The sequence below is a fragment of the Leucobacter sp. gxy201 genome, assembly GCF_051043335.1.
Taxonomy (GTDB): domain Bacteria; phylum Actinomycetota; class Actinomycetes; order Actinomycetales; family Microbacteriaceae; genus Leucobacter.
The window spans coordinates 114,330-172,000 of sequence record NZ_JAMXWS010000001.1; the positions used below are offsets into that span (position 1 = coordinate 114,330).

Genomic DNA, 57,671 nt, shown 5'->3' on the forward strand with positions numbered 1-57,671 from the left:
GGGCGGTCTCGGCTCGGGCTCCGGGCCAGGGATCGCGCCGCAGCGCCCGCCGCGGCGACGAGCGCTTCCGAGTCGGCGGGCACCGCCGAGCTCGAGCCGGGCGAGGTGCGCGTGGCCGGGCTGCGCATCGATGCTGCTGCCGCCCCTGCGGGGGAGCCCGCGCCACCGCTCGTCGCGGGCATCGATCTCGCGGCGCGGCCGGGGGAGGCCCTCGGCATCGTCGGCGAATCGGGCTCGGGCAAGAGCCTCACGCTGCGGGCGCTGCTCGGCATGATGCCGAACGGCACCCGCATCGCCGGCGGCGCGGCCCGTGCCGGAGGCCGCGTCGGTATGGTCTTCCAGGACCCCCTCACCGCTCTCGACCCGCTGACCCGCGTCGGCAGCCAAGTGCGCGAGGCGCTGCGCGCCGGCGGGCGGGTCGGGCAGAGCGGATCGCGCGGGCACGCCGAAGTATTGGCGCTGCTGCACGATGTCGGCCTCGGGGCGGCCGGTAGCGGGGCGGCCGACGCCGGGTCGGCCGACTCCGGGGAGGCCGAGCGCATCGCCCGCGCGTACCCGCACCAGCTCTCGGGCGGTCAGCGGCAGCGCATCGTGATCGCGATGGCGCTCGCCGGCGACCCCGACGTGCTGCTGTGCGACGAGCCGACCACAGCGCTCGACGTGACGGTGCAGCGCCAGGTGCTCGCGCTGCTCGCCCGGCTGCGGCGCGAGCGCGGCCTCACGCTCGTGTTCGTGTCGCACGACATCGCGGTCGTCGCCGAGGTGTGCGAGCGCATCGCCGTGATGCGCGGCGGCCGCATCGTCGAGACCGGCACGGCCGCCCAGATCGTGCAGCGCCCCGCCGAGGCGTACACGCAGGGCCTGCTCGCGGCGCTGCCGACGCTGCCGGTGATCCCTGCCGCTGCCGGTCATGAGACCGAGGCGCCGGTGGCGACCTCCTCGCCGCCGGCCTCCTCGCCGCCCGAACCACCGGTGCTCGCAGTCGCCGGGCTCGAGGTGCGCTACGGGCGATCGGTCGCCGCCACCGGCGTCTCGTTCGCGCTCGCCCGCGGCGCGGCGCTCGGCATCGTGGGCGAGTCGGGCTCGGGCAAGACCACCATCGCGCGTGCCGTCGTGGGCCAGCTGCGCCCCGCCGCAGGCCTCATCGCCCTCGACGGCGCCGAACTGCCCCACCGCCGGGGCGCCGCGCTCAGACGCGCCGTGCAGCTCGTGCCGCAAGACCCGTACTCCTCGCTCGACCCGCGCATGACCATCGGGCGCAGCATCGCCGAAGCGATCGAGCGCGACCCCGCCCGACGCGCCGGGCGCCGCCGGCCGGGCGCCGCCGAGACCCGCGCCCGCGTCGCCGAACTGCTCGCGCTCGTGCGCCTCGACCCCGAACACGCCGCCCGGTACCCGCACGAGCTCTCGGGCGGCCAGCGCCAGCGCGTCGCGATCGCCCGCGCGCTCGCCGCATCGCCGCGCGTGCTCGTCGCCGACGAACCCACCAGCGCCCTCGACGTGTCGGTGCAGGCCGAGGTCGTCGACCTGCTGCAGTCCCTGCGCCGCGACCTCGGCCTCGCGCTCGTGTTCGTGTCGCACGACCTCGCCCTCGTGCACGAGCTCTGCGACCGCGTGCTCGTCATGCGCGGCGGCTCGCCCGTCGAGCTCGGCGGGCCCGAGCTCTTCGCCAGCCCGCGCGATCCCTACACGCGCGAGCTGCTCGCCGCCGTGCCGAGGCTCGCGCCGCCGACGGCATAGCCCCTGCACAGCCGGCGCCCTCGTGCGGGGCGGGGAACGGGGTTACTAGACTGGAGGCCACGCGGGTTCGACAACGGATGCGGCCCCGGCGACCCGAGGAGGCCCGGCATGCACGACATGGCGAACTGGATCGAGCGCCTGCTCGACGGCTCGCTCGTCGCGGGCGGCATCTTCCTCATCATCGGCGTCGCCGGCGCGGTGCTGCTGCTCATCTCGCTGCTGCTCGACGGCATCTTCGACGCCCTCGACTTCGGAGACGGCCCGCTCAGTCTCACCACCATCGCCGCATTCACCGCCATCTTCGGCTTCGCCGCCTTCGCCTGCGTCGGCGCGGGCCTGAGCACCCCCGTCGCCTCGGTGCTCGGCGCCGTCGCCGGCCTGCTCGGCGGGGCCGGCGCGTGGTGGCTGTCCCGGCTGATCCGCGGCGCCGAATCGAACAGCGCAGTGAGCGGCGACGACCTCATCGGCTCGACCGGCTCGGTCGTGCTCGCCATCCCCGAGACCGGCCTCGGCGAGGTCGCGGTCGTGCGCAACGGCGAGCGCATCTCGCTCGCGGCATACGCCGACGGTCCGATCGCTCGCGGAACTGCCGTGCGCGTCGTGCAGACCGTCACCTCGACCTCGGTGCGGGTCGAACCGCTCGACTCCTGAACCCCTCCCACCGACCCCACCCCTCGAACGGAGCATCCATGTTTCTCGTAACGCCGGCCCTCGTCGGCACCTTCGGCGCCGTCATCGCGCTCGTGCTGATCGCGCTCGTGATCATCAAGCGCTACCGCATCGCGAAGCCCGACGAGGCCATCATCGTGACGGGCGGCAAAGGCAAGGAAGTGCGGTCGGCCGACGGCAAGGTCTCGCGCGATCTCTCAGGCCAGAAGGTCGTCACCGGCGGTGGCGTGTTCGTCGTGCCGTTCGTGCAGAAGTCGTTCACGATCTCGCTGCGCTCGCGCCGCCTCGCCATCACGACCGAGGCGCAGACGACCGACGGCATCACCATCCAGGCGCAGGCCGTCGCGGTCGTGAAGGTCGGCGGTACGCAGGAGATGATCCGCGCGGCCGCTCAGCGCTTCCTCTCGAACTCCGACGAGATCGACGAGTCGACGCAGGAGGTGCTGTCGGGTTCGCTGCGTTCGATCATCGGCGGCCTGACGGTGCTGCAGATCATCCGCGACCGCGCCGTCGTCGCCCAGAGCGTGCTCGAGGCCGCCGAAGAAGCGCTCACGAAGCAGGGCCTCGTCGTCGATACGCTGCAGATCCAGGAGATCCGCGACGGCGCCGACTACATCGCCAACATCGGCCGCCCGGAGGCCGCGAAGGTGCGCCAGGCCGCCGACATCGCCGAGACCGAGGCCTACCAGGCATCGCAGGAGGCGAAGATCGCCGCCGAGCAGGTGCTCGTCGACCGCAACCGCGAGCTGAAGCTGCGCCAGGCCGCCGTGCAGGTCGAGACCGACAAGGCGACGGCGCAGGCGTCGGCCGCCGAGCCGCTCGAGCAGGCGATCCAGCAGCAGGCCATCGTCGAACAGCAGCAGATCACCGCGCAGAAGGAGGTCGCGCTGCGCACCGAGAAGCTGAACGCCGACGTGCGCGCCGTCGCCGAGGCCGAGGCCTACCGGGTCGAGGCGCTCGCGAAGGCCGACGCGGCCGCCGCGATCTCCGCCGCCGAGGGCCGCTCGCAGGCGATCGAGCGCGAGGGCGTTGCGAACCGCGCCGCGCGTATCGCGGCTTCCGAGGCGGTCGCCGCCGAGGGGCGCGCCGAGGGCGCCGCGATCGAGGCGAAGGGCACGGCAGAAGCGGCGGCGATCGATGCCCGCGCCCGCGCGCTCGAGACGCAGTCGCAGGCGGTGCTGGCGCAGGAGCTCATCCACCTGCTGCCCTCGATCGCGAACGAGTACGCGCAGGCGATCGGCGCGATCGACAACATGACGGTCGTCTCGGCAGACGGCACCTCGAAGGTCGCCGGCGACGCGATGGGCAACATCAAGGGGCTGCTCGAGATGGCGAAGGATACGGTCGGCATCGACCTCGTCGGCATGCTCAACGGCGCAGTCACCGGCGGTGCGGCGGGGGCGGCCGCGGGCCGCGCTTCGCAGCGCGCGGCCGACACGACGGCGCAGGCGCGCTCGGTCGTCGCGGCAGAGGCGTCCGAGACGCCCGGCGCCGACGAAGCCGCCGAGGCCGCACCCGCCGTCGCTGCCGCACCCGCAGACGAGTCGCAGCCGGGCGCGGCAGAATAGGGGTCATGCCGCACCGCTCAGACTTCGACGCCCTGCTCGGGAGCGCGGCGACCACCGCGCTCCCCGGCACGGTGACCGGCGCGCTTCCGGGTTCGGCGACGGGGGCGACGCCGCGGCACCCGGGGGCGGCGCCCTTCGAACCGCTGGAGCCCGAATCGGTCGTGCTGCGCATACGCCGCCACGGCCGCGTGCTCGTGCTGCCCGTGGTCGCGCTCATCGCGATCGCGGGTGCCGCCGGCTACTGGGTCGGTTCGTTCGCCGAGGGGTGGAAGAACCTCGCGGCCGCCGGCGGCGCGGTCGCGCTCGCCCTCGTCCTCGGCATCGCGCCCGTGCTCGCCTGGTCGACGCGGCGCATCACGGTCACGAACCGCCGCGTCATCTTTCGCCATGGAGTCTTCGTGCGGCACCGCGCAGAGCTGCCGTTCTCGCGGGTGCGCGAGGTGCGCACCCGCCGGGGCCCCGTGCAGCGCGTGTTCGGCTCGGGCCACATCGATCTCTACGTCGGCTCCGAGCGCACCACGATGCACGACGTGCCGGGCGCGGCCCTCGTGAACGACGCGCTGCAAGAGCTCGTCGAGCGCGGCTACGAGCACTCGACCGGCATGTTCGTGAACGGTCAGGTCGTGCGGTCGATGAGCACGTCGATGAGCTGAGACGCCAGGTTCACGAGGCGCTCGATCTCGGACTCGTCGCGGTCGACCCAGGTGAACTGCGGGTCGCCGACCGGAACGAAGTTCTCGTGCCGCTCCCACACCATGAGCGTGCGCTCGGCCCCGAGCACGTACTGCTGCCACCAGACCTGCCGCAGGTAGTGGCGGGGGATGGTGCGCCACTCCTTGTTCGTCGTCTTGATCTCGGCGAGCTCGACGCGGCCGTCGCCGCGCAGCACCACCCCGTCGGGGGTCGCGAGATGCCGGCGGTCGAGCTCGGCGTGGAAGAGCGCCTGGCTCGGGTCGATGCCGTGCTCCTGCTGCACCCACGCCGCGATGACCGGTTCGCGGGCCTTGCCGTGCTCGGTGTAGGCGTTGCCCGTGAACCGGCTGCCGTACAGCTTCGCCTGCGCCGCGGCCTCGATCGAGCGGGGGGTCGAGAGCTTGGCGACGTCGGTCGCGGTGATGCCGCGCGAACGGGCGGTGAACCATGCATTGCGATCGCTGCCGTCGGTCACCATTCGGCTCAGATGGGCGGGAACGGTCGTGTGCACCTCTCCAGTCTCGCACGCCGGCGCGGAGCGGCCGGTGCCGCAGACCACGTTTCGCGGTTTCGAGCCAATCTTTACCAGTACCGCGTTGTCTATGGACAGCGCAACAGCCGTAGGTTACGGTTCGCTCTCGTTTTTCTTACGCCTGTAAAACTGAGAGCTCGCACAGTAATGCCGGTCGCGGTCCGCAAATTCCCGGAATCCGCACTGCATGCGCGAGTATGGTGAAGTAGCGACCATTAATGATTTGGTTGGCCGTTATCGAGTCCAATCGATAGATCGCACTGGTGAAGCGGAAATGTTTCACCTGCAATGACAGTGGGGGCCTACATGAGGGAGCAAGAAATGGTGCGAGGAGACCAGGAGCGGGGGCGTGCGCTCATCGTCGATGATGAGGAGTCGATCACCCAGCTCGTCTCCATGGCCCTCCTCTACGAGGGCTGGAGCGTCGAGACCGCATCGAGCGGGGCCGAGGCCCTCGAGCGCATCCGCGAAGACGCGCCCGACGTCGCCGTGTTCGACATCATGCTCCCCGACATGGACGGCATGCAGCTGCTGTCGCGCGTGCGCAGCGAAGGCGCGGTCTTCCCCGTGCTGTTCCTGACCGCACTCGATTCGGTCGAGGACCGGGTCAAGGGGCTGACCGCCGGCGGCGACGACTACGTCGTGAAGCCCTTCAGCCTCGAAGAGCTGACTGCGCGCCTGCGCGGCCTCGTGCGCCGTTCGCGCATGACGGCGGCGCTGCAGCCCGACCCGGTGCTGCGCGTCGGCGGCCTCACTCTCAACGAGGACAGCTACGAGGTCGAGCGCGACGGCGAGCAGATCACCGTGACGAACACCGAGTACGAACTGCTGCGCTACCTCATGCGCAACCCGGGGCGCGTGCTCTCGAAGGCGCAGATCCTCGACCGCGTATGGGCCTACGACTTCTCGGGCAAATCGACCGTCGTCGAGCTCTACGTGTCCTACCTGCGCAAGAAGATCGACGTCGACCGCGAGCCGATGCTCCACACGGTGAGGGGCGCGGGCTACATGCTCAAGCCCGTGGCTTGAGGGTCGCGGAAGCATCGCTTCCGCGCAGCCCGCGGTGCCGCCCACGGCGGCAGCCCAGGGAGCATGGAGCGAAGCGACGTGCCGGGTGGCGGGCTACATGCTCAAGCCTGTGGCTTGAGGATCGCGGAAGCATCGCTTCCGCGCAGCCCGCGGTGCCGCCCACGGCGGCAGCCCAGGGAGCATGGAGCGAAGCGACGTGCTGGGTGGCGGGCTACATGCTCAAGCCCGTGGCTTGAGGTATCGCACCCGCGCTTGAACGCTCCGGGGTTCCTGTGGTACAGTTATCGACGGCCCAAGACCGCCGGTAGGGTCCGCAAGGATCCCGGAACGTTCGTCGCAGTGGAAGCGCTTCGACGAAGACCAGCGCAGGTACGAATTTCCTTGAGTGCGGATTCCGATCCCTATCTCGAACGAAGCTCCGTGCGTGCGCGCCGGAGCTTTTCTCGTTTTCGAGACTCGCTCCGAGCGGCACGGCCCCCGAGCGGCATCCGTCGCGCGGGTACGACAACATAGGGAGCGCCATGGCTACGAAGGACGCTACGGTTGCCGATCTTCAGAAGAAGTTTGAAGAGTCGAGCGCCGTTCTGCTGACTGAGTACCGCGGTCTCACGGTTGCTCAGCTGCGGGATCTCCGCAACAGCATCCGCGAGCACGCGACGTACGCTGTGGCGAAGAACACGCTGACCAAGATTGCGGCCAACAACGCCGGGATCACCGCATTCGATGACGAGCTCGCCGGCCCTTCGGCTCTCGCCTTCGTGCACGGTGACACCGTCGCGGTCGCCAAGGCTCTGCGTGACTTCGCCAAGGCAAACCCTCTTCTGGTGGTGAAGGCGGGCTACTTCGATGGCAACGCCCTGACCGCTGCAGAGGTAGGCAAGCTTGCCGATCTCGAGAGCCGCGAGGTGCTGCTGGCCAAGGCCGCAGGCGCAATGCAGGCTGCTCTGGTCGGCGCTGCACAGCTGTTCGCCGCCCTGCCCGCCAAGGCCGCTCGCGGCTTCGGCGCGCTGCAGGAGAAGCAGGACGCGTAAGGCTCGGCTTTCGCCGATCCGCACACAATAGGACCCGCCTGACGGCCGCTGGCCGACAGGCATACATCAAGGAGATACATCATGGCTAAGCTTTCGACTGAAGAGCTGCTCGAGCAGTTCAAGGAGCTCACCCTCATCGAGCTCTCGGAGTTCGTCAAGGCATTCGAGGAGACCTTCGACGTCTCGGCTGCTGCTCCCGTCGCAGTTGCTGCTGCTCCGGCTGCCGGCGGCGAGGCCGCTGCTGCCGAGGAGAAGGACGAGTTCGACGTCGTCCTCGACACCGTCGGCGACAAGAAGATCCAGGTCATCAAGGCTGTGCGCGAGCTGACCGGTCTCGGCCTGGGCGAGGCGAAGGCTCTCGTCGAGGAAGCCCCCAAGAACGTGCTCGAGGGCGCGAACAAGGACGACGCTGAGGCCGCCAAGGCCAAGCTCGAAGAGGCGGGCGCGGGCGTCAAGCTCGTCTAAGTTCTCTTCGCGTTTCGCGAATTCTCAGGGGCGGGGTCACCTTCGGGTGGCTCCGCCCCTGGTGTTCTCCGGGGTCGTCGACTCGGGGCTCGCGCAGGCCCGCCCGATCTGCTACAGTTTTCCGGCTTGAGGAAAGGAGCCCGCGTGGCCCTCATCACTTTGACTCTGCGGCATGCGCGCCGCTACCCCGGCTACATCGCCGCGGTGATCGTACTGCAGCTGCTCGCGACCATCGCCGCGTTGACGCTGCCCAGCATGAACGCCGACATCATCGACAAGGGCATCGCGCTCGGTGACACCGGCTTCATCTGGCGCACGGGCGGCTTCATGCTGCTCGTCTCGCTCGGCCAGGTCGTCTCGGCCGTGCTCGCCGTGTACTGCGGTGCCCGTGCATCGATGGGCATCGGCAGGGATCTGCGCCGAGAGGTCTACCGCAAGGTCGACTCGCTCTCGACGCTCGAGGCGACCAAGTTCGGCGCCGGCACGCTCATCACCCGCGGCACGAACGACGTGCAGCAGATCCAGATGCTCGTGCTCATGACCTTCAACTTCATGATCTCGGCCCCGATCATGGCGATCGGCGGCATCATCATGGCGCTGCAGGAGGACGCGGGCATGTCATGGCTCGTGTGGGTCTCGGTCGCAGTGCTCGCTGTGATCGTGAGCTTCCTCGTCTGGCTGCTGCTGCCCCTGTTCCGCGTCATGCAGAGCAAGGTCGACGCCATCAACGGGGTGCTCCGCGAGCAGATCATGGGCATCCGCGTCGTGCGCGCATTCGTGCGCGAGCGCTTCGAAGCCGAACGCTACGGTCTCGCGAACCGCGAGATCACCGACGTATCGGTGAAGGTCGGCAACATCTTCGTGCTCATGTTCCCCGTCATCATGATGGTGCTGCACATCGCAACGGCCGCCGTGCTGTGGTTCGGCGGGCACCGCGTCGAGGCAGGGCAGATCGAGGTCGGCTCGCTGACCGCCTTCCTGCAGTACCTGCTGCAGATCCTCATGGCGGTCATGATGGGCGTCTTCATGACGATGATGATCCCGCGTGCCGTCGTGTGCGCCGAGCGCATCCGCGAGCTGCTCGACACCGAGTCGTCGCAGCAGTTCCCCGCGCAGCCGGTCGTCGCGACCCCCGAGGCGGGCCGCGTCGAGTTCGACGGCGTCACCTTCGGGTTCCCGGGCGCCGAGGAGCCCGTGATCAAGAACGTGAGCTTCGTCGCCGAGCCCGGCAAGACGACCGCGATCATCGGTTCGACCGGCGCCGGCAAGACCGTGCTGCTCGGCCTGCTGCTGCGGCTCTACGACCCGCAGCAGGGCGGCATCACCATCGACGGCTCGCCGGTGTCGCAGCTGACCCGCGAGCAGCTCGCGGCGACCGCGAACCTCGTGCCGCAGCAGCCGTACCTGTTCTCGGGCACCATCGCTTCGAACCTGCGCTTCGGCCGCAGCGACGCGAGCGACGAGGAGCTGTGGGAGGCGCTGCGCGTCGCCCAGGGCGCCGACTTCGTGCGCGAGAAGGAGCTGCAGCTCGAGGCGCCGGTGTCGCAGGGCGGCACGAGCGTCTCGGGCGGTCAGCGCCAGCGGCTCTCGATCGCGCGCACGCTCGTCGCGCGGCCGCGGGTCTACCTCTTCGACGACTCGTTCTCGGCGCTCGACGTCGCGACCGACGCCCGCCTGCGCGAGGCGCTGCCCGATGCGACCGCCGGCGCCACGACCATTATCGTCGCGCAGCGCGTCTCGACCATTACCGCGGCCGACCAGATCCTCGTCGTCGAGGGCGGCGAGATCGTCGCCCGCGGCACCCACCAAGAGCTGCTCGAGAGCAGCGAAGTCTACGGCGAGATCGTGCGCTCGCAGCTCGAAGAGGCAGGTGCAGCCTGATGGCCCGTAAGAAAAACGCGAAGAACTCGGCTCCGACCGAGGAGTTCGAGCTGCCCGACGACTACCAGCCCGACGGCGACGACATGTTCGGCGGCGCGCCCGCGAAGAAGGCCAAGCACTTCTGGCCGTCGGCGAAGCGCCTTGTCGGCCTGCTCGCGCCCGAGAAATGGTTGTTCGCCTTCGTCGTGGTGCTGGTGGTGGCCTCGGTCGTACTGACCGTGATCGCCCCGAAGGTGCTCGGTCAGGCGATGGACGTCATCTTCGACGGCATCATCGGCAAGAATCTGCCGAAGGGCGTGCCGATCGAGCAGATCATCGAGGGCGCCCGCGCCGAGGGCAAGGGCCAGTTCGCCGACATGCTCTCGGGCGCGAACGTCGTGCCCGGCGAGGGCATCGACTTCGAGACCCTCGCGCGCCTCATCCTGATCGTGCTCGCGCTCTACCTGGTCGCCTCGTTCCTGATGTGGTGGAACGGGTACATCCTCAACAAGCTCGTCATGCGCGTCGTCTACCGTCTGCGCGCCGACATCGAGGCCAAGATCAACCGGTTGCCGCTCAGCTACTTCGACAGCCGCCAGCGCGGCGACGTGCTCTCGCGCGTGACCAACGACGTCGACAACATCCAGCAGGCGCTGCAGCAGGCGCTCTCGCAGCTCGTGCAGTCGGCGCTCACCGTCATCGGCATCGCGATCATGATGTTCGCCGTGTCGTGGCAGCTCGCGTTGATCGCGCTCATCGCGCTGCCGCTGTCGGGCATCATCGCCGGAGTCGTCGGCGTGCGCGCGCAGAAGCTCTTCGTGGCGCAGTGGAAGCACACCGGCGACCTGAACGGCCACATCGAGGAGTCGTTCACCGGTCACGAGCTGGTGCGCATCTTCAACCGCGATGCCGAGATGACCGAGGAGTTCGACCGCCGTAACGAGGAGCTCTTCCAGGCGACCTTCAAAGCGCAGGCGCTGTCGGGCACCATCATGCCGGCGATGCAGTTCGTGCAGTACCTGAGCTACGTGCTCATCGCCGTCGTCGGCGCCCTGAGGGTGACCGCCGGGCAGATGACGCTGGGCGATGTCACCGCGTTCATCCAGTACTCGCGCGAGTTCTCGCAGCCGATCGGCCAGATGGCGGGCATGGCGAACATGCTGCAGTCGGGCGTCGCCTCGGCCGAGCGTTCGTTCGAACTGCTCGATGCCGAGGAGCAGGAGCCCGACACGGCGAACGCCTCGCTGCCCGAGCGCACGGAGGGCCGGGTCGAGTTCGAGAACGTGCACTTCAGCTACGACCCGGAGACCACGCTCATCGAGGACCTGTCGCTCGAGGCCGACCCGGGGCACACCGTCGCGATCGTCGGCCCGACGGGCGCCGGCAAGACGACGCTCGTGAACCTCATCATGCGGTTCTACGAGCTGAACCGTGGTCGCATCCTGCTCGACGGCGTCGATATCACGCAGCTGTCGCGCGCCGAGCTGCGCGGCCACGTCGGCATGGTGCTGCAGGATGCGTGGCTGTTCGACGGGACCATCCGCGAGAACATCCGCTACGGTCGGCTCGACGCGAGCGATGATGAGATCGTCGCGGCGGCGCAGGCGACGATGGTCGACCGCTTCGTGCGTCAGCTGCCCGACGGCTACGACACCGTCATCGAGGAGAACGCCTCGTCGCTGTCGGCCGGCGAACGCCAGCTGCTCACCATCGCCCGCGCGTTCATCGCGAACCCGTCGCTGCTCATCCTCGATGAGGCGACCTCGTCGGTCGATACGCGCACCGAGGTGCTCGTGCAGCAGGCGATGCGCGCGTTGCGCGCCGACCGCACGTCGTTCGTGATCGCGCACCGTCTCTCGACGATCCGCGATGCCGACATGATCCTCATGATGGAGAGCGGGCGCATCGTCGAGCAGGGGTCGCACGACGAGCTGCTGGCACGTAAGGGCGCGTACTTCGCCCTTTACCAGGCGCAGTTCGCGGGCGAAGACGCTGAAGAAACCGCAGAGGCGCAGTTCGCGGAGGCCGCGGCGGCGACGGGCGCGGTCCCGGTTGTCGGGGAGGCGCCCGAACCGCCCGCCGGCGCCCCCGGTTCGGAGTAATCGCGCTCATCGGCTAAGCTGGTACGGCTCCCCACGTGGCGCTATCTCAGGGAACTCCCCCAGGTCGGAAACGAAGCAAGGGTACCTGTGCTCTAGCGGGTACGTGGGGAGTCTTGCATTTGCAGCGCAAATGCGGGACTCCCCACCGCTGTACACCTGCTCGCCACCCGCCCCGCATCTGCTGAACGAGCGTAGAGCTCGCGAACGAGCGTGCACCTGAAGCACGGTATCTCGTCTATACGCTGGTGCGTCAGCTATACGCCGGTACCGATGACGCCTGTTTCGGTCGAGGCTGCCGCCGCCGGCAGGTCGACGCGGAACGTCGCGCCGCCACCAGGCGTCTCGTGCACGCTGACCGTGCCGTGGTGGGCATCGACGATCGACTTCACGATGGCGAGGCCGAGGCCCGACCCGCCCGTCTCGCGGTTGCGCGAGTTGTCGGCGCGCCAGAAGCGGTTGAAGATCTTCTCGCGGATCTGCTCGGGCACGCCCTCGCCGTGGTCGACGATCTCGAAGCGCGCCATCGGAGGGGCGGGGGCCGTCGCTTCCGGGTCGGCCGGGTCGGCGGGCACGGACGACACGGCGATCTCGATCGGCGAGCCCTCCTCGGTGTGCCGCATGGCATTGCCGATGAGGTTGGTCATGAGCTGGCGCACCTTGTGCTCGTCGCCGAGCACGGCGGGCGACGCGTCATCGAGCGACACCGCGACCTCGCGTCCCGGCGCCTGCGCGCGGGCGTCGAGCGCCGCGTCCTGCGCGAGCCGGTTCAGATCGAGGGCGGTGCGTTCGAGGGCGCGGCCCTCGTCGAGGCGGGCGAGCGCGAGCAGATCCTCGACGAGCGAGGTCATGCGGATCGCCTCCTTCTCGATGCGCTCCATGGCCTGGCCGATGTGTTCGTCGTCTTGCAGCGCGCCCATGCGGTACAGCTCGGCGTAGCCGCGCACCGACACGAGGGGAGTGCGCAGCTCGTGGCTCGCGTCGCCGATGAAGCGGCGCATCTGCTCGATGGTGCGCGCCCGGTCTTCGAGCGACCCGTCGAGCCGGTCGAGCATGACGTTGAGCGATTCGCCGAGGTGCCCGACCTCGGTGTGTGTGCTCGGCACCATGATGCGCTTCGAGTAGTCGCCGCGGGAGATCTCGAGGGCCGTCTTCTCGACCTCGGCGAGCGGCAGCAGCGTCGTCGTGATGAGCAGGCGCGTGAGGGCCGCGCCGAGCAGGATGACGGCGATGCCGAAGCCCGTGAACACGGTGACGTAGTTCGCGATGATCTGGTTGATGCCCGCGGTCGATTCGGCGATGAGCAGGGTGCCGCTCGGCTGGCCGTCGGGGCCTGCGATGGGCCTGACGACGGCGCGCCACTCGACGCCCTGCGCGCTGTGCAGGGCGAAGACGGCGTCGTCGAGACTGAGCACCCGGTCCATCGAGAGGCCCTGCACCTGGGGCACCGCAGCGTCGCTGCCGAGCGTGTTGTCGTACTGCAGATCGCCGTCGGTGTTCAACAGGCCGACGTAGTACTGCTGGTTCGCGTAGAGCACGTCGGCGCGCTCGAGCGCGTTCGTGTTCGCACCGCGGGCGAGTGCGTTCGTCGGGTCGGTGCGCAGCTGCACGAGGCGGTTCGCCTGGTTGGCGCTCAGCATCGGGTGCAGCACCGACAGCGTGCCGACGCCCGCGACGATCAGCCCGAGGAAGAGGATGAAGACGGTGACGCCGGTGATCTTCGCGCGCAGCGAGATGTCGTTCCAGCGGTCGCTCCAGTTGCGCGCGCGCTGATGCCTGCGGGGCGGGGCGGGCGAGGGGGTCGTCGGCGATCCCTGGCCGGATGCCGGCCCGGCCCCCTGCTGCCCCGCAGCCGATGCCCCTGCCCGAGACACCCTACTTCGATTCGGTCTTGAGCATGTAGCCGAAGCCGCGCTTCGTCTGGATCAGCGACTCTTCGGTCAGCGGATCGAGCTTGCGGCGCAGGTACGAGATGTACGACTCGACGATGCCGGCGTCGCCGTTGAAGTCGTACTCCCAGACGTGGTCGAGGATCTGCGCCTTCGACAGCACGCGGTTCGCGTTCTGCATGAGGTAGCGCAGCAGCTTGAACTCGGTGGGGGAGAGCTCGACCGCGGCGCCCGAGACGGACACCTCGTGCGTGTCCTGATCCATGGTGATGGGACCGATGCTGAGCACCGAATCCTCGTCCTCCTGGATGGTGCGGCGCAGCACCGCTTTGATGCGGGCGATGATCTCATCGAGGCTGAACGGCTTCGTGACGTAGTCGTCGCCGCCGACGGTGAGGCCCTCGACCTTGTCCTCGGTCTCGTCCTTCGCGGTGAGGAAGATGATGGGGGCCGTGTAGCCGGCCGACCGGAGGCGCTTGGTGACGCTGAACCCGTTCATGTCGGGCAGCATCACGTCGAGAACGATGAGGTCGGGTTCTTCTTCGAGAACGGCCGAGATCGTCTGCGCGCCGTTGGCGACGGCCCGCACGCCGAATCCAGCAAATCGGAGGCTCGTGCTGAGCAGCTCGCGGATGCTGGGCTCGTCGTCGACGATGAGAATCCGGGGTCCCTTGTGCTGAGTAGTCATGACTCCAGTCTCTGAATATTTGCTATGAAGTCGCTGACAGTGGATGCGGTCGTGCGCGATGGCGCGATCGCTCAGGCGCCGTGCTCGCGCGAGCGCGCGAACCAGCTGCGCAGCTCCTCGCGATTGCCGATCGCGAGCTTCGCGTAGACGTGGGCGAGGTGGGTCTCGACCGTGCGCGGCGACAGGTGCAGGCGCTCGGCGACCTGCTTCGACGGGTAGCCGAGGGCCGTGAACAGCGCGATCTCGCGCTCGCGGCTCGTCAGCGACCCCGCGGGCGGCAGCGGCAGCCAGACCCCGAGCTCCGAGAGCAGGCGCTCCTCGGGAATGAGGTCGTTCGAGCTGCTGCCCACGAGCGTGCGGATGTGGGTGAGCAGCACCTCGCCGATGGGCTGGTCGATGCGCGCGGCGAGCGCTTCGGCGCGCGCCAGGTAGCGCTGCGCCGCCGGGCCCGCCTCGTGCGCGAAGATGTCGATCGCCTCGAGCTCGATGAGCGGCAGGTCCTGCTCCGCGGCCCAATCGGTGAGCGCGGTCGCGTGGCTCCTGATGGACGGGTCGCGCAGCCAGTGCCGGGCACGCAGCGAGAGGATGCCGACGAAGCCGAACAGTGTGCGCGAGAGACCGGGCGCCGGGGTGGCGGCGAGGCGCAGCGATCGCTGCGCCTTCTGATGCTCGCCGAGCGTCGCATACGTGAGCGCCGCGATCGCGTGCGCGAGCGATGCGAGACGCATCGGGTCGTCGGTCTCCAGCTGCTCGAGGATGGGGCCGATGAGCTCTGCGGCCTCGACCCACCGGCCCTCCTGCGCGGCGAAGAGCGTGATCGACAGCTCGACGGTGCGCGTGAGCGTTCGCAGGGCGCGCACGTCATCGCGGGGTGTCGCGTACTCGCGCAGCGCGAGGTCGGTCGACTGCATCGTGCCCCGCGCCCAGTGGGCGAGGAAGTACGCGAAGCTCTCGACGTCGCCCGACGTACTGGGCTCGGGGTCGTTCAGCAGCATGATCTGGCGCGCGTTCTCGGCGAGCGCGATCGCGGAGCGGAACTCGCCGCGCTGCACGCGCAGCAGGGCTTCGAACGCATGGGCCGAGATGGCGTGCCGGTCGCTGCCGAGGGTGTGGTCGCCAGGGGTCGGCGCGCAGAGTTCGAACGCCTCGCGCAGCCTGCCGGCGAAGGTGAGCGAGCGGATCTTGGCCGACTGGACGACGTACTGCGGGTCGAAGCCCTGCGCACGCCACCGCTCCGCCCACATGTCGTAGTGCTCGGCTGCAGCGGCGGGATCGCTCTGGTACGTCGGGTGGCAGCGCACCGACATGACGATGAGCCCGGCCTGCGTATCGAACGGGACCTGCGAGAAGCGGTCGTCATCGGCGATGAAGGCGTTGAGCGCCTCGACCGCGTCGACGAGGGCGTCTCGGTCGCCGAGGAAGTAGGCGAGGTTCGTCGCCCGCATGATGGCCTCGGCCGACGGTCGCGCCTCGGGATGCGTCATCGCGGCGAGCGCCAGCGTGAGCGTGAAGGGCAGGTCGCCGTGCCGCGCCGACTGCCGCAGCGCATGCCACAGCAGGTCGACGGGCAGCGGGCGGCCGCTGTCGGTGCCGAACTTCACGAGACGCAGATAGGTGCCGTCGGCGAACGGCGCGGCCGCCGGGTCTTGATTCAGAGCCTCGAAGCATTGGGAGGCGATCGCGACGCGCTGTAGCGGCGACAGTCCCGCGCGCAGGGCGTTGCCCACGATCGGGATCTCGGTCCGCAGCGATGTCTGTCCGGCCGCGTCGCTGTGCACCGTGAGGATGTGGCGGGAGAGCAGTGCGTTGACCGTCGCCGAGTCGAGCAGCCGGAAGAGCGCCGGTTCGTGCACCGGGCTCGCATACGCCACGAAGTCGAGGGTCTCGCGCTCGATCGGGGTGAGCGCGCCGAGCTGGTCGATGAAATCGGTCGGGGCGATGTCGTCCTCCGGCCGCACCCAGGCCGTGCGCCGTGCCCGCTGCACCGCACCGCGGCGCTCAGCCGAGACGGCGAGCGTGATGAGGGCGTGCTGGTTGCCGTTCGTCGCCGCGTGCCAGCGGCGCAGGAGGTCGGGGGCGATCGCATGGACCTCGAAGATCTGCATGAGCAGCGCCCGCGACTCCTTGAGCGTGAGCGGGGCGACTGCCTGCTGGATCACCTCGGGGTTGCGCGCCAGCCGGTCGGCGGCGCCGGCGATGCGCCGCGCCGTGCAGATGAGCCTGACCCGTCGTGCGCGTGCGAGCCCCTCGAGCAGCACCGTGCTCTCGTAGTCGTACTGGTCGATGTTGAGGGCGATCGCGAGCATGCCGGTCTCGCCGGTCGGGTGCTCGAACCGCTCGAGCAGTGCTTCGAGTTCGTCGTGCACCCCCGTGAAGCCGGCTCCGCCGGGTCGGATGGGATCTTCGGTCGCGCCGATGAGCACGTACTCGAGACGGGTGCTGATCGCCTTCTCGAAGTGCTGGGCGGCGGCCTGGGCGATGTACGCCTTGCCGCTGCCGGGCGCGCCGACGAGTACGACGCAGACGCCCTCCGGGGCGAGCAGGTCGGCGATGTGGCTGATGCGAGCCTCGAGCGGGCCGTTCGGCAGCTCGGATGTCAGGGGCGACGTCGTTGCAGGCAGCCGAGAGCTCGCGCTGTTCGGTGCTTCCGACGGTTGCTCGATAGGCACAAGACCCCCTCAGTCCCGCTCCCCCCTATGCTGCGAATGGCTGCCCAGTTAAGCACAGAAATCTCCGAAGAGGGCCCGGTGGCGCGCACGTGCGTCTTCGCGGGCGTATTGGTCGCGCATTGGTTGCACTGAGGCGTTCGCTATTCGAATCCTGTCAAGATACGTATTTCTCCCGGATCCCGAAAGCTGTGAGTTTCTTTAGCGTTCGTATGCATACACGGATGCGTCTCCCCGGTGCGGGAGGGCACCCTCGAATTCGTTGGGGGCGAGGACGTAATGGGGCGTCGACTGGTGAACTCAGAGCAGGGATCGGCGCGCCGTCGTGCGCACAGTGCGAGGCGGTGGTCGCGCTCGAAGCCGCTGGCGGCGATCGCGGGCGTCGCGGTCGCGTCGCTCGCGGTGATGGGTATCGCCAGCCCGTCGCTGGCCGAGGAAACCGCTCCGGCGGAGGCGCCGGTCGTCGAACAGTCCGTCGCCGCCGAGGCTCCGGTCGTCGAGGCCCCCGTGGTCGAAGCGCCCGTGGTCGAGGCTCCGGTCGTGGAAGCGCCGGCTGCGGATACGCCGGTGGTCGAGCCTCCCGCCGTCGCAGAGCCCGCCGCAGACCCTGCGATCGTTCCAGCCCCTGAGACGCTGCCTGCCGGGCCCCCCGCGGCCGGCAGCGCTCAGGCCACCGACCCGGCCGATCCCGCAGCGGCCGTCGACGCTCCGCCGTACCTGCGATTCGCCGTCATCGATGCGGCGGGTACACCGCTCCCCGGAACGACAGTGCAGATGCAGGGCGTGAAGAACCTCTCCGTCGCCGACGACGGCGCCGACAGCCAGTGGGCAGGGGCGCTCACGCTCACCGCTCTCGACAACATCGGACAGGCCGGATACGCGGGGCTCGACCTCGACCCCGCTCCTGGCGCGATGCTCGTGAAGCAGCTCGTCGACGACTCCGACCCTGGGGCCGTGCACGACGTCGCCGCGGGCGAGACGTACCGGGTGCGCGCTGTCGCGGCCCCCGAGGGGCTCGCGGTCGGCGATGACGCCGCGTGGACCGAGATCGCTTCGGCCGCCGATGCGGGTGAAACCGGCCAGCTGGTGCTCGCACCGGCAGCGGAAGAGACGCCCGAGCCGGCCGCCGAACCGCCGGCCGCCGAGACGCCGGCGGAGCCCGCCGGCCCCGCGGCACGGACCGCTGCGCCCGAGGCGAATCTGCTCGCGGCCCCTCCGGGTACGCTGGCGAAGGGTTCGTACGGTCGATCGGATGACGCGGATCCGACGAGCACTTGGACTACCGGTGGCCCGCCTTCTCCGCAGGCCGAGATCAACAATTTCACCAGCAGTGTCGACCCGGACGGTGCGGATTGGCGATATACCGCGAGCTGGAGTCGAACGGGCGTGAACGGTGAGTTCGGCTGGGTAGTCGAATATACGGTTGCCGGAGAATCCTGGGGGCCCGCCGATGTGCCAGCTGCGGACCAGGTGCCGCGCCCGGACCGGAGCCTGGGCGGCACGGCAATCCGGGTGAACAGTAAAGGGCAAGATACTCGGGCCATCATCTGCACGTATACCTCTCAAGCGGACTACCCGACCAGCTGGTCCGGGAGCAACTGCGTCACCATACTGAACGCAGCGACGTACGGCCCGAACACGGTATCCCTCGATTTCCTGCTTCCGAGCGAGCTCTTCGGCACCCCGGGGTGCCCACCGACGTTCGGTTCGACTGCATATGTTCGCGCCTGGACCGGCGGCCTGCAATTGCAGACCTGGGCGGCACCGCAGCCGTTCACCCCGCCGTCGACCTGCGGCTCGCTCTCGATCGTGAAGGCGTTCGACGCCACGGTCCCTGCGGGCGCAGCCTCCGGTGTGACCTTCACCGGTGCTTATGCCTGCGTGGTGAACAGCCAGACCGTGGCCTCGGGAACCTGGTCGCGCACCGGCACCGGCGCCGCGACGCTGACCCCGGCGACGGGAAGCCCGGCACCGACGGCCATTCCGCCGGGGGCGACATGCTCCGCTACAGAGAATGCACCGATCGGAGGGCTGCCGAACGGCAGTTGGGCGTGGGACAGCCCCACGATCACCGGGCCGGTGACCATCGTCGAGCAGACACCGAGCTCGATCACGGTGACGAACCAGATGAAGCGCCTGTACGGCGGCTTCCAGGTGACCAAGGTCGTGCCCGAGGGCAGCACCGCCGACGCGGATGCCGCGTATGCGGGCGGCTGGGCCTGCGCGTTCGAGGGCGAGCAGACCGCCACCGGTACCTGGGGTCCGATCAAGGCCGGCGAGACCTGGACGATGAACGAATCGAACACGGTGCTGCTCGGCTCGACCTGCTCGGTGACATCCGAGACCCGCGCCGACTGGCCGGTCGTGACCGACCACTCCTATCAGTGGGACGGGGCGCCGGGCCTCGGCGACTCGGTCATCGCGACGAGCGGCGGCCTCGCCACCATCACCGTGACGAACCGGACCGAGCGCGTACTCGGCTCGGTGGCGTGGTCGAAGGTCGACGGCGGCGGTGCGGCGCTCGCCGGCTCCGAATGGGAGCTGACCGGCCCGACCGGCTTCTCCACGATGCAGTTGTCGGCTGAGACCTGCACCGGCAGCGCCGTACCGACGACCGAGCCGACCTGCACCTATACCGACGTCGGGAAGTTCTCCGTCGACAACCTCCTCTGGGGCGACTACACGCTGAGAGAGACGAAGGCGCCCGCGGGCTACATCCCGGACACCACGGCGCACCCCTTCACGATCGGCGAAGGCTCGCTCGAAGGCGTGATCGCCGGGCTCGATGGCAACGCCGTGGTGAACCTCCCGATCCCTGGCCCCGCACTGCCCATGAGCGGCGGTCTCGGCAGCGACTTCTACGCGCTCGCGGGAGGCGGAGTGATGCTCGCGGGCCTCGCCACCGCAGGCGTGCTCATGCTGCGCCGTCGACGCGAGGAGGTCGTCTAGATTTCCCCCGCGAACCGCGGCCGGTCGAGACCCGAGGCGAGTATCGCTCGCTCTCCCGGCCGCCCGAGACGACCCGTACCCGTACCGCTCGGTTCCAGCGACGGAGCCAGAGAACGAATCCAGAAGAGAGTGAACGACATGAGTAGGAAGAGTGCAGTGCTCCACCGCACGGCTGCAGGGATCGGGGCCCTCGCCCTGGTCTTCGCCGGGGCAGTGGCGATGGGAACCGCGGCGAACGCCGTCACCGGGCCGGCGCCCGACCAGCCGGGCGCGCCGACGGCCGGTACCCTCACGATCAACAAGTACTCGGGTGCGCATACCCCGACGCCCGACCCCGCCGACCTGCTCGACGGCGTGGAGTTCACCGTCACCCAGGTCGGTCATACGGTCGGGGGAGCCTGCGTCGCGCTCGACCTCACGGATGCCGACAACTGGGACGGGCTGCCCGAGCTGTTCGACAGCGCGCCGACCGCGCCCGCCGATCCCCTCTGCTTGACCGGCACCCAGCAGGTCGAGTCGACGGTCGACGGGCAGGCGATTTTCGACCTGGGCGTCGGCGTCTACTACGTCGTGGAGACCGGCTCCGGTGACCACCCGATCGTGTCGCCGGTGCCGAACTTCTACGTCTCGATCCCGACGTCGAACGGCGCATCCGGCGACGGTTGGAACTACGACGTCGTCGCCGACCCGAAGAACCAGCTCTCCGAGGCTCCGAGCAAAGTCATCTCCGACCGGCCCGACGCACTGGTCATCGGCAGCAACGTGACCTGGACGCTGACCGTGCCGATCCCGACGTTCAACAACGACGAGACGTTCACGACCGCTTCGATGACCGACACGCTGCCCGCGGGCCTGGCCTACACGAGCTCGACCATCGAGGTGGGCGGTGAGACGCTCACCGAGGGCGACGACTACACCGTGACCGGGGCCACGACCTGGAGCTTCGGTGCGACCGGCCTCGCCGCGCTCGACGCGAACCAGGGCGGCGACATCACCATCACGCTCGTCACCCAGGTGACGACGGTATCGGAGTCGGGCCACATCGTGAACGATGATTACGAGAGCAGCTTCAACGGGACCGTCGTTCCCGGCGAAGACTTCCCCCACACCTACTGGGGGCAGCTGAACATCCAGAAGAACGACAACTCGACCCCGGCTCGCGGGCTCGAGGGGGCCGAGTTCCAGGTCTTCGAGATGGGGGCGAGCTGCCCGGCAGAAGCTCCGGGCAGCGGCGCAGTCGCCACCGGCGTCTCCGATGACAACGGCGTCGTGCAGTGGACGGGCGTGACCCCGGCCTCGCCGCTCGGCCTGTGGGTCGCGAACTCGAACGCCGGCGAACTCACCGACCCGTCCAAGGACTACTGCGTATATGAGACCGTGATTCCCGCGGGCCACACCGTCGGTACGTCCATCACGAACCCCGTCTCGATCGAGCCGGGCACCGTCAACGTGGCGAACTTCACCGTCGTGAACAACAAGAAGCCGGGCCCGGCGCTGCCGCTCACCGGTTCGACCGGCACCCTCGCCATGACGATCGGCGGCATCGCGATCATCGCGCTCGGCGCCGGAACGCTGCTGGTGTCGCGTCGACACTGCAAGGGGTCGCTCTGATCGGGTAGCGGCGGTGTGAGCCGTCGCATCCGGCCCGGGTGCCGCTCACCCCGCTGAACTCGGGTGGCGAATCGGAGGATTCGCCACCCGAGACCGTTCCCGCACAGGCGCACGAGGTAGCCGAGAGGAGCAGCAGATGAGTCTTTCGACACTGGCTCCGCGCGAACATCATGACGCGCGGCCACCGCAGCAGTCGGCCGGCACCTGGCGGTTCCCCTGGCTGCAGGCCATCACCGGGCTCGTGATGCTCGTCGGGTTCTGCGTCTTCCTCTACCCGTCGACCGCCGCCTGGTTCTCCCAGCTCGACCAGTCGCGCATCATCGAGATCTCGCAGGCCGAGCTCGACCTGCCGCCGAACAACGGCGCGCAGTTCCGGGCCGACCAGCTCGCCCGGGCGCACGAGTACAACGACTCGCTCGCCAGCGGCGCACTGTTCGCGGCGCACTCGCGCGTGCCCGTCGGCGACGGCGATCAGCCGATGGGCGAAGACGCCTACGACGAACTGCTGAACAGCTCGGGCACCGGCTTCATGGGGCGGCTCAGCTACGACTCCCTCGACATCGATCTGCCGATCTACCACGGCACGAGCGACGACACCCTCGGCACGGGCGTCGGCCACCTCGAGGGCACCTCGCTCCCGGTCGGCGGCATCGGTACCCGGTCGGTGCTCACGGCGCACCGGGGGCTGCCCTCTGCGAGGCTCTTCACCGACCTGAACCACGCGAAGGCCGGCGACACCTTCACCGTGTCGGTGCTCGATCAGGTGCTCACCTACCGAGTCATCGAGACACGGGTCATCGAGCCCGAAGACACCGAATCGATCCGGGCGCAGGCCGACCGGGACCTGGTGACGCTCGTCACCTGCACCCCGCTCGGCCTGAACACGCAGCGCATCATCGTCACAGGGGAGCGCGTGACCCCGACGCCGGCCGCCGATATCGAGCGCGCCCAGCACCGGCCCGGCATCCCGGGGTTCCCGTGGTGGGCCGTCGGGGCCCTGGCGGCGGTCGCCCTGCTGTCGGCCTACGTCTGGCAGGCGGGCCGGCCGCGCGCTGCACGACCCGAGCCCGGCACCGCAGCATCCGCGAAGGGCGGCATCATCATGGACGGATGATTCGAGGCTTCGGGCGCGCTTCGTCACGCCCGATCGAACCCGGCCGGCTCAGGCCCCCATTTTCCTCAGCCGCGCCGCGGAAGAGAGCACACGGATGCACGGTCGTCGCGCGGTTTCCCCAAGTGCCGCGCCGCCGAAAGGGCGATCCGGTCAGTGCTCCGTTCACCGCCGGGCCGCGACCTGCAGGGTCTCAGGCCCGGCGGTGAACCCTGTTACAGATCATCGGTGTCGAGGATCGTGTACGCATACCCCTGCTCGGCGAGGAACCGCTGACGGTTCTGCGCGAAATCCTGGTCGACCGTGTCGCGCGCGATGAGCGTGTAGAACGAGGCCGTCACATCGGTCGACTTCGGGCGCAGCAGCCTCCCGAGGCGCTGCGCCTCCTCCTGGCGCGAGCCGAACGACCCCGAGATCTGAATCGCGACCGACGCATCTGGCAGGTCGACCGAGAAGTTCGCGACCTTCGAGACGACGAGAATGCGCTCCTCACCGGTGCGGAACGCCTGGAAGAGGCGCTCGCGCTCGTCGACCGGGGTCTGCCCCGTGATGAGCGGGGCGCCGAGCGCCTCCGACATCGCCTCGAGCTGGTCGATGTACTGGCCGATGACGAGCACCTGCTCGCCCGGATGCTTCGCGATGATGCGCTGGGCGACCTGCTGCTTCACCGTCGTCGACGACGCGATACGGTAGCGATCCTGGTCTTCGGCGACCGCATAATCCATGCGTTCGCTCTCGGGAAGGTCGACGCGCACCTCGAAGCAGGCGGCGGGCGCGATGAAGCCCTGCGCCTCGATGTCCTTCCACGCCGCGTCGTAGCGCTTCGGGCCGATGAGGCTGAAGACATCGCCCTCGCGGCCGTCTTCGCGCACGAGCGTCGCGGTGAGACCGAGACGGCGGCGGGCCTGCAGGTCGGCGGTCAGCTTGAAGATCGGGGCGGGCAGCAGGTGCACCTCGTCGTAGACGATGACGCCCCAATCCTCGGCGTTCAAGAGCGACAGGTGCGCGTATTCGCCCTTCCGGCGGCTGGTGAGGATCTGGTAGGTCGCGATCGTGACCGGTTTCACCTCTTTCACCTGGCCCGAATACTCGCCGATCTCGTCTTCGGTGAGGCTCGTGCGGCGCAGCAGCTCGTCGCGCCACTGCCGGGCCGAGACCGCGTTCGTCACGAGGATGAGCGATTTCGCGCCGAGCGCCGCCATCGATGCCGCGCCGACGATCGTCTTGCCCGCTCCGCACGGCAGCACGACGACGCCCGATCCGCCGCGCTGAAACGCCTCGACGGCCTTCGCCTGGTAGTCGCGCAGATGCCACTCGTCGGTCTCGACGAGCTCGATGCCGTAGGGCTCGCCGGGTGTGTAGCCCGCGAGATCCTCCGCAGGCCAGCCGCGCGCCACGAGCTGCTGCTTGAGCTCGCCGCGCGCCCACGCCTCGACCGGGAAGGTGCGGTCGTCGAGCCTGTTGCCCAGCAGCGGGGCGATCTTCTTCGCGCTCGACACCTCGCGCAGAATGGCGGGCTCGTCGCTGCGGAGCACGAGCGCGCCCTCGTGCTCGCCGCCGAACTCGTCGGCGCCGGCCCGCTCGATGGTGAGACGGCCGTAGCGGCGCATGGTGTCGGCGATCTCGCTCGCGACGCCGCTCGGCACCGGGAACTTCGCGTAGCGGTTCAGGGTGTCGAGGATGTCCTCTGCCGTGTGGCCCGCGGCGCGCGCGTTCCAGAGACCGAGGCGCGTGACGCGGTAGGTGTGGATGTGCTCGGGTGCGCGCTCGAGCTCGGCGAAGACCGCGAGCTCGTGGCGTGCCTCTTCGGCATCCGGGTGCGCGACCTCCAGCAGGAGCGTGTGGTCGCTTTGGACGATGAGGGGCCCGAGAGTCATAGCGATCCAGTCTACCCGCTCGCGCGCTCGCGGCGCCGGCGCAGCTCGGCTGCGCCGGCCGTTGTCAGCGAATGCCGACGTAGAAGCGCGACTCGCCGCTGCGGTGCAGAGCGTGATAGCGCTCGAACGGCACTCCCTGCTCGTCCCAGACGACCGACTCGATCGAGAGTACGGGCTCATTCGGCTGCAGCTGCAGCAGTGTGGCGTCGTCTTGGCTCGGCAGTACGGCACCGATCCAGCGGTCGGCGCCGCTGGGTCGCACGCCCATATGGCGGCGCAGGTGCTCGTAGAGTGAGCGGTTCTCGAGGTTCGAGCGTTTGAGTCCGGGAAAGCGCGCTTGCGGTAGCACCGTGTCGACCAACAGCCAGGGGGTCGAGTCGACCGAGCGCAGGCGGCGAAGCCGCCATACCGGACTGCCGGCTTCGAGCTTCAGCTCCTCGGCTTCGACCGCATCCGCAGTCGAAGCGCGGAACTCGATGACGTTCGTCGTGATCAGCCTCCCGGTAGCTGCGAGGTCGGCCGACGAACCCATGAGGGAGCCGATGAACTTGAGGTCTGGGCGCTGGGGCGAGACGAATGAACCGCGAGCGCGCACCTTGTAAATGAGGCCGGCACGAACGAGGTCGGCAAGCGCTTCGCGCACGACGGTACGAGAGACGCCGTAGCGATCGATGAGTTCGGCCTCGGAGGGGAGCGCCTGGTCCGGTTGCAAGTTGCCGGACTTGATGGTCTCGCGCAGCACGACCGAGAGCTGATGCCAGAGCGGTGTGGCTGCGGAGCGATCGAGCGCTGCCGCTGTCGGAGTGTTCGGCACGTGGCTCCTTCGTTCAATGACTGGCCAGGGCGGCAACCCAACTCGAGCGTACATTGCGGAATCGTTATCTTCGCAAAGTTGACAGCCGGGTGCGCCGCCCATAATCTGATCACTACCAACTCGTCATGACAAGTTGGTAACTATAAGGATCTTAAGGCTGCGTGCGCTTCAAAGTCGAGTGACGCGGTTCGTGGAAGATCTGACCCAGACCGCGAAGGCGCGAGCCCAGGAGGCAAAACAATGAAGTTCACATTCACCCGACGGGTGCTCAGCGGCGTGGCGGCGCTCACGACTGCAGCATTGCTCATGACAGGTTGTGCAGGTGGCTCGGGCGATGGTTCCGAGACTGCCGACGGCGAGCCGGAAGGACTCAAGATCGCCCTGTCCAACGGCTTCGTCAACGGATGGCGCCTCACTCTCATCGACAAGTTCGAGAAGACCGCTGAACAGCTCAAGAAAGACGGCGTCGTCTCGGAGTTCTCGGTCGTCAACGCGCCCGGCGAGAACAGCGCGACCGAGCAGGCGTCGCAGATCCGCAGTCTCATGCTGCAGAACCCGGATGTATTGATGGTCATTCCGGCTTCTTCGACGGCGCTGATCCCCGTGGTCGAAGAAGCATGCACTGCAGGTATCAATGTCGTCATCCTGGACGCCGACATGGATACGAGCTGCGGCACGGTCGTTCGCAATGATTACTCGCAGTGGGGCGCAGATTCGCTCCAGCCCGCCCTCGATGCCATCGACGGAAAGGGCAATATCATCCTCAACCGCGGCGTGATCGGTTCTCAGCCGGACGAGGCCTTCTACGCCCGTCAGCAGGAGATCCTTGCGGATTACCCCGACGTGAAGGTGGTCGCCGAAGTCAATGGTTTCTGCGATTCGCCGACCGCGCAGAAGGAGATCGTCGCAATCCTCGGTTCGATGCCCGAGATCGCGGCCGTCCCCGGCTGCATCGGCGGCATGGGCGTCGTCCAGGCCTTCGAGTCGGCAGGTCGCGACATCCCCGTCGTCGTCTTCGACACCGATGGCAAGTCGCTCAGCTTCTGGAAGGAACGCGGCATCGACAACGGCTCGTTCGCAGCACTGACCGACCCCGGACAGGTAGTCGCGGCAATCTACGTCGCTTTGGCGAAGGAGCGCGGCGATAAGGTACCCGATCAGGTCGTACTGCCTCTCGTGCAGGTGACCCAGGACAACCTCGACTACTGGGTCGATGCGCTGAGCGTCGACGAGTACGCCGCGAACGCATGGGATGAGGCGACGACCGATGCCGCCATCGCCGCTCTGCTCAAGGGCGAAGACGTCCAGGTTCCTGCACTCCCGTAACCGCCGCATGACCGACCAGTCCGAGAGAAAGAACATTTCGATGACGAGTTCGATGCTGGGGCGCGAGCCCGAAACGAACCACGGCAGGCGCACCTTACTCGAAGCGCGAGGCGTCTCCAAGCGCTATGGCAGCACAGTCGCCCTGGCGGGCGGCGATATCGCCGTCGTCTCCGGAGAGATTCTCGGGCTGGTCGGCCACAACGGCGCAGGCAAGAGCACGCTCATGCGCTTGCTCGCAGGTCGGGAGGCCGCCGACACCGGCACCATCGCGTGGCATTCCGGCGGTGCCTGGAATCAGAATGCGGCCGAGACGGCCGGCGTGCGCATGATCTATCAGGAGCTCGCGCTCTGCCCCGACCTCACGGTCGCCGAGAACATTGCGCTCTCGACCCCCGCTTCGACCGGATGGAGCTGGCGTCGCCGAGCCGAGCACGAGATCGTTGAGACGCTCGATCGCGTTTTCCCGGGACACGGCATCGACATCATGAAGCGTACGAGCGACCTTCCGATGCCGCAGCGGCAGATGGTCGAGATCGCGCGCGCAATGTGCACGCCGAACCTGTCGATGCTGATTCTCGACGAGCCTACGGAATCTCTCAGCCTGCAGGCGATGCAGCAGATGTACGAAGCGCTGCACGTGCTCGCAGCCCAGGGCATCGGAATGGTGCTGATCTCGCACCGTATGCAAGAGGTGCTCGCCAATGCCGACCGCATCGCCGTGCTGAAGGATGGACGTATCGTCGAAGTCTCCGACGCATCCGACACCTCCGAAGAACGCCTGCTCGTGGCGATGGGCGGAGACGTGCACGCCGACACCGCCATCATGCGGAGCATCGAAGAGGTCGAGGAAAGCCTCGAGCACTCGAACGAAGGCACCATCGCCACGGTACCGGGCAACGCAATGCCGTTCTCGGTGCGTGCGGGCGAGATCGTCGGCCTCGCTGGTCTCGCCGGGCACGGCCAGGAAGAGCTCTTGAAGCGGCTCTGGAACGGCGGCCGCGGAGTCGAAGCGGCCAAGCGTCGCACCTATGTGCCTGGGGACCGGCAGACAAGCGGGATCTTCCCTCTCTGGACGGTAGCCGATAACCTCACCGTTTCGGCCACACGTCAGTTGGCGACAATCGGCATCATTTCGGTGCCCAGACAGCGGGACCTTGCGGCGGACTGGGTCGACCGCCTGAAAGTGAAAGGCGGGGCGAAAGCCCCCATCACCTCGCTGTCCGGCGGCAATCAGCAGAAGGTGCTCATCGCACGGGCCTTCGCGACTGATGCGCCTCTCGTGCTCCTCGACGATCCGTTCCGGGGCGTCGATGTGAAGACCAAGAACGAGCTCTATGCGTTGATGCGCATCGAAGCCTCGCGAGGCCGCTCGATCGTCTGGTACTCCACCGATAACGGAGAGATGGCGCACTGCGACCGCGTCTACGTATTCCGCTCCGGAGAGGCCGTGAGCGAGCTGCGCGGCGGCGAGATCACTGAAGACCGAATCATCGCCGACTCGTTCGGCGCCGAACACCACACCGATGTGCAGCGGGCCCTCGGCCAGCACGATTCGAAGGAGAACCGATGAGCACCGCGACTGCATCCCTACCCTCATCGGCCCAGCGCTTCCGGGCCGGCGCACTCAATGGTTCGCCGGCGCTCCTCGCGCTTGTCGCGCTGATCGCGATCTTCGTCATCACCGCGATCCTGCAGCCGGGTATTCTCAGCGTGTCGGGCCTGACACTCATGCTCATGTCATCAGTGCCGCTCGTACTCGCATCGCAGGCCCAGATGATCATCATGGCGGTCGGCGACATCGATCTGAGCGTCGGATACCTCGTCGGGCTCGTAACCGTGATCGTCGCCAAGCTGCTCATCGATACCCCGCTGATCGCGGCTGGGCTCATCATCGGAATCATCGCAGTCTATGCGGTCATCGCATACGCAGTGCAGCGGCGCGGAGTTCCCTCGATCATCGTCACGCTCGGGCTGTCCTTCGTCTGGCTCGGCGTCGGCCTGCAGATCAGCCCGACGCCCGGCGGTGAAACGCCCCAGTGGCTGTCGGCGCTGTCGACTTGGCGTCCGAGCTGGATTCCCGCCCCTCTCGTGTTCATCGCAGTCGCGACCGTGCTCGGCTGGTACGTCACACGCCGCGCGAAGTCCGGCGCGCGGATCAGAGCGCTCGGATCGCAGGCCGCGACGCTCGAGAAGACCGGGGCCTCGCTCGTCGGCACTCGCGTGCTCGCCTACTCGGTCGCGGCCGTGTTCATGGTGCTCGCCGGGCTCATCCTCGCTTCGCAGACCTGGTCGGGCGATATCAATGCGGCGACGGAATACACGCTCATGACGATCGCAGCAGTGATCCTCGGCGGCGGTACCTTCTCGGGCGGTCGGGCGCTGCCGATCGGCACGACCCTCGGAGCCATCACGCTCGGCCTCATCACGGTGCTGCTGAGCCTCATCAATCTGTCTTCCAGCCTGCAGTCGGCGGCTCAGGGCGCGATCGTGCTCGCCGTACTCGCCGGCCGCATCATCACCGAGAGGTTCGCACGATGAACGCACAAGCCGCAGCGCCCTCCCCGCGAAGCCGCGGGTTCGTCTGGCCGGCCTGGGGATGGTCTCTCCTCGGAGTGATCGCCGTATGGGGCATCATCATCTCCGTGCGCCCCGGCGCTCCCTTCGACCCGCTCGTGCAAGCCCTCTCGCTCGCACCGTTCCTCGTGCTCGTCGCCCTCGGACAGATGCTCGTTATCACGCTCGGCCCCGGCAATATCGATGTCTCGGTCGGCACCGTCATATCGATGGCTTCATACGTCTCCGTCGCGGTAGGCATGAACGCCGGCCCGATCATCGGGCTGCTCGCCGCGATCATTTCTGGCTGCATCGCCGGCCTCGTGAGCGTCGCCGCGATTTTGCTGCTGCGAGTTCCTCCCATCATCGCGACCCTCGCCACGAGCCTGATCGTCACGAGCGGCACCCTGCTCCTCGCCGACTCAGCACGCGGAGGAGCAGCGCCCTCCCTCCGCGCCTTCGTCAACGCCAAAGTGCTCGGCGTCCCTGTCACCGCATTGCTCGTGGCGGCCATCACAGCCATCATCTGGTTCGTGCTGCGCCGTACGCGCTTCGGCATCTCGGTGATAGCCGTTGGCCAGAGCGCACCGGCCGCGGAGCGCGCCGGGATCTCGGTGAAGTTGGTCACGGCGATCACCTACCTGATCTGCGCAGGCTTCGCCGGGCTCGTCGGCGGTCTGCTCGCAGCCTTCATCTCGCCCAGCACCGTTCTCGGAACTTCGTACATGCTCGACTCGATCGCAGTGGTCGTCATCGGAGGCACGCTGATCGCAGGCGGCCGACCGATCGCCATCGGCACCTGGACCGGTGCCATGTTCTTCGTGCTGCTCTCGGGCCTGCTGAATCTCGTCGGCTGGTCGGTCGGTGCTCAGAACGTGCTCAAGGGCGTGCTGGTCGTGCTCGTCGTGGTCGTCGCTGCGGCTTCCACGGGAACCGGCCGGCGCACGCTGCGCAGATTCCGTCGCTCGTTCGCGCCGGGGCCCGGCGACTCCGACGATACCGACGACCCCGGTGCTGCCGGGACCTCAGAGAACTCGCACCACGCACAACAGAAGGAGAAAACACATGGCTGATCTCGACGACCTCCGTGAAGGCACCGATTACTCGGGCGCCCCTGCCGAACGGAACGATTTCCATTTGAAGGGACTATCGGGGCAGGACTGGGGCATGCGCGCGCGCCTGTCACGAGTGTTCGACCCGAAGGACGGCAAGACCGTCATGCTCGCATTCGATCATGGGTACTTCCAGGGGCCGACCTCGGGCCTCGAGCGACTCGACCGCTCGATCCTGCCGCTGGTGCCTCAGGCCGACGCGCTGATGTGCACACGGGGGGCGCTGCGCACCACGGTTCCGGCCGACAACGGGAAAGGCATCGTGCTGCGGGCCTCGGGCGGACCGAGCGTCTTGGGAGACCTCTCGAAGGAGGAGATCGCTGTCTCGATCGATGATGCAGTGCGCCTTGACGCAGCTGCGCTCGCCGTGCAGGTCTTCATCGGGAGCGAGAACGAGACCAAGTCAGTGCACAACCTGACCACGCTGGTTGACCAAGGGCAAGCGGCAGGCATCCCGGTGCTCGGCGTCACTGCGGTCGGGAAGGACATGGTGCGCGATGCGCGCTACTTCCGTCTCGCGACCCGCATCATGGCGGAGCTCGGCGCAGGCTTCGTGAAGACCTACTTCGTGGAGGACGGGTTCGAGACCGTCACGAGCGCATGCCCCGTTCCGATCGTCATCGCCGGTGGCAAGAAGGTCGAGGAGCGCGAGGCGCTGCGCGTCGCGTATCGTGCGATCGACCAGGGCGCTGCAGGCGTCGACATGGGCCGCAATGTCTTCCAGTCTGAGCACCCGGCCGAGATGCTCACCGCCGTCCGAGCAGTCGTGCACGATGGGCTGACCGACGCCGAGGCATACGAGCTCTTCCAGACCCTCACCCACTGATCCCGTCCGGCGAGCGCCTGCGAACGGGCGCTCGCCGGCCCGAAAGGCGATCCATGTCAACGCTCAGCACCTACGCCGAACCCAGCACGGCCGATGTCGTCGTCATCGGCGCCGGGATCAACGGCCTCGCCATCACACGTGAGGCGGCACGACGCGGCCTGCGCGTCGTGATGATCGATCGCGACGATATCGCGGCGCGCACATCGGCGATCTCGACCCGCCTCATCCACGGCGGACTCAAGTACCTCGAGCGGTTCGAAGTCCCGCTCGTTCTCGAGTCGATCCGCGAGCGCGACGTGCTGCTGCGTTCCGCTCCGCACCTGGTGCGGCCGTATCCGATGCTCATTCCGTTCTCACGCGGCGCATCTCGGCCCGGTTGGATGCTGTCGTGCGGGTTGATGCTGCACGATATTCTTGCATTCCGTAAGAAGCTGCCGTGGAACCGCATCGTCTTCTCGAAGCAGCTGCAACGCAACTGGCCTGCCGTCGCCGAAGGCGGAGTGAAATGGGGCGGCGTCTTCCAGGACGCGCACGTTCCCGTGACCGAGCGCTTCGCTATGGAACTTGCGATCGACTCCGCTCGGCACGGGGCCCAGATCCTGACGCATACCCCCGTCGTCACGATGCTGCACAACGGAAGCGGCATCGCCGGCGTCGTGTACCGCGACCGTGAAACCGGTGACGAGCGCGAGCTCCGCGCCCGTGTCGTCGTCAACTCGGCGGGACCCTGGGTCGATGAGGTCCTCGAGCTCGACGGTGCGCACGATCGCCGTATCGGCCCGACCAAGGGCAGCCATCTCATCGTCGACGCATTCTCCGGGGCCCCGCGCACCTGCATATTCTTCGAATCGCCTGATGACCAGCGCCCGATGTTCGTGCTGCCCTGGCACGACGGCAAGTACATGATCGGAACCACGGATCTGCCCTACGACGAGTCGATCGATGAGATCGTCATCAATGATGACGAAATCGCGTATCTGCTGCGCGCGGTGAACAGGTTGCTGCCTTCGGCCGGATTGACGGCCGATGACGTGCTCTGGTCGTACTCCGGAGTGCGCCCGCTGCCCTATGTCGCGGACCTCTCGGATCCGTCGTCGGTGACCCGCGACAGCGACATCGTCGAGCACACCGGCACAGCACGGGGCCTGATGAGCGTCATCGGCGGCAAGTACACGACCCATCGAGCCCTCGGCGAGGAGGCCCTGCGTCACATCGAGACGGCCCTCGGCATGAGCCATCGCCGGTCGGGAACGCGAACGGCCATGTTCCCGGGCGCACCGCCCGCAGGCGTGCGGGAGTTCCGTCAGCAATTCGCTGCCACCAGCGTTCTGACCGATCGGTCTGCCCTGCGTCTCGCCTCGGTATATGGAACGTTCGCGTGGCGTATCGAAGCGATCGCCGAGCAGCACGCCGAACTGCGCGAGGTCGTCGATGAAGAAAGCGGAGCGATCGCCGCCGAGCTCGTCTACGCGGTGCGCGAAGAAGGAGCAGTGACGCTCGAGGACGTACTGCTGCGGCGCACGACCATCGCGCTGGGTAGCGATGTCGCACTCGCCTGCGCTCCGCGGGCAGTCGAGATCCTGGTCGCGCATGCCGGATGGTCACGGGAGTACGCTAGCGAGGAGCTCGCGCGCTATCGGTCCGCGGTCCGTCGTTTCGCTCCCCGTGCACTCGCTGGAGATGCCAGTGGCACAGAGCCGAGGCGGTCTCGGCGGACGGAAACCGGAACTCACGTGGAGCAGGGGGAACGATGAAAACCTGCTTCGTCGGGATCGATGTCGGCTCGACATCAGCGAAAGCGGCGGCGTTCGATGCGAGCGGTTCCGAGATCGCGACGGTCGCGGCACCGAATCCGCGTGTCGCGGTCGCCCGAGACCGTCAGGAGATCGATATGGCGGCACTGTGGGATGTCGTCTGCGGAGTGCTGCGAGAGTTGACCGATGGTCTCGCGCGTGATGGCTGGAGCATCGCCTCGCTCGGGTGCACGGGGCATGGCAACGGGCTGTACCTCGTCGACGAAGAGTTGCGACCAGTGCGCACCGCATTCGCCTCTACGGATAGCCGTGCGGAGGAGATCGTCGGCGCCCTCGAGGCAGTTCAAGTCGAGCGCACTCGTTCGCTCACCGGATCGATGCCCTGGGCAGCGCAGCCCGCGGTGCTGCTGCGCTGGCTGCACGAACACGAGCCGGAGACGCTGCAGCGCTCCTATCGCGCCTTGACCTGCAAGGACTGGTTGACGACCTGCCTCACCGGTGCTCCGAGCGCTGACCTCTCCGATTCTTCGGGCTGCGGGCTCGTGAACCTTCGCACCCGGGAGTACGAACCGGCGGTGTTCGAAATGCTCGGGCTGCCCGCCGACCTGATGCGGCTGCTCCCGGATCTGCACGATTCGGACGCGATCGTCGGACGGGTGACTGCGGCGACGGCGCAGCTCACGGGGCTGCCGGAAGACGTACCCGTGGTCGCCGGCTGTATGGATTGCGTGGCGAGTCCGCTCGGAGCAGGCGCTGCCGAGCTCGGCGATGTCACCGTGATCATGGGCACCTGGGCGATCAACGCCGTGGTTGTGCCCGCCGACGACGAACCGCCTCGGGTGACCATCAACGCGCTGTTGCCGAATCGCGACCTCATGCTCGCGATGGAGGTCGCGCCGACCTCGGCAGTGAGCATCGAATGGGCGGCGAGGCTGCTGGGAGCCAGGTCGGAGCGGCCCCTCACCCCCAAGGATCTGCTCGAAGCCGCGCAGGAGATTCCGCCGCTGGCCGACGGACTCATCTTCCTGCCCTTCATACACGGAGCCCCGGAGCATCTCGGGGCATCCGGGGCGCTGCTCGGCGCGATGGGGAGTCACGGTTTCCCGCATGTCGCGCGGGCGGTAGCGGAAGGTATCACGCAGTATCATCGCGTGCAGCTCGAGAAGGTCATGGCTTCTGGAGCTGAGGTGTCCGACGCGCCGTGGACGCTCGCCGGCGGCGGCGCGAAGAATCCGCAGTGGGCGCAGATGTTCGCCGATATCGTCGGGCACCCGATCCGGCGCCAGCTCGGCACGGAGCTCGGAGCGCGCGGTGTCGCGTCGCTCGCCGCCGCAGGTATCGGTGTCGATATGTCGGCCTGGAAGGTGGTGCCCGACCCCGAACTGGTGGTCGAGCCCGGCCCGGATCGGGCAAGATATCGAGAACAGGCGGAGCGCTTCGACCGCATCATCACGTCCATGTCAGCAGTCTGGGAGGAATACGCATGACGACTCAGCAGGAGCGCGATCTCGCGCAGATCGTACGCGTCAGTCGCGAGATCGGTTCAGACCCATCGTTCGTGCTGCACGGCGGAGGCAACACCTCGATCAAGAGCACAGGCGTCGATATCACCGGTGACGAAGTCGATCTCGTGCTCGTGAAGGGGAGCGGTTGGGACCTGGCCACGATCGAAGCGCCCGGATTCGCGCCGCTGCGACGGGATCGCCTTGCCGCCCTGCTCGAACTGTCATCGCTCGACGACGAGGACGTGGTCAACGAACTGCGCCAGGCATCGCTCGATTCTCGGGCGCCGACTGCGTCGATCGAGGCGCTGCTCCACTCGTACCTTCCGGCGAAGGTCGTGCTCCATTCGCACGCCGACGCTATCGTCGCGCTCACGAACAGCGGCCTAAGCGACACCGAGATCGTCGAAGTGCTGGGCGAACGCGTCCTCGTGCTGCCCTATGTCATGCCGGGCTTCGGCCTTGCGAGACTGCTCGCCGGGACCGATGTCGGCGGGGTCGACGCGATAGTACTGCGCAACCATGGGTTGTTCACCTTCGACGACGACGCCGACGCGGCGCTCAATCGGCACCGCGAGCTCGTCGGCGTTGCGGCGTCCGTGCTCAGCGCGGAACACTGGGGAAATCCCGGTACTGACGCCGCCAGGACGGGGGCGCTGATCGACCTCGCTGACCTGCGCCTGGTGATCTCGCGCATCGCCGGTCGTCCGCAGTTCGTCCGTCAGTCGACCTCGGCGCGTGCGCTCGAGTTCGCCCAGCGCGAGGGATTGGACGATCTGACCTCGCGAGGCACCGCAACTCCTGAACACGTCATCTACACGAAGCGCTCGCCGATGATCGGGAGAGATGCGATTGCATTCGCTGCGGAGTACCGGGCGTACGTGGACCGGCAGCGCTCACGTGCCGCCGGTCCGATCACCGAACTGCCGGCCTCTCCTCGAGTGGTGCTTGACGCGGAGTACGGCATGCTGGTCACGGGCGGCACTCCGCGCGACCTGCGCATCACCCACGACATCGCTCTGCACACAATGGATGTCATCGATGCCGCCGAGCGCATCGGCCGCTACAACTCGCTCGACGAGAGCAGTACCTTCGACATCGAATATTGGTCGCTCGAACAGGCGAAGCTCGCGGGGCGCACTGCGAAGCCGCTCGTCGGAGAAGTTGCTATCGTGACCGGTGCCGCATCGGGCATCGGCCGCTCGGTCGCGGAGCAGCTGCTTGCCCAGGGCGCCGCGGTCGTGGGTATCGATCTCAGCCCGGGCGTCGAGAGTGCCTTTGCCGCTGAAGAGTGGCGGGGCATCACCGGAGATGTCGCTTCGAGCGAGGCGATCGAAGCCGCGATCGACACTGCGGTACGCGATTTCGGTGGGGTCGACATGCTGGTTGTCGCGGCCGGTATCTTCCCGCCGAGCGAAGCGATCGCAGATCTCGACGACGAGGTCTGGGACCGGGCTTTCCGAGTCAATACCACGGCTGTGGCACGAATCTTCCGCGCGACGCACCCGTTGCTTGCACGTTCGCCCCGCGGAGGCCGTGTGGTGCTCATCTCGACGAAGAATGTCGCGGCCCCTGGGCCCGGTGCCGCCGCCTATTCGGCGAGCAAGACCGCTGCGGCGCAGCTCGCACGAGTCGCGGCGCTCGAATGGGCGGCGGATGGCATTCGCGTCAACCAGGTGGAACCCGACGCTGTGTTCGATACGGCGATCTGGACCGACGAGCTGCTGCGCGAGCGAGCCGCGAACTACGGCCTGAGCGTCGACGAGTACCGCACCCGGAATCTGCTTCGCACGGAGGTTCGTAGCGCGACCGTGGCTGACGCCGTCGTTGCTTTCTGCGAACGTTTCCCGGCGACGACAGGCGCCCACCTGAGCGTCGACGGGGGTAACGACCGGGTGATCTGACCGCCGCCCCTCTATTCGACGGCCGTGATGGTGCTCACCGGCAGGGTGCGCTCGACACCCGCCCCAGGGTCGGTAGCGCGCAAACGGCCGGCATCGAGCGAGGTCGGCAGCAGCGTGAAGATGTGGGTGCGGCCCTGCGCCGAGGCCGTGACGCGCACGGTGCTGCGATCCTTGATCGCGAGTTCGAGGCGCCGAGTGAAACCGCTCGCATCGGGCTCTGCCGCGGCCGCGGCGTGCACCCGGTCGACGAGCCCGACGAGGTCGGCAGGCAGGCCTGCGCGGGGCTCGGCGGGCACGGCGAGTCGCGGCGCGGCACGGCCCGGAAGGTCGGCGTACGACGCGGTGTACCGCGCATCGACGAGCGCGGCGACGACGTGCTCGGCGCGCAGCTTCGAGTAGAGCGCATCGCCGCCCGCCGACGGCGCGAGCTGCAGGTGGTGCAGCGCGCGGTCGACGAGCAGCGTATCGCGCAGCTCGGCACGCGAGACCTCGAGGCGGGTGCGCCCCTCGTCGCCATCGTGCTCGTGCACGACGATGCTGCGGATGCGCTCGCCGAGCGAGGCGAGCATGTATTCGAGCGGCTGGGGAATGCCGGTGAGCGACAGCCGTTCGAGCATGGCGCGCGCCTCGCCGACGCCGAGCCCCTGCTCGAACGCCTCGGCCAGAGCCGCCTCGGTGATGCGCCGCGTCGAGGCGATGCCGGTCTGCTCGGGGCGGCTGAACGTGACGAGCGCGGTTTCGTCGGCGGGGGAGAGCGGACCGGGCACGATGACGCTCAGATCGGGCTGGATGTATACGCCCGGCGCGGGGGCCGGCATGTCGCGCCGCGCGATCGCGAGCGCCCCATCGGCATCGTCGACGGACTGCGTGACCAGGCTTCGCCCGGCCTCGCTCAGCGTGCCGCCGACCGCGAGGCCGAGGTGCGCCGCGAGCTCGGCGAAGCGGTCGACCGCGGCGACCGTCGAAGCAGCGAGCAGCGGATAGCGTTGCGGCAGCGCGCGGAGTACGGCGGCGAGGTCGATGCCGGCCGCGAGACCATCAGCATCAGCAGTATCGGTCGCACCGCTCGCCTCGCGCAGCAGTGCGCGCAGGGGGGCCGGGGTGCCCGCGGCGACGGCGCCGGCGAGCCGCGCCCACCGTTCGGGCGAGGGGAGCTCGAGCCACTCGGCGGCGCCCGAGGTCCAGGCGAGCAGCGCATCGTGCGGCATCGGGGCGACGAGGCCGCCGGCGATCAGCGCGTCGAGCGCGCAGGAGATCTCGTGCGCCGGGATCCCTGTGGAGTCTGCGAGCGCCTTCACCGTCGCGACCGCCACCGAACCGCTGCGGTTCAAACTGCCCGGGCGGGTGCGCAGCGCCCGCAGCGTCTCGGCCGCGATAGCGACCGAGGCGAGCGCCGGCACGTACCAGGAGGCGGTGTCGGCGGGCTGCGGCGGCCCGGCGTCGACCGGGTCGATCAGCTCGTCGACCGTGAGTCCGACGCGGTCGAGGCTCGCGGCGAGTGCCGCACCCGCTTCGGGGAGCGCGACGGGGCGGCCCTCGTCGACGCCGAGCAGTCCGAGTGCGGTCAGGAGCGACAGCTGCTCCACGCTCGCGTGCTCGGGCGAGACGATCGCGGCGAGCGAGCCGCGATCGAGGGGACGCAGGGCGCGCTCGATCGAGTCGGCCCGCAGCAGCTCGACGGCGAGGCCGATGGGGTCGACGATGCCTGAGACGGCTTGCGGCCGTCGGCGCACCACCAGTTCGGCGAGGGCATCGCGGCTCATAGCCGCAATGGCCGACGAGAGCGCGAGAGTGCCGCTCATGGTCAGTTCTTGTGCGCGTTCCGCTTGAAATCGGCGCGACGGCGCGCCTGGCTCAGGATGAGCAGCGTGATGAGCAGCACGAACCCGATCGGCAGGCCGATCAGCGAGAATCCGTAGACGAACGGCCAGAACCCGGCCGCGAGCGCCGCCCCGTCGATCATGCCGACGATGAGAGTGGCGAAGAACGAGAGCAGTGCCGCCGCGATGATCGCGATCGTGGCGTAGGCGAGGGCCCGCTCGATCGCCGAAGGCTCCTGCGGGGTGCTGCGTTCTTTGGACATCCCTCCTATTTTAGCCGATGTCGGGGCGGGAACGCTTGGAGTCGGGATCGGGGCGTTCATCGGTAGGATTGGCAGAGCGAGCGGCCACGGCCGCGGAAGACTTCGGGCGGCGGCAGGCGCAGCCCAGGATCAGGCGATCGGGGTGGTGCGAGCCTCCCGCATCGATCGAGCAGGAGAGGAACGAGGCATGCCGAACGGCAAGGTCAGGTTCTACGACGAAGACAAGGGCTTCGGGTTCATCCACGGCGATGACGGGCAGCAGGTGTACCTGCACGCGTCCGTGCTGCCCGAGGGCACCGATGTGCAGGCGGGCACCCGCCTCGAGTACAGCGTCGCCGACGGCCGCCGCGGGCCGCAGGCGCTCTCGGTGCGCGTGCTCGAGACGCCGCGTCTCGCGAAGCGGTCGCGCAAGTCGGCCGACGACATGGCGGTCATCATCGAGGATCTGGTGAAGCTGCTCGACGGTATGGGCGGGCGCCTGAAGGCCGGGCAGTACCCGGAGCGCCAGCAGGCGCGCAAGGTCGCGACGATGCTGCGGCGCGTGGCGGATGATTTCGATGTCTGAGCCGGTCGGGAAGGACGGGGCAGTGGAGAACGCTGAAGCCGTGGAGAACGTGGACGCAGCGGAGAGCGCTGAAGCCGAGCAAGCCGCCCAGGCTGCCGAGACCGTCGCCGATCCGGTGCTGCTCGCCGCCAGGGATCAGGCCCGCGCCGCCCTCGCCGAGATCACCGACCCCGCGTCGATCGGGGCCGACGCAGGCCACGAGGTGCAGGAAGAGCACGTGCTCACGCTGTTCTTCGAGTGCCGGCTGCCCGGCTACCCGGGCTGGCGCTGGGCGGCCGCCGTCGCGCGCGTCGATGAGGAATCGCCGGTGAACGTGCTCGAGGTCGAGCTGCTGCCCGGCCCCGGCTCGGTCGTCGCCCCCGACTGGGTGCCGTGGTCGGTGCGCCTGGCCCAGTACCGCGAGGCGCAGGCCCGCCAGGCCGCCGAGGAGGCCGCCGATGCCGAGGCCGCCGCGGCCGAGCTCGCGGATGAGGACGACAGCGAAGACGACCTCATGGAGAACGACTTCAGCGACTACGACGACGAGCTCGACGGCGTCGACCTCGAGGGCGAGGGCGGCGAGTTCGCCGACGATGACGCTGATGACGAGGATGACGCCTCCGACGAGGACGAAGATCTCGACGAGCCCGACGAGCTCGACCTCACCGAAGACGTCGAAGGCGAAGAGAACGACGACGACACCGACGACGAAGAGGAGTAGCGCCCCCAGGCGCACGGAGATCCTGCGGTCGCGCAGCGGCTCGCAGGACTCCTCGGTGTCAGAGGCGCTCGAGCACGTAGTCGATGCAGCTCGTGAGCGCGAGCGCATCGGCCGGGTCGATCGCCGTGAACGTCGCGACGCGCAGCTGGTTGCGGCCGAGCTTGCGGTACGGCTCCGTGTCGACGATGCCGTTCGCACGCAGCGCCTTCGAGATCGCCGATGCGTCGACGCTGTCGTCGAAGTCGATCGTGACGACGACCTGCGAGCGGTGCTCGGCCTTCGCGACGAACGGGGTCGCGACCTCGCTGCGCTCGGCCCAGTCGTAGAGCAGCTGCGACGATTCGCGGGTGCGGGCGTCGGCCCAGGCGAGGCCGCCCTCGCCGTTGATCCACCGCACCTGCTCGTCCATGAGCGCGAGCGTCGCGAGCGCCGGAGTATTGAGGGTCTGGTTCTTGCGCGAGTTCTCGACCGCGCCCGCGAGGTTCAGCGTCGATGGGATGTAGCGGTCGCACGCGGTGACCCGCTCGATGCGCTCGAGCGCGGCGGGCGATACGAGCGCGAACCAGAGGCCGCCGTCCGAGGCGAAGTTCTTCTGCGGCGAGAAGTAGTAGACGTCGGCCTGCGAAGCATCGAAATCGATGCCGCCTGCGGCGCTCGTCGCGTCGACGACGGTCAGCGATCCCTCATCGCCCGAGACCCTCTGCACCGGGGCCATTACGCCCGTCGAGGTCTCGTTCTGCGGGTACGCGTACACGTCGATGCCTTCGAGCGCCGCCGCCTCCGAGCGCGAACCGGCCTCGGCGTTACGGATATCGGGCTCTTCGAGGAAGGGGGCCGCGCCAGCCGCCGAAGCGAACTTCGCGCCGAACTCGCCGAAGGTCAGGTGCTGGCTGCGGCGCGCGATGAGTGAGTGCACCGCCGAATCCCAGAACGTGGTCGCGCCGCCGTTGGCGAGCAGGATCTCGTAGCCCTCGGGGGCCCGGAACAGTTCGAGCAGGCCTTCGCGCACGCTCCCGACCAGATCCTTCACCGGCGCCTGGCGGTGCGAGGTGCCGAGCACGCGCGGCTGCAGCGAGGCGAGGCGGTCCAACTGCTCGCCTCGCACCTTCGACGGGCCGCAGCCGAAGCGGCCGTCTTCGGGGAGGAGTGCCTGGGGGATGGAGATATCTGCCATGGCACTCCACTCTACCGGCTCGATGCACCGCCCCGAGCAGCCGCCCAGCCGGGTTCCTCTAAGATGAAACGCGAGAGCCGAGGAACAGAGGTGCAGATGGTCGACCTGATCGATACCACCGAAATGTACCTGCGCACCATTCTCGAACTCGAGGAAGAGGGCATCGTGCCCCTGCGAGCGCGCATCTCGGAGCGCCTCAGCCACTCGGGCCCGACGGTGTCGCAGACGGTCGCCCGCATGCAGCGCGACGGGCTCGTCGTCGTCACCGACGACCGTCGGCTGGAACTCACAGAGGCGGGTCGCGCCAAGGCCGTGCAGGTGATGCGCAAGCACAGGCTCGCCGAACGGCTGCTCTCGGACGTGATCGGCCTCGAGTGGGCGTACGTCCACGAGGAGGCGTGCCGGTGGGAGCACGTCATGAGCGAGCGCGTCGAGCGCAAGATCCTCGGCATCCTCGACCACCCCGTCGAGTCGCCGTACGGCAACCCGATCCCGGGGCTCGACGAGCTCGGCATCACCCGCGTCGGCTCGTTCCAGACGGGCGTCACGGGCGTCCTCGACCTGCTGCACGAGCACGGAGCCACGGTCACGGCCCGCATCAAGCGCCTCGCCGAGCCGCTGCAGGTCGACCCCGCGCTGCTCGAGCAGTTCAGCACCGCCGGCATCATGCCCGGTTCCACAGCCTCCTTCACCCGGCGCGACGACATCGTGCACGTCGAGGTCGAAGGATCGCGTGAGGCGCTCGATGTCCCCATCGAGACGGCCGCACACATCTTCGTTGCGTCGTAGGGCCGAACCTACGCCGCCCCCCTGCCCGGGGTAGTCGCGAAACCACATCGATCTGGAGTTGATAGACCAAGGAGTCCCCCATTGTCCCTGCCTACCCCCGAAGCCCATCTGCGCGCCGTAGCCGAAACCGTCAGCCAGCGCAGCGTCGGTGAATCCGAGTTCCTGCAGGCCGTGCACGAGGTGCTCGACACGCTCACGCCGGTGTTCGCGGAGCACCCCGAATACATCGAGGCAGGCATCCTCGACCGTCTCGTCGAGCCCGAGCGCCAGCTCGTCTTCCGCGTTCCCTGGACCGACGATTCGAACCACGTGCGCGTCAACCGCGGCTTCCGTGTGCAGTTCAACTCGGCGCTCGGCCCGTACAAGGGCGGTCTGCGCTTCCACCCGAGCGTCAACCTCTCGGTCATCAAGTTCCTCGGCTTCGAGCAGATCTTCAAGAACGCGCTCACCTCGCAGCGCATCGGCGGCGGCAAGGGCGGTGCCGACTTCAACCCGGCCGGCAAGAGCGACGCCGAGGTCATGCGCTTCTGCCAGAGCTTCATGATGGAGCTCGTGCACCACATCGGCGAGGACACCGATATCCCCGCCGGCGATATCGGCGTGGGCGCTCGCGAGATCGGCTACCTCTTCGGCCAGTACCGCCGCATCACGCAGCGCTACGAATCGGGCGTGCTCACCGGCAAGGGCGTCAGCTGGGGCGGCTCCGAAGTGCGCACCGAGGCGACCGGTTACGGCGCGGTCTTCTTCGCGGAGGAGATGCTGCTGCGCGCCGGCGAGGGCATCGAGGGGCGCCGCGCGATCGTGTCGGGCTCGGGCAACGTCGCGACCTACGCGATCGAGAAGATCGAGCAGCTCGGCGGCAAGGCGATCACGGCATCCGACTCGAGCGGATACATCGTCGACGAGCAGGGCATCGACCTCGAACTGCTGAAGCAGATCAAGGAGGTCGAGCGCGCCCGCATCCACGTCTACGCCGAGCGGCGCCCGGGCGCCCGCTTCATCAAGGGCGGCTCGGTGTGGGATGTGCGGGGAGACCTCGCCTTCCCGTGCGCGACGCAGAACGAGCTCGGCGCCGATGCGGCCCGCGCGCTCATCGCCAACGGCGTGCGCGCCGTGTCCGAGGGCGCGAACATGCCGACGACCCCCGAGGCCGTCGAGCTCTTCCAGGACGCCGGGGTGCTCTTCGCGCCGGGCAAGGCCGCGAACGCGGGCGGCGTAGCGACCTCCGCGCTCGAAATGAGCCAGAACGCCTCGCGCGCCCAGTGGGGCCGCGACAAGAGCGAGAACCGTCTGCACGACATCATGCGCGATGTGCACGCGCAGACGTACGCCGCCTCGGAGCGGTACGGCCGCCCGGGCGACTACGTGCTCGGCGCCAACTCGGCCGCGTTCGTCACGGTCGCGCAGGCGATGCTCGAGCAGGGCGTCATCTGATCACGATGATCGTCGACTGATCGCTCATGCGGCGGCGATTCCCGGGGTGCTGCGCTCTCCAGGGATCGCCGCCGCCCTGCGGCCGTTCCCGTCCGCGATGCGCGGTCCGCACGAATCGGCTCCCGGGGTCGCGAGATCGTTCGGCGTCGAGATATCGCACCGTCCGAAAACCTGGAGATCACGCCAAGTTTCAACCTAGGTCGAGACTTTCGTGACCTCAGCGTGACATTCCCGTTATCTTCGGTTACCCTTGAACGGTCGCGGCTTCCGATGGGTCGCAACCACTGAAACGAAGCTCGTTCAACGTAAGGCAGATGAAACTCGTGGCTCAGACCCCCAGCACCGCACTAGCGCTCACCAGCGAGGCGCCCAAGGCAACCTCCTCGACCGGCAAGCGTATCGCGCAGATGGCGGGCGCAGCGGCCCTCAGCTTCGGCATGATGGGCACGTTCGCGCTTCCCGCATACGCGACGGCACCGGAGGGCGACGCTTCGCTCATCGACGGCTACTCCGCTCCCGCGCAGTCGCTGCAGACCGCCGACGTCGCAGTCGCAGAGGTTCCGACGATCGCCCTCGAAGGCGTCGAAGACGCCGCGATCCTCGCCGCCGAGGCCAAGCTGGCCGAAGAAGAGGCGAAGGCCGAAGAGGCGAAGAAGCAGGCTGCTGCATCGACCGAGAACAAGGCCTACTCGGGCGTCGACATCCCCGCGGGCGCAGGCGCCTCGGGCATCGTCTCGGCCGCCCTCGCGCAGCTCGGCGTGATGCAGGATTGCACCGCTCTCGTCGAGAACTCGCTGCGCGCCATCGGCATCCCCGCCGGTGACCTCGGCACTCAGATCGGCGAGTACACCGCCCTCGGCGGCACGCTCGTCTCGAGCGGCGACTACGCCCCGGGCGACGTGCTCATCTGGCCGGGCCGCCACGTGGCGGTCTACATCGGCAACGGCCAGGCCGTGCACGGCGGCTACGGCGGCAATCAGACCGTCGTCGCGGGCGCGTTCATCGACGGCGCCCCCGGCGGTGTCGTGCGCTTCTGAGTCGCAGACTCTTCGAACGGGCGGGGCTTCGGCCCCGCCCGTTTTTCGTTACCCGCGTGAGCGCGCCGAGGCCCGGCGCTGCTAGAATCGACTCTTGGTGCGTGCGCGCTCCAGGCCTCTGTAGCTCAGTGGATAGAGCACTTCTCTCCTAAAGAAGGTGTCGTAGGTTCGATTCCTATCAGGGGCACTGTTCTTCCGGAGCATCGCTTCGGAAGAACAGTGCCGTCGCGCCGCAGCGCGACCTCGGCGGTTCCCGACCGAGATATGTCCGCACCGCGTGCGGAACCGAAGCTTCGCTTCGTTGATCCGTGCTGTCGTAACATCCGCCCGTTGCCCGCGCTGCCGTGCGAGGATGGGGACGTGCCGCCCATCGACCTGGTTTCCCTGCCCGCGGGCGAAGTGGAGCTGCACGATGCCCGGCGGAAGCGCCGATGGACCGTGCGGCTGGAACCGTTCGAGATCGCGCGGGTGCCGGTCACCCTCGAGCAGCACGCGCAGTTGACCGCGCGGCCGGTACCGAGCGCCGAGATCGACCCGCAGGTGCCGCTCGCAGACCTCTCGTGGCGCGATGCGATCGCGCTCTGCAACGCCGCATCCGCCGTCGAAGGGCTTGCGCCCGCGTATGCTCTCGACGGTGACGACGTGAGCTGGCGGGTCGGCGCCGACGGCTACCGGCTGCCCACCGAGGCCGAGTGGGAGTACGCCTGCCGGGCCGGCACGAGCGGCCCCCACTACGCGCCGCTCGAGACCGTGGCCTGGACGTCGCGCGACGGCGTCGATGCGCCGCACCCCGTCGGCGCGAAGCGCCCGAACGGCTTCGGCCTCTTCGACGCCCTCGGCAACGTGTGGGAGTGGTGCTGGGATCTGCTCGACCCCGCCCGGTACGGCGACTACCGCGTCTTCCGCGGTGGCGGATTCGCCGACGAGGCCTGGAGCGTGCGCGCGTCGACGCGCCGCGGCGGCGCTCCCGGCATGAGCCACCCGGATGTCGGGCTGCGTCTCGCGCGCGGGGCGTTCGCGCCGGGCCCCGTCGTGCAGGGCTGGTCGGCCGAAGCCGATCGCGAGCGCGCCGCGATCGGCGGCCCGCTGCCATCGGGCTGGACGCCGCGCGGCGCCCGACCGTGACGGCCGCCGCCGGGCCTACCCGCCCGAGAGGCGCAGGTCGCGCCGCGAGAAGAGCGGCAGGCCTGCGACGGTGAGCGCGACGGCCGCGACGGCGAGCCAGACCGGCTGCCACCAGGCGATGCCATGCACGAGGGGCGGCCCGGCCAGATAGGCGCGCATCGGCGACCACCACGCCGCATCCCCGTGGCCCGATGCGAGCAGCAGCGTGTACCCGAAGTACGACGCCACCGCGGCACCGGCCGTCGCCCAGACGGCGAGCGGAGCGCGCCCCGTCGCGGCGGTCACGAGCAGCGCCAGCCCGCCGAAGCACCAGCCGGTGAGCGTCAGCAATGCGCAGACGCCGGCGAGGTGCGCGATCGAGACGTCGATGCCGGCGATCGCGATGCCCGCCCAGCTGCCGAGGAAGAGCGCGACGGCGACGACGAGCACTGCGACCGCCGTGGCGGCCGCGACGGTGCCGTAGACGCGTGAGCGCGAGATCGGCTGCGCGAGCAGCAGCGACATGCGTCGCGCGCGCTCCTCGCCGCCGATGCCCGACGACGCGGCGACCGTCGCGACGAGGATCACCGCAGCAGGCGCGACCATGCCGAAGATCTCGAGGTGCAGAAACCCGGCGGCCGTGCCGAGGTTGCCGCCGCCGAAGAGATCGGCGAGAGTCTGCGGGAATGTCGCCGCGAAGTCGCCCATGAGGCGGCTCAGCGAGCGATAGAGCAGGGGCATCGAGACCCCCATGAGCAGCCCGACGACGAACACGACGTAGGCGAGCAGCATCTGCTCGGCGGCGAGACGCAGTCCGAAGAACGACGAGCCCCGCCCGGTCGGGGCGAGCACCCTGCCGACCCGAGGCATGGCGCGCAGCCGTTCCAGCAGCGACGGGGTGCCGGCGGTGAGGCGCAGGTCGCGCGCGCGGAAGGCGAGCGCGCCGAGGGCGAGCAGCACGAGGGTTCCGCCCAGCAGCAGTGCGAGACGCGCGCCGTCGACACCGTTCACGAGCGGCGTCGCGCCGTTGAACCAAGACCACGGGATCCAGTCGGCCGCCCCCTCGCGCCACATCGGCAGCAGCCCGGCGCCGAGCCAACCGAGCACCATGACGGCCGCGGCCACCCCGCCCGCGGCGGCCCTGCGGCCCGTCGCCGCCCCGACCGCGAACGCGAGCGACGCGTGGAAGACGGCGGCGGCCGTGAGGTGCGCCACGAGGGCGAAGAGGTGCGCGTCGCCAGTTTCGGCGCCGAGCACCCGCGGTGCGATCTCGGCGACCGCCCACAGCAGCGCCCCGCCGGCGACGATCAGGGCGATCATCGCCGCGCCCCGTCCGGCGACGTAGCCCGTGCGCGAGATCGGCCGGGCGAGCGCGAGGTGCAGCGTGCGCGCCTCCTCCTCGCCGGCGACGGCCCGCGCGCCGATCGAGATGGCGACCCCGACGAAGGCGAGTGCGCCGATCGAGGCGAGCATCTCGTTGTAGGCGATGAGCGACGCGTCGGCGTGCGCGGGGATGCCGGCGAGTGCGCGTACCGCCTCGGGCAGCCGCTCGTAGAGGGTCAGATCGATGTCGCGGTAGACAGCGAGGCCGAGCGCGAGCATCGCGGCGACCGCGGCAGTCGCGATGAGCAGCCCTTTCCAACCCGAGGCGAGGCCCCGGCGCAGCACCGCGGCCCGGGCCGCCGCGGCGGTCATGACACCTCCTGGTAGTAGGTGAGGAAGATGTCCTCGAGCTCCGCCTCCTGCGTGCGGATGTCGCGCAGCCGGGCCCGAGCGGTCACGGCCTCGAGCAGCCGCGCCATGTCGCCGTCGAAGTGCAGCTCGACGTGGTCGGACAGCACCTCGAGATCGCGCACCCCCGCGACGCTGGCGAGATCGTCGGCGGCGAGCGCCCCGTCGAACTCGATCTCGATGCGGCGCATCCGTTTGCGGCGCATCGCCGCGACCTCTTCGACGGCGATGAGGGAGCCGCGCCTGATGATGCCTACGCGGTCGGCGACGCGTTCGACCTCGGCGAGCGTGTGGCTCGACAGGAACACGGTGCGGCCGTCGGCGGCGGCCTCGCGCATCATCGCCCAGAACTCGTGCTGCACGAGCGGGTCGAGCCCGGCGTTCGGCTCGTCGAGGATGAGCAGTTCGGGGTCGTGCATGAACGCGGCGATGAGGCCGATCTTCTGACGGTTGCCGGTCGAGAGTTCGCCGACGCGCTTGTCGAGGTTCGCGTCGAGGCGCTCGGCGAGGCCGTCGATGCGGCGCCGGTCGACACCGCCGTGCAGCTCCGCGAAGAACCGCAGCGTCTCGCGGCCGGTCATCGCTGGCCACAGCGCGAGGTCGGCGGGGAGGTAGCCGAGGCGCCTGCGGTGCGCGACGTCGCGCGGCGGAGCGCCGAGCACCGCGGCGGTGCCGGCGGTCGGTCGCAGTTCGCCCATGAGCAACCGGATCGTCGTCGATTTGCCCGCGCCGTTCGGCCCGAGGAAGCCGAAGACCTCGCCCGCGCGTACTTCGAGGTCGAGGTCGTTCAGCGCTGTGAACGCGCCGTACCGCTTGGCGAGTCCTGCGGTCTCGATCGGATTCATGGTTCCTCCTGCAGTCCATCGAGCGCGGCGCCGTACCGGGCCGCGGCGTCGGGGGTCGCGACGCCGGCGAAGATCTCCATCTGCGTGCGCAGGTAGCGCGCGAAGCCGGGCTGGGCGGTGAGGTCGGCGGCGCGCAGGTCGACGCCCATGAGGCGCTTCAGGTGGCGGTGCAGCGACAGGGATCCGAGCGCGAACACCGTGAGCACTGCCGCGCGGGCCCGCTCGTCAGCGGTCGGAGCGAAGATGCCGAGCTCGGTGCCCTCGGCCATATAGGCCGAAGCATCGTCGACGATGAGGTCGACCAGGTGGTCGATGAGCGGGCTGTCGTCGGCGACGCGGGCCGAGAGATACCCCATGAGGTGCGGGTCGCCGCTCGCACGGATCGCCGTGAGCGCATCGAACCCGGGGGCTTCGCGGATCGCGCTCTCCTTGATTCGCCTGATCGCCGCGGCCACATGGTCGTCGCAAGCGGTCAGCAGCGCTGCCATCGACCCGAAGTGGTGTCTGATGAGCCCGGCCGAGAGCCCGGCGCGCTCGGCGACGCCGCGGGCGGTGAGATCGCGCGAGTGCCCCTCGGCGACGATCTCGATCGCCGCGTCGCGCAGCTTCGCTCTGGCCGTTCGATCATCCGTCATGACACGAACGTATAACTCCTTATACGTTTGTGCAATCAGGAAAGGTTACGGAGAGGAGGCGGCGCCGCCCGCGGTCTCGGCGAGCGCCCGGTAGAGCGCGGATTTCGAGCCGAAGCCGAACGTCTGCGCGAGCGTCGTCGCATCGATCTCGACGTTCTCGCGCCGCATCCGCGTCGCAGCGGCGCCGCGCAACCCGCGTACGTGCCGCTGCACCGTCGTGCCGTGCCGCTGGAACTCGAGCTGCAGGCTGCGCGCCGAGACCCCGAGCCTCGGGGCCAGGGTGTCGGCGCTGAGCTTCGAGTTGCTGATGTCGAGCAGGATCGCTTCGGTCGCCCGATCGAAGAGCGGCTGCGACAACGGCGACCCCTGCCGCATCAGATGCACGATGGAGCGCGTCATCTCGGCGACCGCGTGCCTGAGGGGCGGGCCGGTGGGCTCCCGGCGCGCCGACTGCGCGAGGGCCGTGAGCATGCGGAACGCGCCGTCGACGACTCCGGCGTCGATCGGCTCGCCGTCGGTCGTCGAGGGGAGCGGGATATCGGCGATGAGGCTCGCGGACATGCCGATGAAGACGAGCTCGTTGCTCGACTGCTCGAGAGCGAACTCCACCTCGGAGATGCCCGGCGGGATGAGAGCGATGCCGGGGGAGCGGGTGAGCACCCCCGCGCCCGACACCGAGACGTCGCCGTTCGGGCTGAGCACGAGCGCCGCTCGGTGCCGCGAGATCTCATCTCGCGGCCAGAGGGCGGTGCCCGATGGTGCGTGCGCGTGCGCGATCGTGATGTCGGCGAGCTGCGCCACCTGCATACGGGTCGCCTGCGTCCCGCTGAAGCCCGTGACCTGGAAGTTCGCGGCAGCGAGGTACTCGCTCACCGGGCTGCCCGGTGCGAGGTCGCCTGCGCCGTGCAGCTTGAACGAGCGATGCCAGTACTCGCGGTTCTGAAAGTAGCGGAAATGCGCGTTCCGCCGACTCTTCTGTATCTCTCCCATGCGTGCGATGTTCCCCTCCTATGCGTAATCTCACCATGGTGCGCGAGCGGGGCTCCGATGCGTGCGCAGAATGAGTCATTCTTGCGCAATCAGGGACTGTTCTGGCGATTTCCGCAGCGCCCTCCCGATATGCGCAGAACCGTTCGGGGGCCTGCGCCGAGAATCTACTCTCGGTGCAGGCAGGGCCCGTCGGCAGCGCTGCTTCCCCCCGAATCAGCGCTTCCGGCGGGTGCTGCCGCTCTTCCCCTCCGAGCTCAGTCGGTGAACTCCGGCGCCACGAGCAGCGACACCCGTTCGCGCAGATACGCGCGCAGCGACGGCGCCCCCTCGAGCGGAGCGCCCGCGCGCCACCGCACCCGCACGACGGCTGCGGCGCCATCTCCGGCACCGGTCGGGGCGACGCCGATCGGGTCGGCGGAGGCGAGACCGGAGACCCCGGCCGGGGTGAGCGGCAGCTCCCGGGCATCGTAATTGACCGGTGCGCCGGCCGCATAGCCGCCGCGCAGCGCCGCGGCCGCGATCTCGCGCCGCTCCTCGCGCGAGACCGACTGGTAGTTGGGGCGCCCCCGCTCCGCCGCCCGCGTCGCGCGGCCCAGCGCGTAGAGGCGCGCATCGGTGCCGAGCAGCAGTGACCCCAACCGCCAGACTTCGCCGAGCGGCACCATTCGAGCGGGGCGCGAAATGAGCAGCACCCGCCGCGTCTCGACATACTCGGCGAGCGCCTCGGGGGCGACCGCTGCAGCGCTCAGGGCCGCGGCCGCCTCGCGGCACGCGTCGCCCGCCTCGGCCGCCGCCGCCTCGAGATCCGCCTCCTGCTGCACCACGCCAGTGTAGCTCCGGGTGCGCCGTAGAATCGGTGGCATGAACGAGCGCCCGACGGAGTCCATCGAGATCGAACGCAAGTACGAGGTACCGACCGCGCTCGCACTGCCCGACGCCGCCGCGCTCGCCGCCACTGGCTTCGCCGCCGCCGAGCCGCGCACCTTCGCACTGCGCGCCGTCTACTACGACACCGAGCACGGCGACCTCGCGCAGCACCGGCTCGCGCTGCGCCGCCGCGAAGGCGGTCCCGATGCCGGCTGGCATCTGAAGCACAAGAACCGGACCGGGGCCCACGAATTCCAGTGGCCCGAATCCGACGAGATGCCGGCCGGTCTGCGCGACGAGGTCGCTCGGCGCATCGGCGCCGAGCCCGAGCTGACACCGCTCGCCGAGCTGCGCACCGAGCGCACTGTCGTGCTGCTGCACAGTGCTCCTAGTACTCCCAGTGCTCCCAGAATTCCCGATGTTCCGCCGCGCGGCGGAGCCGAGACCGCCGTAATCGAGCTCGTCGACGACCGGGTGCGCACGCATGACCTGCGCACCGGAGCGCACCGCGCCTGGCGGGAATGGGAAGCCGAGCTCGTGCCCGGTGCAGATACCGCACTGCTCGACGTGCTCGAAGCGCTGCTCTGCGAGGCTGGAGCTTCGGCGTCGCCCAGCCCCGCGAAGATCGCCCGGGCGACGGGCCGCCTGGTGCCCTGGGCGCTGGCCGCGGGCGCCGACGACGCGACGCTCGCTCGTCTGCGCGCGATGGAGGCCGACGACCTCGCAGCCGGCCTCGCCGCCGACGCGCAGAACGACCCAGCGCCCCGCTAGGCTGGAGCCATGAGCACGAACCGCAAGGGCGGGCGCGATGCCCGGGGCGGCGACAAGGTCGACCCGAAGGCCCGGCGCAAGCAGATCATCGTCGGCCTCGTCATGGGCGCCGTCGTCGGTCTCGTGCTCAGCCTGCTGACCGAATTCTGGCTGTGGCTGCCCGCGGGCGTCGCGATGGGGCTCGCCACGGGCGCCATCATGAAACCGCCGCCGGGCCGCTGACCCGAACCGCCGCCGACCACCGTGCAGGTGTCGCGGGAACGAACCGACAGATCTGAGGAGATCGCTGTGAGTGCACTGCTGCCCGAGGGGCGCAACGATGTCGTACGAGGTATCGCGGCCGAGGTCGCGCTCGACGCCGTACCCGCTGCCGACGTGGTGTCGGGCGAGCCCCGCCAGGGCACGCTCGAGCTCGGCGGCATCGCCGGTGCCGCGCTCGGTATCTGGGAGCTGCGCGGCGGCGTCGTGACCGACACCGAGGTCGACGAGTTCTTCGTCGTGCTCTCGGGCGGGGCGACGATCGAGCTGCTCGGCGGCCCCGAGATCGATAACGGCACGGTCGCCGCGGGCACCGCGATCGAGGTCGGCCCGGGCGACACGATGCGCCTCGTCGCGGGCACGCAGACGCGATGGACGGTCGAGGATCACATCCGCAAGGTGTACATCGCCGAGGCGTGACCTTCGAACTCCCCGAGTCTCGCGACGAAACTCCGGGCGAGTTGCGCTGAATCCCGGCCATTGCGCATATGGTGGCCGTGTGTGGAGCGTAGATCGGCGACGGCAGAACAATGCCAATGGTCGCGACAAGGGAATGCCGGATCAGACGGCGACCGAGGCTGAGCAGCCTCGGAACGAGGGCGCCCTCGCGACCGCACCCGATCCATCGCCGAAAGCGGCGCCTCCCGAAGACCTCACGGCGCACCTCACCGGCCCCGTCTCGCTCGTCGACTCCTACGCCGACGAGCACTCGAAGTGGCGGCGCGAGCTCGCCGGCATCGGCGGGCGCAACCCGCTCCTGCACTTCGACGATCGGCCCGCGAACCGCATCGAGCTCTCGACCACGCACCCCGGAGGGCTGCCCCAGTTCATCACCGGCAACAAGATCCTGCTGTCGGCCCTCATCCGCGACGACCTGGCGCTGCGCCACGCGCGCGCCGCAGCCGGGCGGGTCACCGACAAGGCGATCGAAATGCGCACCGTGCGCGGGCTCGAGACCGTCAACCTCGGCGTGGGCATCGCGAAGTGGTCGTACGAGGGCGAAGACTTCTGCGCGCCGGTGCTGCTGCGCCCGCTCGCGATCCGCCGCTACGGCCGCGACTACGAACTCAAGCTGAAGCAGTTCCCGGTCGTCAACTCCGAACTGATCCGCGCCCTGCGCGAGCAGTTCGGCATCACGCTCGATGCACGATCGCTGATCGAGCTGTCGCAGTCCGAGGGAGTCTTCAAGCCGCAGCCCGTGATCGACCGCCTGCGCCAGATGGTCGCCGGCGTCCCCGATTTCATGGTGCAGCCGAGGCTCGTGGTCTCGTCGTTCCACAACGTGTCTCAGGGCATGGTCGCCGACGCCCGGGATCTCGACCAGCCGATCCTCGAAGCCGTGTGCGGCAACGAGCCCGCGAAGCAGCGCCTCGCCGAGGCGTACCGCCCGGCCAGCCCGCTGCCCGCCGACGAGCGCGCGCCCGACACCGATCGCTGCCTCTACGACGCCGACGCCGAACAGGACGACGTGCTCGCGCAGATCGACGCCGGCCACTCGATCGCGGTGCGCACGCTCCCCGGCACCGGCGGCACCCAGACCGTCGTGAACGCTATCGGCAACCTCGTGCGCGCGGGTAAGCGCGTGCTCGTCGTCTCGCCGCGCCGTGCGACGCTCGATGGCATCACGCACCGGCTCACCCGGGCGGGCCTGCCCGGACTGGCGGTCACTCCGAGCCGCCTGCGCCGCAACCTCGTCGAGTCGATCAGCCGCAACGAGAACGCCGCCCCCGAGCAGATGCGCGAGGTCGACGAGGCGCTCGTGCGCCTGCGCGGCGTGCTGCTCGACTACCAGACCGCGCTCGAGACCCCCGACGAGCGCTTCGGCGCGTCGCCGCTCGACGCGCTGCGCCGCCTCACGACGCTTTCGCTCGGCGAACAGCCGCCTGCGACCACCGTGCGCCTCGACGACGAAGCGCTCAGCCGGCTCACCCTCGACCGCAGCTCGGTCGCCGAGTCGCTGACCGAGGTCGCGCGTCTCGGCCAGTTCCAGTACGGCCCCGAGGATTCGCCGTGGTACGGCGTCGACTTCGCGAGCACCGACGAGGCCCGCACGGCGTACCGCCTCGCGGTCGACCTCGGCGAGTCGCAGCTGCCCCGTCTCATCTCGATGGCGAACGAGGTCATCGGCCAGACCCCGATGCGTCCCTACGCCACCATCGCCGAGCTCGGCATCTACCTGCGCCTGCTCATGGGCGTGCGCGACACCCTCGACCGCTTCACGCACGAGGTGTACGACCGATCCCTCACCGAAGTCATCGCCGCCCACGCCCCGCGCGGCAACGAAGAGATGACCTCGGCCAACAAGCGCCGCCTGAAGAAGCTCGCGCGCGAGTACGTGCGCCCCGGTGTCACCGTCGGCGACATGTATTCGCGTCTCGTGCAGATCCAGCAGCAGCGCGTGCTCTGGCAGCGCTACTCGGCCATCGCCGGCGCCCGCCCCGAGGTGCCGCTCGGCATCTCCGACGTCGTCGTCGCCTTCCAGGCCGCCTACCAGGATCTCGACGAGCTCGACCGGGTGCTCGGCACCGCGCACGAATCCGAGCGCATGAAGAACCTCTCGCTCGGCGCGCTCGCGAACCGCATCGCCGACCTCTCGCGCGAATCCGAGGTGCTCCAGAACATCCAGGAGCGCACCGCGATCGTCGAGCGGTTGCGCGCCCAGGGCCTCGAACCGCTGCTCGACGACCTGTCGTCGCGCCACATCCCCGCCGAAGACGTTGCCGCCGAGCTCGAGCTCGCCTGGTGGCAGTCGGCGCTCGAACGCATGCTGCAGACCAACCAGGCCCTGCTCAGCGCGAACACGAGCGTGCTCGAACGGCTCGAAGCCGACTTCCGCCTCGTCGACGACGCCCATGCCGGCGCGAACGGCGCGGGCCTCGCCGCGACCCTCGCCGACGCCTGGCGCGTCGCCGTGCTCGACTACCGTCAGGAAGCCCTCGCCCTGCGCGAGGTGCTGCGCGGCGGCTACGCCTCGATCGGCTCCCTCGCCCAGCGCGCCCCGAACCTGCTCGGCTCGCTCGCGCCCGTGTGGATGATGTCGCCCTACGAGGTGCCGCAGCTGCCCGATTCGCTGCGCTTCGACACCGCGCTCATCGTCGACGCCGGCGCCACGACCCTCGTCGAGAACCTCGGCGCGCTGCGTCGCGCATCGCAGGTCGTCGCGTTCGGCGACACGGTGACGCAGAGCCCCGCGCCCTTCGCGGTCTCGGTCGGCGACACCGGCCCGAGCGAGAACGAAGACGTCGAAGCGATGCACGCAGCGTCGACCTTCGCGCAGCTCGAGGCCGTGCTGCCGACGCTCTCGCTCACCCGCAGCTACCGCGCCGGCGGCGAAGACCTCACCGATCTCGTCAATACCCGCTTCTACGACGGCGCCATCCAGTCGCTGCCGTGGGCCGGCAGCTTCCTCGGCCACTCGAGCCTCACCTACGAGTTCGTGCCGGGCGGTCAGGGCCTGCCCGACCAGCAGTCGGGCGCGGTCGAGAGCACCGACGCCGAGGTCGACCGCGTCGTGCAGCTCGTGCTCGAGCACGCGAGCGAGCGCGCTGGCGAGTCGCTCATGGTCATCACTGCGAGCGCGCGCCACTCCGTGCGCGTCTACCAGGCCGTGCTGCAGGCGTTCTCGAAGTTCCCGCAGTACCGCGACTTCCTGCTCGGCGCCCGCGCCGAACCGTTCGCGGTGCTCACCCTCGAGCAGGCGACCGCGCAGAGTCGCGACCGCGTCATCTTCTCGATCGGCTACGGCCGCACCCCGCACGGCCGTGTGCTCTCGAACTTCGGTGCGCTGGGCCGGCCCGGCGGTGAGCGCCTGCTCGCAGTCGCCATCACCCGCGCCCGCCGCGCCATGACCATCGTCAGCTGCTTCAAGCCCGAAGACCTCGACGCGAACCGCATCAAGCACGGCGTCATCGAGCTCGCCGAGCTGCTCGCCTTCGAGCACCCGGAACCCGAGCCCCTGTCGCTGCCGGCGGAGCGCGACCCGATGATCGGCGAGCTCGCCGACCGGCTCGAGCACCTCGGCCTGGAGGTCACGCTCGACTATCGCGGAGTGATCCCGCTCGCGGCGTCGTTCGGCGAGCGCGCCATCGCCGTCGAGATCGACCTCGGCGAGGGCGACAGCCTGCGCGACTCGCTGCGGCTGCGACCGGCGGTGTTGCGCCGTCTCGGCTGGCACTACTACCGCGTGCACAGCTTCGATCTGTTCGCCGACCCCGACGAGGTCGCCCATCGTATCGCGCGCATCATCGGGTGCGAACCCGAGGTCGTGACCGCGGGTGAGTGAAGCGGGGTCAGCGCCCGAGCCCCAGCCTGCCGCGCAAACCGAGGAGCGGTCTGCGCGGCGCCGCGGGTCTCATCGCCGTGCGACGAGGCCCGCCGCTGCGGGTGTCGACCCGTCGCCGTCGCGGCATCCGTTGAACTCGCGCGCGGCAGAAGACGCCCCCGAGGGCTGGGGCGAGCCGTCGGCGCAGCGCGCGGCCGGCGAGAACGAGGCGCGGCTCAAGCGCGACCGCCCGCCGCACTGGGGGTAGCGGCGGGCGCGGCGATCCCTGACGGCGCGAGTGTGCAGGTGCAGTGCGAGCGTGCACCCGGAATGCCGTGATCGCGCTGCACGCTCGCTCTGGAGGTATACACTCGCGCGGGGAATGGCGCGGGGAAGTGGCACGGGCGGAGTGGCGCCGGGGAAGCAGCTCGCTAGGAGGCTGAGCTCGACGGGCCCGAGGAAGCGGAGCTCGACGATGACGAGCCCGAAGACGAGCCCGACGATGAGCTCGATGATCCCTGGCCGGATGCGCTCGAGGACGACGAGCCCGAACCACCGGAGCCCGACCCCGACCCGGAGCCCGACCCCGACCCGGCCCGCGAATCGGTGCGGTAGAAGCCCGACCCGTTGAAGGTGACGCCGAGCGAGCCGAACACCTTGCGCAGCGTGCCGCCGCACTCGGGGCAGATCGTCAGCGCGTCGTCCGAGAACGACTGGTAGATGTCGAAGGCATGGTCGCAATCGGCGCAGCGATAGGCATAGGTAGGCACGATCTCAGATCTTACCCCCGCGGGGCGAAGCGGATGACCCGGCTCGGGGTGACCGCGCCGTCGACGGGAGAATCGTGGGGCTCCGCAGGGATCTCGGGCAGCACCTCGTCGTCGTGCACGATCGCGAATATCGGGGGCCGCCGCTCGAGCGACGCGATGCAGCGGTCGTAGTAGCCGAGGCCCCACCCCATGCGCATGCCGCGCAGATCGACCGCCGAGGCCGGGATGAGCATGAGGTCGACAGCGCCGACCGCCGTGCCCGGCAGCAGTTCGCCGATCGGTTCGCTGATGCCGTGGGCGCCGACGACGGTGCCGCGGCCGTCGGGCCTGATCCAGCCGAGCCGGTGGCCCTCGAGCGACTTCGGCAGCAGTACATCGAGGCCCGTGCCCGTCGCCCATTCGAGGAACGCGGCGGTGTCGGGCTCGCCCGGCATCGCGAGATAGCACGACAGCGACCGCGCCCCCGTCTCGCGCACGAGCCGCGCGAGGTGCTCCGCGAGCCCGGCGGCCGCCGCGAGCCGCTGCTCGGGCGACAGGGATCGCCGGCGCCGTCGCACCTCGCCGCGGATGCGGCGCTTCTCGGCGACGAACGACGGTTCGGGCGGTGCGGCGGGTTCCGGTGCCTCCATATGCCTCAGGATAGGCCGCCGGGCAGTCCGTTCGCGAGCCATGTCATTCCTATGGAATATGGTGTGGGTATCAGCCCGCGAGATTCCGGAGGTTACATGTCTCAGAATGCAGCATCGACGAATGTCACGAAGGCCGTCATCCCGGCCGCTGGTCTCGGCACGCGCTTCCTGCCCGCGACGAAGGCGATGCCGAAGGAGATGCTGCCGATCGTCGACAAGCCGGCGATCCAGTACGTCGTCGAGGAGGCCGTTTCGGCGGGCCTGCGCGACGTGCTCGTCATCACCGGGCGCAACAAGGGCAACCTCTCGAACCACTTCGACAGCGTGCCCGAGCTCGAATCGACGCTCGCGAACAAGGGCGACGAGGCGAAGCTCAACAAGGTGCACGAGGCGAGCGAGCTCGCCGACGTGCACTTCCTGCGCCAGGGGCAGCCGCTCGGCCTCGGCCACGCGGTCGGGCGCGCACGGCAGCACGTCGGCGACGAGTCGTTCGCGGTGCTGCTCGGTGACGATCTCATCGACGCCCGCGACCCGCTGATCGACCGGATGATCGCCGAGCACGATGCGCGCGGCGCGACCGTGATCGCGCTCATGGAGGTGCCGCAGAGCGCCATCCACCTCTACGGCTGCGCCGCGGTCGAGAGGACCGACGACCCCGACGTGGTGCGGGTGACCGGCCTCGTCGAGAAGCCGGCCGCGGCCGACGCGCCCTCGAACCTCGCGGTGATCGGCCGCTACGTGCTGCGCCCCGAGATCTTCG

The 57,671-nt window shown here is 69.1% G+C and carries 47 protein-coding genes, 1 tRNA gene and 1 other RNA gene (2 of these 49 cut by a window edge); 33 read left to right on the top strand and 16 right to left on the bottom strand.

Annotated elements, in window-relative coordinates:
• From NHL51_RS00470 to NHL51_RS00485, 4 genes are all read left to right on the top strand, one after another.
• Positions 1-1,740: the 3' portion of an ATP-binding cassette domain-containing protein gene (locus NHL51_RS00470; RefSeq protein WP_434141667.1), read on the top strand. The gene continues 876 nt to the left of window position 1, outside the view; the window shows 1,740 of its 2,616 coding nt (coding positions 877-2,616); the start codon falls outside the window, past its left edge; it ends in the stop codon at positions 1,738-1,740.
• A 108-nt stretch (positions 1,741-1,848) separates the two neighbouring features.
• Entirely contained in the window at positions 1,849-2,391 is a 543-nt protein-coding gene (locus tag NHL51_RS00475; RefSeq protein ID WP_434140959.1) for a hypothetical protein, read from the top strand.
• A gap of 38 nt (positions 2,392-2,429) precedes the next feature.
• Positions 2,430-3,977: an SPFH domain-containing protein gene (locus tag NHL51_RS00480; RefSeq protein ID WP_434140961.1), complete on the top strand. Its 1,548-nt coding sequence runs from the start codon at positions 2,430-2,432 to the stop codon at positions 3,975-3,977.
• A gap of 5 nt (positions 3,978-3,982) precedes the next feature.
• The gene (locus NHL51_RS00485) at positions 3,983-4,630 is read left to right on the top strand and encodes a PH domain-containing protein (RefSeq protein WP_434140963.1); all 648 of its coding nucleotides are present in this window, start codon (positions 3,983-3,985) and stop codon (positions 4,628-4,630) included.
• Here NHL51_RS00485 and NHL51_RS00490 read toward each other — a convergent pair.
• On the bottom strand, positions 4,594-5,148 hold the full coding sequence (locus NHL51_RS00490) for a YqaJ viral recombinase family protein (protein WP_434141668.1): 555 nt from the start codon (positions 5,146-5,148) through the stop codon (positions 4,594-4,596). The two genes, NHL51_RS00485 and NHL51_RS00490, sit on opposite strands and share 37 nt — an antisense overlap.
• Before the next feature lie 375 nt (positions 5,149-5,523).
• On the opposite strand from NHL51_RS00490, the gene NHL51_RS00495 reads away from it, so the two are divergent.
• The 6 genes from NHL51_RS00495 to ffs all read left to right on the top strand — a co-directional run bounded on the left by NHL51_RS00495 (position 5,524) and on the right by ffs (position 11,808).
• Positions 5,524-6,231 carry a response regulator transcription factor gene (locus tag NHL51_RS00495; RefSeq protein ID WP_434140965.1) on the top strand — a complete coding sequence of 236 codons (708 nt, stop codon included), beginning with the start codon at positions 5,524-5,526 and terminating at the stop codon, positions 6,229-6,231.
• Between the two features lie 521 nt (positions 6,232-6,752).
• Positions 6,753-7,262 (top strand): 50S ribosomal protein L10, encoded by a 510-nt coding sequence (gene rplJ, locus NHL51_RS00500; protein ID WP_434140966.1) that lies wholly within the window; start codon positions 6,753-6,755, stop codon positions 7,260-7,262.
• Positions 7,263-7,343: 81 nt separating this feature from the next.
• Positions 7,344-7,727, top strand: coding sequence for a 50S ribosomal protein L7/L12 (gene rplL / locus NHL51_RS00505; RefSeq protein ID WP_434140968.1), 384 nt, complete (start codon positions 7,344-7,346; stop codon positions 7,725-7,727).
• A 144-nt stretch (positions 7,728-7,871) separates the two neighbouring features.
• On the top strand, positions 7,872-9,608 hold the full coding sequence (locus NHL51_RS00510; RefSeq protein ID WP_434140970.1) for an ABC transporter ATP-binding protein: 1,737 nt from the start codon (positions 7,872-7,874) through the stop codon (positions 9,606-9,608).
• Positions 9,608-11,689: an ABC transporter ATP-binding protein gene (locus NHL51_RS00515; protein ID WP_434140971.1), complete on the top strand. Its 2,082-nt coding sequence runs from the start codon at positions 9,608-9,610 to the stop codon at positions 11,687-11,689. The genes NHL51_RS00510 and NHL51_RS00515 overlap by 1 nt, the downstream gene beginning before the upstream one ends.
• A gap of 22 nt (positions 11,690-11,711) precedes the next feature.
• Positions 11,712-11,808, top strand: an RNA gene (ffs, locus tag NHL51_RS00520) — signal recognition particle sRNA small type.
• A 135-nt stretch (positions 11,809-11,943) separates the two neighbouring features.
• Here the strand turns inward: ffs and NHL51_RS00525 are convergent.
• The 3 genes from NHL51_RS00525 to NHL51_RS00535 form a co-directional block, all read right to left on the bottom strand.
• On the bottom strand, positions 11,944-13,560 hold the full coding sequence (locus NHL51_RS00525) for a sensor histidine kinase (protein WP_434140973.1): 1,617 nt from the start codon (positions 13,558-13,560) through the stop codon (positions 11,944-11,946).
• 1 nt (position 13,561) lies between these two features.
• A complete protein-coding gene (locus NHL51_RS00530) occupies positions 13,562-14,263 on the bottom strand; it encodes a response regulator transcription factor (RefSeq protein ID WP_434140974.1) in 702 nt (233 codons plus the stop codon).
• A gap of 71 nt (positions 14,264-14,334) precedes the next feature.
• On the bottom strand, positions 14,335-16,932 hold the full coding sequence (locus NHL51_RS00535; protein WP_434140975.1) for a LuxR C-terminal-related transcriptional regulator: 2,598 nt from the start codon (positions 16,930-16,932) through the stop codon (positions 14,335-14,337).
• A gap of 291 nt (positions 16,933-17,223) precedes the next feature.
• Here NHL51_RS00535 and NHL51_RS00540 point away from each other — a divergent pair, with 291 nt between their 5' ends.
• The 3 genes from NHL51_RS00540 to NHL51_RS00550 all read left to right on the top strand — a co-directional run bounded on the left by NHL51_RS00540 (position 17,224) and on the right by NHL51_RS00550 (position 22,603).
• Positions 17,224-19,878: a SpaA isopeptide-forming pilin-related protein gene (locus tag NHL51_RS00540; RefSeq protein WP_434140976.1), complete on the top strand. Its 2,655-nt coding sequence runs from the start codon at positions 17,224-17,226 to the stop codon at positions 19,876-19,878.
• A 138-nt stretch (positions 19,879-20,016) separates the two neighbouring features.
• On the top strand, positions 20,017-21,489 hold the full coding sequence (locus tag NHL51_RS00545; protein WP_434140977.1) for a SpaH/EbpB family LPXTG-anchored major pilin: 1,473 nt from the start codon (positions 20,017-20,019) through the stop codon (positions 21,487-21,489).
• A 136-nt stretch (positions 21,490-21,625) separates the two neighbouring features.
• On the top strand, positions 21,626-22,603 hold the full coding sequence (locus NHL51_RS00550; protein WP_434140978.1) for a class C sortase: 978 nt from the start codon (positions 21,626-21,628) through the stop codon (positions 22,601-22,603).
• Between the two features lie 212 nt (positions 22,604-22,815).
• On the opposite strand, the gene NHL51_RS00555 is transcribed toward NHL51_RS00550, so the two are convergent.
• Both NHL51_RS00555 and NHL51_RS00560 read right to left on the bottom strand, forming a co-directional pair.
• Entirely contained in the window at positions 22,816-24,477 is a 1,662-nt protein-coding gene (locus NHL51_RS00555) for a DNA repair helicase XPB (protein ID WP_434140979.1), read from the bottom strand.
• A gap of 64 nt (positions 24,478-24,541) precedes the next feature.
• Positions 24,542-25,291, bottom strand: a complete 750-nt coding sequence (locus tag NHL51_RS00560; RefSeq protein WP_434140980.1) for a GntR family transcriptional regulator — start codon at positions 25,289-25,291, stop codon at positions 24,542-24,544.
• Positions 25,292-25,531: 240 nt separating this feature from the next.
• Here NHL51_RS00560 and NHL51_RS00565 point away from each other — a divergent pair, with 240 nt between their 5' ends.
• From NHL51_RS00565 to NHL51_RS00600, 8 genes are read left to right on the top strand one after another with little or no spacing between them, the layout of a single operon-like run.
• Entirely contained in the window at positions 25,532-26,617 is a 1,086-nt protein-coding gene (locus NHL51_RS00565) for a substrate-binding domain-containing protein (protein WP_434140981.1), read from the top strand.
• Positions 26,618-26,657: 40 nt separating this feature from the next.
• Positions 26,658-28,187: a sugar ABC transporter ATP-binding protein gene (locus NHL51_RS00570; RefSeq protein ID WP_434140982.1), complete on the top strand. Its 1,530-nt coding sequence runs from the start codon at positions 26,658-26,660 to the stop codon at positions 28,185-28,187.
• On the top strand, positions 28,184-29,155 hold the full coding sequence (locus NHL51_RS00575; protein ID WP_434140983.1) for an ABC transporter permease: 972 nt from the start codon (positions 28,184-28,186) through the stop codon (positions 29,153-29,155). The genes NHL51_RS00570 and NHL51_RS00575 overlap by 4 nt, the downstream gene beginning before the upstream one ends.
• Positions 29,152-30,243, top strand: a complete 1,092-nt coding sequence (locus NHL51_RS00580; protein ID WP_434140985.1) for an ABC transporter permease — start codon at positions 29,152-29,154, stop codon at positions 30,241-30,243. Before NHL51_RS00575 ends, NHL51_RS00580 begins: the two co-directional genes overlap by 4 nt.
• Positions 30,236-31,108, top strand: a complete 873-nt coding sequence (lsrF, locus tag NHL51_RS00585; RefSeq protein WP_434140986.1) for a 3-hydroxy-5-phosphonooxypentane-2,4-dione thiolase — start codon at positions 30,236-30,238, stop codon at positions 31,106-31,108. Before NHL51_RS00580 ends, lsrF begins: the two co-directional genes overlap by 8 nt.
• A 53-nt stretch (positions 31,109-31,161) precedes the next feature.
• Positions 31,162-32,862, top strand: coding sequence for a glycerol-3-phosphate dehydrogenase (glpD, locus tag NHL51_RS00590; RefSeq protein ID WP_434140988.1), 1,701 nt, complete (start codon positions 31,162-31,164; stop codon positions 32,860-32,862).
• Positions 32,859-34,349: an FGGY-family carbohydrate kinase gene (locus NHL51_RS00595; RefSeq protein ID WP_434140989.1), complete on the top strand. Its 1,491-nt coding sequence runs from the start codon at positions 32,859-32,861 to the stop codon at positions 34,347-34,349. The genes glpD and NHL51_RS00595 overlap by 4 nt, the downstream gene beginning before the upstream one ends.
• Positions 34,346-36,268 carry an SDR family NAD(P)-dependent oxidoreductase gene (locus tag NHL51_RS00600; protein WP_434140990.1) on the top strand — a complete coding sequence of 641 codons (1,923 nt, stop codon included), beginning with the start codon at positions 34,346-34,348 and terminating at the stop codon, positions 36,266-36,268. The genes NHL51_RS00595 and NHL51_RS00600 overlap by 4 nt, the downstream gene beginning before the upstream one ends.
• Positions 36,269-36,279: 11 nt before the next feature.
• On the opposite strand, the gene NHL51_RS00605 is transcribed toward NHL51_RS00600, so the two are convergent.
• Positions 36,280-38,070 carry a helicase-associated domain-containing protein gene (locus NHL51_RS00605; RefSeq protein WP_434140992.1) on the bottom strand — a complete coding sequence of 597 codons (1,791 nt, stop codon included), beginning with the start codon at positions 38,068-38,070 and terminating at the stop codon, positions 36,280-36,282.
• A 2-nt stretch (positions 38,071-38,072) separates the two neighbouring features.
• A complete protein-coding gene (locus NHL51_RS00610; RefSeq protein WP_434140993.1) occupies positions 38,073-38,351 on the bottom strand; it encodes a hypothetical protein in 279 nt (92 codons plus the stop codon).
• Between the two features lie 187 nt (positions 38,352-38,538).
• On the opposite strand from NHL51_RS00610, the gene NHL51_RS00615 reads away from it, so the two are divergent.
• The gene (locus NHL51_RS00615; RefSeq protein WP_434140995.1) at positions 38,539-38,916 is read left to right on the top strand and encodes a cold-shock protein; all 378 of its coding nucleotides are present in this window, start codon (positions 38,539-38,541) and stop codon (positions 38,914-38,916) included.
• 22 nt (positions 38,917-38,938) lie between these two features.
• Positions 38,939-39,616: a DUF3027 domain-containing protein gene (locus NHL51_RS00620; protein ID WP_434140996.1), complete on the top strand. Its 678-nt coding sequence runs from the start codon at positions 38,939-38,941 to the stop codon at positions 39,614-39,616.
• A 58-nt stretch (positions 39,617-39,674) separates the two neighbouring features.
• Here the strand turns inward: NHL51_RS00620 and serC are convergent, their stop codons facing one another.
• Positions 39,675-40,790, bottom strand: a complete 1,116-nt coding sequence (gene serC, locus NHL51_RS00625; protein WP_434140998.1) for a phosphoserine transaminase — start codon at positions 40,788-40,790, stop codon at positions 39,675-39,677.
• Positions 40,791-40,886: 96 nt separating this feature from the next.
• On the opposite strand from serC, the gene NHL51_RS00630 reads away from it, so the two are divergent.
• From NHL51_RS00630 to NHL51_RS00650, 5 genes are all read left to right on the top strand, one after another.
• Positions 40,887-41,579: an iron dependent repressor, metal binding and dimerization domain protein gene (locus NHL51_RS00630; protein WP_434141000.1), complete on the top strand. Its 693-nt coding sequence runs from the start codon at positions 40,887-40,889 to the stop codon at positions 41,577-41,579.
• Between the two features lie 81 nt (positions 41,580-41,660).
• Complete coding sequence (gdhA, locus tag NHL51_RS00635; RefSeq protein ID WP_434141001.1) at positions 41,661-43,013, top strand: NADP-specific glutamate dehydrogenase; 1,353 nt, start codon at positions 41,661-41,663, stop codon at positions 43,011-43,013.
• 323 nt (positions 43,014-43,336) lie between these two features.
• Positions 43,337-44,050 (top strand): NlpC/P60 family protein, encoded by a 714-nt coding sequence (locus NHL51_RS00640; protein ID WP_434141003.1) that lies wholly within the window; start codon positions 43,337-43,339, stop codon positions 44,048-44,050.
• A gap of 114 nt (positions 44,051-44,164) precedes the next feature.
• Positions 44,165-44,237: transfer RNA gene (locus NHL51_RS00645), tRNA-Arg, on the top strand.
• 173 nt (positions 44,238-44,410) lie between these two features.
• The gene (locus tag NHL51_RS00650; RefSeq protein ID WP_434141005.1) at positions 44,411-45,175 is read left to right on the top strand and encodes a formylglycine-generating enzyme family protein; all 765 of its coding nucleotides are present in this window, start codon (positions 44,411-44,413) and stop codon (positions 45,173-45,175) included.
• A 15-nt stretch (positions 45,176-45,190) separates the two neighbouring features.
• Here NHL51_RS00650 and NHL51_RS00655 read toward each other — a convergent pair whose 3' ends face one another.
• From NHL51_RS00655 to NHL51_RS00675, 5 genes are all read right to left on the bottom strand, one after another.
• Complete coding sequence (locus tag NHL51_RS00655; RefSeq protein ID WP_434141007.1) at positions 45,191-46,849, bottom strand: ABC transporter permease subunit; 1,659 nt, start codon at positions 46,847-46,849, stop codon at positions 45,191-45,193.
• Positions 46,846-47,730: an ATP-binding cassette domain-containing protein gene (locus tag NHL51_RS00660; protein ID WP_434141009.1), complete on the bottom strand. Its 885-nt coding sequence runs from the start codon at positions 47,728-47,730 to the stop codon at positions 46,846-46,848. Before NHL51_RS00660 ends, NHL51_RS00655 begins: the two co-directional genes overlap by 4 nt.
• Positions 47,727-48,365: a TetR family transcriptional regulator gene (locus NHL51_RS00665; protein ID WP_434141011.1), complete on the bottom strand. Its 639-nt coding sequence runs from the start codon at positions 48,363-48,365 to the stop codon at positions 47,727-47,729. The genes NHL51_RS00660 and NHL51_RS00665 overlap by 4 nt, the downstream gene beginning before the upstream one ends.
• Positions 48,366-48,410: 45 nt before the next feature.
• Positions 48,411-49,355: a helix-turn-helix domain-containing protein gene (locus NHL51_RS00670; RefSeq protein ID WP_434141013.1), complete on the bottom strand. Its 945-nt coding sequence runs from the start codon at positions 49,353-49,355 to the stop codon at positions 48,411-48,413.
• A gap of 254 nt (positions 49,356-49,609) precedes the next feature.
• Entirely contained in the window at positions 49,610-50,176 is a 567-nt protein-coding gene (locus NHL51_RS00675; protein ID WP_434141015.1) for a hypothetical protein, read from the bottom strand.
• Positions 50,177-50,216: 40 nt separating this feature from the next.
• Here NHL51_RS00675 and NHL51_RS00680 point away from each other — a divergent pair, with 40 nt between their 5' ends.
• The 4 genes from NHL51_RS00680 (at position 50,217) to NHL51_RS00695 (ending at position 55,533) form a co-directional block, all read left to right on the top strand.
• The gene (locus NHL51_RS00680; protein WP_434141017.1) at positions 50,217-50,993 is read left to right on the top strand and encodes a CYTH domain-containing protein; all 777 of its coding nucleotides are present in this window, start codon (positions 50,217-50,219) and stop codon (positions 50,991-50,993) included.
• 9 nt (positions 50,994-51,002) lie between these two features.
• Entirely contained in the window at positions 51,003-51,215 is a 213-nt protein-coding gene (locus tag NHL51_RS00685) for an HPP family protein (protein ID WP_434141018.1), read from the top strand.
• A gap of 66 nt (positions 51,216-51,281) precedes the next feature.
• A complete protein-coding gene (locus NHL51_RS00690) occupies positions 51,282-51,671 on the top strand; it encodes a cupin domain-containing protein (RefSeq protein WP_434141020.1) in 390 nt (129 codons plus the stop codon).
• Positions 51,672-51,804: 133 nt separating this feature from the next.
• On the top strand, positions 51,805-55,533 hold the full coding sequence (locus tag NHL51_RS00695; RefSeq protein ID WP_434141022.1) for an AAA family ATPase: 3,729 nt from the start codon (positions 51,805-51,807) through the stop codon (positions 55,531-55,533).
• Positions 55,534-55,943: 410 nt separating this feature from the next.
• On the opposite strand, the gene NHL51_RS00700 is transcribed toward NHL51_RS00695, so the two are convergent.
• Both NHL51_RS00700 and NHL51_RS00705 read right to left on the bottom strand, forming a co-directional pair.
• A complete protein-coding gene (locus tag NHL51_RS00700) occupies positions 55,944-56,282 on the bottom strand; it encodes an FmdB family zinc ribbon protein (RefSeq protein WP_434141023.1) in 339 nt (112 codons plus the stop codon).
• Positions 56,283-56,293: 11 nt separating this feature from the next.
• Positions 56,294-56,911 (bottom strand): 5-formyltetrahydrofolate cyclo-ligase, encoded by a 618-nt coding sequence (locus NHL51_RS00705; RefSeq protein WP_434141025.1) that lies wholly within the window; start codon positions 56,909-56,911, stop codon positions 56,294-56,296.
• 96 nt (positions 56,912-57,007) lie between these two features.
• Here NHL51_RS00705 and NHL51_RS00710 point away from each other — a divergent pair, with 96 nt between their 5' ends.
• Positions 57,008-57,671, top strand: the 5' portion of a protein-coding gene (locus tag NHL51_RS00710) for a UTP--glucose-1-phosphate uridylyltransferase (RefSeq protein WP_434141026.1). 284 nt of this gene lie beyond the right edge of the window; only the first 664 of its 948 coding nucleotides appear in the window; the start codon lies at positions 57,008-57,010; the stop codon falls past the right edge of the window.

What these genes read in the sequence shown, in the direction of transcription:
- NHL51_RS00490 (WP_434141668.1), bottom strand. Translation starts at nt 5,148, where the DNA reads ATGGTGACCGACGGCAGCGATCGCAATGCATGGTTCACCGCCCGTTCG.
- NHL51_RS00555 (WP_434140979.1), bottom strand. Translation starts at nt 24,477, where the DNA reads ATGACTCTCGGGCCCCTCATCGTCCAAAGCGACCACACGCTCCTGCTG.
- NHL51_RS00670 (WP_434141013.1), bottom strand. Translation starts at nt 49,355, where the DNA reads ATGGGAGAGATACAGAAGAGTCGGCGGAACGCGCATTTCCGCTACTTT.
- NHL51_RS00565 (WP_434140981.1), top strand. Translation starts at nt 25,532, where the DNA reads ATGAAGTTCACATTCACCCGACGGGTGCTCAGCGGCGTGGCGGCGCTC.
- NHL51_RS00575 (WP_434140983.1), top strand. Translation starts at nt 28,184, where the DNA reads ATGAGCACCGCGACTGCATCCCTACCCTCATCGGCCCAGCGCTTCCGG.
- glpD (WP_434140988.1), top strand. Translation starts at nt 31,162, where the DNA reads ATGTCAACGCTCAGCACCTACGCCGAACCCAGCACGGCCGATGTCGTC.
- NHL51_RS00655 (WP_434141007.1), bottom strand. Translation starts at nt 46,849, where the DNA reads ATGACCGCCGCGGCGGCCCGGGCCGCGGTGCTGCGCCGGGGCCTCGCC.
- lsrF (WP_434140986.1), top strand. Translation starts at nt 30,236, where the DNA reads ATGGCTGATCTCGACGACCTCCGTGAAGGCACCGATTACTCGGGCGCC.
- rplJ (WP_434140966.1), top strand. Translation starts at nt 6,753, where the DNA reads ATGGCTACGAAGGACGCTACGGTTGCCGATCTTCAGAAGAAGTTTGAA.
- NHL51_RS00630 (WP_434141000.1), top strand. Translation starts at nt 40,887, where the DNA reads ATGGTCGACCTGATCGATACCACCGAAATGTACCTGCGCACCATTCTC.
- NHL51_RS00615 (WP_434140995.1), top strand. Translation starts at nt 38,539, where the DNA reads ATGCCGAACGGCAAGGTCAGGTTCTACGACGAAGACAAGGGCTTCGGG.
- NHL51_RS00685 (WP_434141018.1), top strand. Translation starts at nt 51,003, where the DNA reads ATGAGCACGAACCGCAAGGGCGGGCGCGATGCCCGGGGCGGCGACAAG.
- NHL51_RS00705 (WP_434141025.1), bottom strand. Translation starts at nt 56,911, where the DNA reads ATGGAGGCACCGGAACCCGCCGCACCGCCCGAACCGTCGTTCGTCGCC.
- rplL (WP_434140968.1), top strand. Translation starts at nt 7,344, where the DNA reads ATGGCTAAGCTTTCGACTGAAGAGCTGCTCGAGCAGTTCAAGGAGCTC.
- NHL51_RS00495 (WP_434140965.1), top strand. Translation starts at nt 5,524, where the DNA reads ATGGTGCGAGGAGACCAGGAGCGGGGGCGTGCGCTCATCGTCGATGAT.
- NHL51_RS00695 (WP_434141022.1), top strand. Translation starts at nt 51,805, where the DNA reads ATGCCGGATCAGACGGCGACCGAGGCTGAGCAGCCTCGGAACGAGGGC.
- NHL51_RS00480 (WP_434140961.1), top strand. Translation starts at nt 2,430, where the DNA reads ATGTTTCTCGTAACGCCGGCCCTCGTCGGCACCTTCGGCGCCGTCATC.
- NHL51_RS00660 (WP_434141009.1), bottom strand. Translation starts at nt 47,730, where the DNA reads ATGAATCCGATCGAGACCGCAGGACTCGCCAAGCGGTACGGCGCGTTC.
- NHL51_RS00610 (WP_434140993.1), bottom strand. Translation starts at nt 38,351, where the DNA reads ATGTCCAAAGAACGCAGCACCCCGCAGGAGCCTTCGGCGATCGAGCGG.
- NHL51_RS00545 (WP_434140977.1), top strand. Translation starts at nt 20,017, where the DNA reads ATGAGTAGGAAGAGTGCAGTGCTCCACCGCACGGCTGCAGGGATCGGG.
- NHL51_RS00530 (WP_434140974.1), bottom strand. Translation starts at nt 14,263, where the DNA reads ATGACTACTCAGCACAAGGGACCCCGGATTCTCATCGTCGACGACGAG.
- NHL51_RS00475 (WP_434140959.1), top strand. Translation starts at nt 1,849, where the DNA reads ATGCACGACATGGCGAACTGGATCGAGCGCCTGCTCGACGGCTCGCTC.
- NHL51_RS00665 (WP_434141011.1), bottom strand. Translation starts at nt 48,365, where the DNA reads ATGACGGATGATCGAACGGCCAGAGCGAAGCTGCGCGACGCGGCGATC.
- NHL51_RS00515 (WP_434140971.1), top strand. Translation starts at nt 9,608, where the DNA reads ATGGCCCGTAAGAAAAACGCGAAGAACTCGGCTCCGACCGAGGAGTTC.
- NHL51_RS00595 (WP_434140989.1), top strand. Translation starts at nt 32,859, where the DNA reads ATGAAAACCTGCTTCGTCGGGATCGATGTCGGCTCGACATCAGCGAAA.
- NHL51_RS00550 (WP_434140978.1), top strand. Translation starts at nt 21,626, where the DNA reads ATGAGTCTTTCGACACTGGCTCCGCGCGAACATCATGACGCGCGGCCA.
- NHL51_RS00680 (WP_434141017.1), top strand. Translation starts at nt 50,217, where the DNA reads ATGAACGAGCGCCCGACGGAGTCCATCGAGATCGAACGCAAGTACGAG.
- serC (WP_434140998.1), bottom strand. Translation starts at nt 40,790, where the DNA reads ATGGCAGATATCTCCATCCCCCAGGCACTCCTCCCCGAAGACGGCCGC.
- NHL51_RS00485 (WP_434140963.1), top strand. Translation starts at nt 3,983, where the DNA reads ATGCCGCACCGCTCAGACTTCGACGCCCTGCTCGGGAGCGCGGCGACC.
- NHL51_RS00580 (WP_434140985.1), top strand. Translation starts at nt 29,152, where the DNA reads ATGAACGCACAAGCCGCAGCGCCCTCCCCGCGAAGCCGCGGGTTCGTC.
- NHL51_RS00570 (WP_434140982.1), top strand. Translation starts at nt 26,658, where the DNA reads ATGACGAGTTCGATGCTGGGGCGCGAGCCCGAAACGAACCACGGCAGG.
- NHL51_RS00600 (WP_434140990.1), top strand. Translation starts at nt 34,346, where the DNA reads ATGACGACTCAGCAGGAGCGCGATCTCGCGCAGATCGTACGCGTCAGT.
- NHL51_RS00605 (WP_434140992.1), bottom strand. Translation starts at nt 38,070, where the DNA reads ATGAGCGGCACTCTCGCGCTCTCGTCGGCCATTGCGGCTATGAGCCGC.